A 57,671-nucleotide genomic window follows, 5' to 3' on the forward strand; every position below is an offset into this window, starting at 1 on the left:
ACCTGCTCAATTCAACCTCACTCGCCGTATCGCTTACGCGCATCGCCGTGTCAGTGGATGCGCATTATAGGCAGCAGGAGATTTTGTGCAAGGGCTTTTAGTGAGAAAATTATGTTTTACCGTTTAGACGTTTATTTATCAAACGATACGCATAAAAAAGGGGCTAAAAAGCCCCTTTATCTAGATGTCATCGGTCAATATATGCGAGTCACTGATATCAAACTCGTCACTAAGGATGGTATTTATGGACTAAAGAAGCGAGATTCTTGTTCAACCACGACCTCTTGCCCATCAACATGAGTTTTTACTTGTATCGCTATGTTGGTCACTGAGCGAGAAAGCTCAACCGGATCGATACCAATACTAATAGGTAAAGTTAAAACTTCACCTGCTGCAATCGTGACGGATGTGGGTCCGTACCACTTATAGTTATTTAAGCCTTCAACACTCATAGTGTATTCATGAGGCGCTTCAGTCTTGTTAAGAATTTTCAAGGTGAAGGTATTCTCAATCAAACCTTGGTTGTTCTCTCTGTAGAGCTGATTGCGATCACGGATGATGTCCATACGAACAGGCGCTATGGTCGCACTGGCATATAAGAAAACTAATATCATCACCGCAAGCACCACACCATAACCAATCAGTTTAGGTCGAAGTACTTTTTCCTTTATACCTTCTAACTTGTTCTCAGTGGTATAGCTGATAAGTCCTTTAGCATAACCCATACGCTCCATTGTATTATCGCAAGCATCGATACATGCACCACAGTTAATGCACTCATATTGCAAGCCGTTACGAATATCGATCCCCGTGGGGCATACCTGAACACATAAATCACAGTCGATACAGTCACCCAGACCTAATTCTTTAGGATCATCTTTACGTGAACGCGGGCCACGAGTCTCACCACGCTTTGTATCATAACCAACTATATAGGTATTTTTATCAAACATGGCCGCTTGGAAACGGGCGTAAGGACACATGTGAATACACATGATTTCACGCATCCAACCCGCATTACCGTATGTTGCAAGCGTGAAAAACACCACCCAGAAGTAGATACCACCAGAGGCATTTAGCGTAAACACATCTATATAGACTTCACGGCTCGGCACGAAATAGGACACAAAGGTCATTGCCGTCATCAGGGAGAGCAGTATCCAAGCGATATGTTTAGCTGTTTTTCGCCATATTTTATTAAAACTCCACGGCATTTGATCAAGCTTAATACGCTTGTTGCGTGCTCCTTCGAGTTTTTCTTCAAACCAAATGAACATAAAGGTCCATACGGTTTGCGGGCAGGTATATCCACACCAAACCCGACCAAGGTATGTCGTTACAAAAAACAGCGCAAAAGCGGCGATAACAAAAATAGCAGCAAGCAAGGTAAGGTCTTGAGGCCAAATCGTTAAACCAAAGACATGAAACTTTTGTTCACTTAGATTAAACCATACCGCTTGGCGGTTTCCCCAAGGGATCCAAGGTAAAAGCAGGAAAAATAGCATAGCTATCCAACCCATCCGGCGACGTAAACTACTCCATAAACCATCAATAGCTCGGACATAAATTCGATTACCAGGGCTAAAGCGATCTGCTTTACTCGCATCTGGCTGATGAATTTTAATTCGATTAGTTTTGGAGTAATCTTTGTTATTAGATTCTGAGTTCATCGTTACAGCCTTTTACTGCTTTAATATTGGGCGAAAACTAGCTTATTATACCCACATAATTCATTGTTATTCACTTATGTTGGGCTAAAAGATGAAAGGTTGGATCATATTGGCGCTACTTGCTGGTGCATTATATTACTTATATACAGAAACAGATAAACTAGATGCACCTATTGCAAAGACAGAAGCAATGGTCAAAAAAATAGAGAATAAAGTTGACTCTATAACAGGAACGCAAATTATTAAAATTGACCATAAGCTGGCAAAGGTAAGGACAGACATCGTTGAGCGTTTATCGGCATTAGAACTCAATGCGTTTAATCAAATTCCAATGACACCCGAGTCAATTGCCGACTTTAAAGCTCACTATTGCGGCACTATGGCCCCAGAACATCCTGTTTTTAGCAAAGATAATCAGCTTTATCTGTGTGATAACCTCTAACTCTAACCATCATCAACTCATCGGCAAACGGGATTTTGCTATATAACACGAAGCTTTAGGCTTAGGTGATTGACCTTATATATGATTCCGCCTAGCCTTTGAGACATTACAGTGCAAAGGCCTATATATTATGACCCAACAAGTATCGGATATTTTTGATCCCACCCTATGGGATGAAGTCAGTGGATTTAAATTCGATGACATCACCTACCACAGAGCTAAAGCCCATGGCACAGTACGTATTGCCATTAGCCGCCCAGAATGCCGCAATGCATTTAGACCTAAAACCGTTGATGAACTATTTATCGCACTCGATCATGCGCGCCAATGGTCTGATGTAGGTTGTGTACTGCTAACGGGCAATGGTCCTTCAGCAAAAGATGGTGGCTGGGCGTTCTGCTCAGGTGGCGATCAACGGATTCGCGGTAAAGATGGCTATAAATATGAAGGCGCTGAAGAAGGTAAAGCCGATCAAGCCAGAATGGGCCGATTACATATATTAGAAGTACAGCGCTTAATTCGCTTTATGCCTAAAGTCATTATTGCCGTTGTGCCAGGTTGGGCAGTAGGAGGCGGCCATAGTTTACATGTTGTATGTGACTTAACCTTAGCCTCAAAAGAACACGCAATATTTAAACAAACCGATCCCGATGTAGCGAGTTTTGACTCAGGGTATGGCAGCGCTTATTTAGCTAAAATGATCGGCCAAAAGCGTGCCCGAGAAATCTTCTTTTGTGGCTTTAACTATAGTGCTGACGAAGCGTTCGATATGGGTATGGTCAATAAATCCGTTCCCCATGCAGAACTAGAGACCGAAGCGTTAATGTGGGCTAAAGAGATTAACTCTAAATCACCAACCGCGATGCGTATGCTGAAGTACGGCTTTAATATGACTGATGACGGTATGGTCGGTCAGCAATTATTTGCCGGTGAAGCGACACGTTTAGCCTATGCGAGCGCCGAAGCACAGGAAGGGCGTGATGCTTTCCTCGAAAAGCGCGATCAAGATTTTTCAGCTTTCCCTTGGCACTACTAGTTGATTAAAACAGCTTGAATTTTCGACTAAACACCCCAAAGTCCTCCACTGTGAGGGCTTTATGTTTTTAAAGTCTGACCAATAGATAAAACCGTTTAAACTAATCTGAAAACACAGCTGTTAATTTTAATGAGAAGCATTATCATCTATATATTCCCTTTGGGAACCAATTAGAGGATAAGATCATGACTAAGACACTTACTTTTGCCGTACTTCATTTTAGCGTTGCTTTTACCGTAACCTATTTGCTCACTGGCAGTGTGATAATAGGTGGTGCAGTGGCACTAGTAGAACCCGCTATCAACACAGTGGTTTTTTACTTCCATGAAAAAGTATGGAAACGAATTGAGGCAAAAAAGCAACACGAGCTAGATACCATAGCAGCATAAAAGGCTAAGCCACCAGCATTCGTTATTACTGTAAATAAAAAGTCATTATTACTCTAAATAAAAAAACCGCCAACAAGGCGGTTTTTATTTATAAACTATATTTATTCGACAGTTACAGACTTTGCTAGATTACGTGGTTGATCTACGTCAGTACCTTTAATTAATGCAACGTGGTATGACAATAGCTGTAATGGAATGGTGTAAATCAGCGGCGCCATAAAGATGTCACAATGTGGCACTGGGATCACTTTCATCGTGTCGTCCGACTCGAACTCGGCATCCACATCGGCAAATACATACATTAAGCCACCACGAGCACGCACTTCTTCGACATTCGATTTAAGCTTTTCTAACAACTCATTGTTTGGCGCAACCACAATTACTGGCATATCGGCATCAATAAGCGCTAATGGGCCGTGTTTTAACTCGCCAGAGGCATAGGCTTCAGCATGAATGTAAGAAATCTCTTTCAGCTTTAATGCACCTTCCATCGCTATCGGGTATTGATCGCCACGACCGAGGAATAAGGCATGGTGTTTATCAGCAAAATCTTCAGCCAATTCTGCAATCGCAGCATCTAAACCTAAAGCTTGTTCCACTTTTGCTGGCATAGATTGTAAGCTTTGAGTGATGTCGGCCTGCATTTGATCAGACATACCATTGTGGCGACCGATCACCGCAGTCAACATTAATAAACCAGCAAGCTGTACCGTGAACGCTTTAGTGGATGCAACACCAATCTCGGCGCCAGCTTTCATCATGTAAGCCATGTCAGATTCGCGAACCAGCGATGAACCTGGCGCATTACAAATCGTCAATGTGGCTTTGTAACCCATTGCTTTTGCTAAGCGCATAGCCGCTAAGGTATCGGCAGTTTCGCCAGACTGTGAAATAGTAACCAACAGGCTATTAGGGAATAGGTGCGACTTGCGGTAGCGGAACTCAGAGGCAATTTCGACATTACAAGATACGCCAGCCCAATCTTCTAGCCAGTAACGCGCCGCCATACCTGCGTGGTAACTGGTACCACAGGCGATAATTTGTACGTGCTTAATATCTTTTAAGAAATCAGCAGCCTTGTCACCAAAGGCGCTATCTAAAACTTGCTTATTAGCAATGCGGCCTTCGATAGTACGAGTCAGAGCCAATGGCTGCTCGTAAATCTCTTTAAGCATGTAGTGGCGATATTCACCTTTATCACCGGCATCGTGTGTCACTTCAGACTCTTTCACTTCACGCTCAACTGCGTTACCGTTTAAGTCGAAAATGCTTACACTGCGGCGAGTGATTTCGGCCACATCACCTTCTTCTAAGAAAGCGAATGACCGAGTCACCGGTAATAGCGCCAGTTGATCAGAGGCGACAAAGTTTTCACCTAGGCCAAAACCAATCACTAATGGACTACCAGAGCGAGCAACAACCATACGTTCACTATCACGACGGTCAATAACGACTGTGCCATAGGCGCCTTCGAGTTGTTTAACCGTAGCCTGTACGGCACCAAGCAGAGTGCTATGGGTTTTCAGCTCATGGTGCACTAAATGACAAATCACTTCGGTATCGGTATCAGAGCTAAAGTTGTAACCTAAACCTTTAAGCATCTCGCGCAGTTTATTGTGGTTTTCAATAATGCCGTTGTGCACCACGGCAATATCACCTTCCGATAAATGCGGGTGAGCATTACGCTCACTCGGCTCACCGTGGGTTGCCCAGCGAGTGTGCGCGATACCGGTTCCGCCCGCTAATGGATCGGTTTCAAGTGCAGCCGACAGCTCTTGTACTTTGCCAACGCGGCGCGTACGGTTGAGTTCACCATTGTGAATAACGGCAACGCCTGCGGAGTCATATCCGCGATATTCTAAGCGGCGTAAGCCTTCTACCAGAATTTCAGCCACATCCCTTTGCGCCACGGCGCCTACGATTCCACACATAGTCTTTACCTATAAATTAAAAATGAAGTTGTTAAGCTATTTTGTACTCACTCATGAGCGTAGGGCGCTAACAGCACTCGCACGCCCTGATTTGAAATTTGTTTTAGCGCGCTCTCGTCGATACGGTCGTCGGTGACCAACACACTGACCTTGGCCCACGGCAACTCTAAGTTGGGGATCCGTTTACCGATTTTGTCTGAATCCACCATAACGATCACTTCACGGGACACTTCAGCCATCACTTTGCTTAAGCCTGTTAACTCATTAAAGGTGGTGGTCCCGCGTTCAAGATCGATACCATCGGCACCGATAAACAGTTGGTCGAAATTATATGAGCGCAGCACTTGCTCGGCGACTTGGCCTTGAAAGGATTCTGAATGCGGGTCCCAAGTGCCACCGGTCATCAATAAGGTCGGCTCGTTTTCGAGTTCGTGGATGGCATTGGCAAGGTGCAGCGCATTCGTCATAACCACCAGCCCACGCTTATCGTTTAGCTGTTCAATCAAGCCTGATGTCGTAGTGCCGCTATCAATAATGATGCGATTGTGATCTTTGATAAGCTGTGCTGCAGTTTTCGCTATAGACAATTTATTGGGCGCGATTTTGGCAGAAAACTGTTGGGTGACTTCATCGGGAATCGCAACGGCGCCACCGTAACGGCGCAATAGCAGACCGGTTTTCTCAAGCGCTGCTAGATCTTTACGAATCGTCACTTCTGAGGTTTCAAAACGTAACGACAGTTCATCAACACTCACTTCACCCTGTTCATTTAATATAGTGATAATACTGTGGCGACGCTGCTGTGTGTTTCGTTTATTCATAAAAACTTTCAGTTAAGTTTCGATTCGAAAGATGCATTATAGTGAAATACCATTGTTTTACTAGCTTTTTGAAACGATCTTTCGCGTAGAACCGAGTATTTTTTTGAGGTGTAGAATCCAGTAATGAAACATTAACACGAATAAAAAAGGCAGTTTCCCCTACGGGAAGCTGCCTTTACAAAATCAAACCTTAATAAATATTAGAACTTAGCTTCAACGGCAACGCTAAAGTTACGGTCTTGGCCGATAGTGACCATATTGTATTGGCCACCATCAATATAATCGGTATCGAATAGGTTTCTAACGTTGGCACGAAGGCTCACATCTTTACCCATGATATCCATAGTGTATGCCGCACCGATATCAAAACGCACGTAACCATCTTTAGTAATGCTGTTGTCTGTATTAGCGAAGCGTTCACCGACATAAATGGCACCAAAGTTAAAGGCTAATGCATCAGATAACTCATAACGAGTCCAGATATTAGCCGACCACTCAGGGGCATCAATAGGTGTTTTACCTTCTCGGGCATCACCCGTTTGATATTCAGCATCTAAATACATCATTGATGAGGTCACAAACCAACTATCACCTAACTGACCTTGAGCGCCCATTTCAAAACCACGGTGTTTTTGCTCGCCACCTTGAGTTGTGATGTCAGTATAATCACCTATGGGTGAGGATAATTTTTCTGAAATAGTGATGTTTTCTAATGTGATATCAAACACTGCTGCGGTAAACAACAATCTATCATCAAACAATTCCCACTTAGTACCCACTTCATACTGAATACCGTATTCAGGCTTTAAGTTTAGATCGTTATTGACATCGAACTCGTTATTAACAGCACCTTGCGGAGTGAAACTTTTTGAATAGTTAACGTAGATATTGCCATTCGCCATTGGCGAGTAAATCACGCCAAACTTAGGCGACACGGCATAACTGTTTTCACCTTCACCATCTTTTTTCTGTTCGTCGTAACGTACGCCAGCAAGCAGTTTCCATTGCTCATTGAGCGTCATTAAATCCTGCAGATAGAAACCATAATACTTATAGGTACTCGCATCGCCTTTGGGTTTTGAGTGATAATCCAGATCTGGTTGAACAACAGGCTGGCCTGGCGTTACAATTTGGGTAGCACCACGTTGAATTTGCTGTTGATAGAAATAATCTAAATAGTTAGCGCCTATCAGCAGTTGATGCTCCATTCCTGCCAAAGCAAATTCACCCGTGAAATCAACGTAAGCAGTTTTATGCTGCCAATCATCGTAACGGTCAAATGGTTTAATGCTATAACCTTTGGTAAACGGATCTACGGTATATTGCGGAGCAGAATCAAAGCGCTGGCGATCAAACTGTTGTTCGTTATAACCGCCTTTAACTTTCCAGTTATCACTCATGTGCCAAGTTAGATCGGCACCTAAGTTCGACACGGTATTATCGGTAAAGGCCCAAGGTGCATCCCAAACGGTTTTACGATTGCCGACAACATTGCCCTGTTTATCTAACCAACCACCGGCATCAATACCGGCTTTATCTTGAGTATGATCGTATTTAACCGACAGCAATACATTATCGCTTAGGTCAAATTCCATATTGAGATAGCCTAACCAACGGTCGCGCTCTTGATTCTCGTCATTAGCGGAATATTCACGCCAGTATTTTGTATCTTGCTTAACCAATACCGTACGGTAACGAATGCTTTGCGCTTCATTTAAACTACCACCCGCATCTAATTGAGCACGAGTAGAACCATAACCATCGGTATCAAAACCTAAATCGAGCATAGAATCATAGGTTGGCTTTTTAGTGACCATGTTCACTAAACCGCCAGGGCCAGATTGACCATACAACATGCTTGAAGGGCCTTTTAATACTTCGACTTGCTGCAAGGTTTCGATAGGTTGTACATAGTGAGACCATTGTTGATGGCCATTAATGAGGTAACCATTGCCAGAATCTAATTCAAAGCCGCGGATACTAAAAACTTGACGGTTCCAACGGGTCGTGCCCGCAGTAACACTTGAATCATTAACCAACACTTCAGCTAGGTTAGTGGCAAGCTGTTCATCGGTCACAAAGTCAGGAATAACATTGACTGACTGTGGCGTGTCCATTAAATCAATATCACCGCGCATAGCGCCAGAGGCTGTACCGACTTTATAATCATTAAAAGTACGGCCAGTGACATTAATACGCTCAATATTTTCTTCTTTAAGATTTTTATCTGCAGCATCTTCTGCCAAAACAGGCATAGCACTGAGTGCCGCCCATACTGCTAAACCTACACCTGAATACTTAAATATCATTGCCAACACCTCAAGTCTTATAAATTGCAGGCAATATAAATGAGAAGTGTTTTTATTTAAAGTTCTTTACATGAATTTACAATCGCGTGTGATATATCTCTAAATTATCGAAAAACAACAGCACCACCCCTTCATTAATCAAAACTTAAAACATAGCAATTAATCCTAAACAACAATAAAGCGGCATATAGCCGCTTTTTCGGGAGTCAGTTTTGTAAGGTTATTTTTTAATTTTGACTGGACGTTGCCAACCCGTAAGGTGTTTCTGTTTAACACGGGTGATCACTAATTCGTTTTCAGCCACATCACGGGTAATGGTAGAACCAGCACCTAGGGTTGCCCCCTTACCAATAGTGACCGGAGCCACCAGCTGAGTATCAGAACCAACAAAAACGTTATCCTCAATCACAGTGAGATGTTTATTGGCGCCATCGTAGTTACAGGTAATAGTACCCGCACCAATATTCACGCCATCACCTATAATCGCATCGCCCAAATAAGCTAAGTGTCCAGCCTTAGAGCCCACGCCTATAATCGCTTTCTTCACTTCAACAAAATTACCGATATGCGCATCTTGTTTAAGTTCAGCGCCCGGGCGCAAACGAGCAAAGGGACCAGCACTGGCTGCAACACCAAGTTTCGCACCTTCGATAATAGAGTAAGGTTTGATTTCAGCGTTATCGGCAATCTCGCAATCAATTAAAATCGCACCAGCACCAATAGTAACGTTATTACCTAAGGTCACTTTGCCTTCAAATATGACGTTCACATCGATCATCACATCCATACCAACCGTAACGTCACCACGAATATCAATACGATTAGGGTCTCGAAGGTTTGCCCCTGCTAGCATTAACTTTTCCGCTTCACGGGCTTGGTAAGCACGTTCGAGCTGCGCTAATTGCACGCGGTTATTTGCGCCTTCCACTTCAATCGCCGATTGCGGCTGCGCGGTATCAATATCCACACCATCGTTATGCGCCATAGCAATAATATCGGTTAGATAATATTCGCCTTGAGCGTTATTATTCGATAAGCGGCTAAGCCAGCCTTTAAGCTGCTTACCAGGTACCGCCATAATGCCGGTATTAACTTCATTAATGAGTCGCTGTTCAGCGCTGGCATCTTTCTGTTCAATAATGCCAACAACCTTGCCATGCTCACGAACAATACGGCCATAACCTATAGGGTTAGCTAGATTCACCGTTAATACAGCGACACCATTCTCAGGTCGTGCTGCCAATAAGGCAGTTAATGTTGATTGCTGGATCAGCGGTACATCACCGTAAAGAATAAGCACTGTATCATCATCATTGATATTGAGATTTGCCTGCGCCACCGCATGGCCAGTACCTAACTGCTCATTCTGTAATACCCACTGTACATCCTGCTCACCGAGTACGGCTTGTAGTTTGTCGGCACCGTAACCATAAACTAATTGGATCGTATCGCTACCTAAGCTTTTAGCCGTATCGATAACATGCTGCACCATACTTTTATGCGCAATAGGATGTAAAACCTTAGGAAGATCTGAGCGCATCCGTGTTCCCTTACCAGCCGCTAAGATCACTACATTTAATGCCATTACCATATCCTTGAACAAATACCCAAGAGGGTGAAAAAACTAAGGTCTATTTTGTGGCGCAATTTTAACGGAAAGTACATTGAAAAGCGAAGTGGATAGTCAGATGGATAAATCAACACATGCAATATGTGTGTAGTACTGTAATTTTAAGTACAAAAAAGGCGACCTTATGGTCGCCTCTTTTCACAAACAATAACCTTATCTGGCAATGTTTTTCTTGATGGTTTCAACAACACGTAATTGAGCCATTGCTTTCGCTAACTCAACCATAGCTGCGTCATAATTAAAGTCAGCACCAGCAGTTACCATATGGGCTTCTGCACGACGCTTAGCTTCTAATGCCGCTTGCTCATCAATATCTTTGGCACGCATAACCACATCAGACAATATAGAAACTGAAGAAGGTTGTACTTCCAGTAAACCACCTGAAAGATAAAACACTTCTTCATTGCCGCCTTGTTTGACGATGCGCGCCATGCCAGTCTTAATTTGCGTTAGCAGAGGAGCGTGACCAGGTAAAATACCTAACTCACCTTCAACACCCGTTACTCGTAAACTCTCTACTCGGCCGCTGAAAATACTGCTTTCTGCACTCACAATATCAAGATGTACTGTCATGGCTGCCATCCCGTTCTCCTTAAAAAACTAAGTAATACTACTTAGTTATTTTTTTTTGTTAGCTTTCTCTATGACTTCGTCAATAGAGCCAACCATGTAGAACGCTTGCTCTGGCAGGTGATCAAACTCACCTTCCAAAATACCCTTAAAGCCACGGATGGTGTCTTTCAGAGAAACGTACTTACCAGGAGATCCAGTAAAGACTTCTGCTACAAAGAAAGGCTGAGACAAGAAGCGTTCAATCTTACGAGCACGGAATACCATAGTCTTGTCATCATCTGACAATTCATCCATACCCAGAATCGCAATAATATCTTTCAGCTCTTTGTAACGTTGCAGTACAGTTTGCACGCCGTTAGCAACGTCATAATGCTCTTGACCAACAACCAATGGATCTAATTGACGTGAAGTCGAATCCAATGGGTCAACCGCTGGATAAATACCCAGTGAAGCAATTTGACGTGATAATACAACAGTCGCATCTAAGTGAGCGAAGGTTGTTGCTGGTGACGGATCGGTCAAGTCATCCGCAGGTACATATACTGCTTGTACAGAGGTAATAGAACCAGACTTAGTTGAAGTGATACGTTCTTGCAGAACGCCCATCTCTTCAGCCAATGTGGGTTGGTAACCTACCGCAGAAGGCATACGACCTAACAGTGCAGATACTTCAGTACCAGCTAAGGTATAACGGTAGATGTTGTCAATAAACAACAGTACGTCACGACCTTCATCACGGAACTTCTCTGCCATAGTCAGACCAGACAGTGCAACGCGCAAACGGTTTCCTGGTGGCTCGTTCATCTGACCATAAACCATGGCCACTTTGTCGAGAACGCCAGAATCTTTCATCTCGTAGTAGAAGTCGTTACCTTCACGAGTACGTTCACCTACACCGGCGAATACAGAAAGACCCGAGTGAGCTTTAGCGATGTTGTTAATCAGTTCCATCATGTTAACTGTTTTACCAACACCCGCACCACCGAACAAACCGACTTTACCACCTTTAGCAAACGGACAAACAAGGTCGATAACCTTGATGCCTGTTTCTAATAGTTCAGTAGAGTTCGATTGATCTTCATATGAAGGGGCTTTACGGTGAATTTCATAACGCTCTTCTTCACCAATAGGACCCGCTTCATCGATAGGCTCACCTAATACGTTCATGATACGGCCAAGGGTTGCAACCCCTACCGGAACAGAAATAGGTGAACCTGAGTTTGCTACTTCAAGACCACGACGCAGACCGTCAGAAGAACCCATAGCGATGGTACGTACTACGCCACCACCTAGCTGTTGCTGAACTTCCAGCACCAAACCATTACAAGGGCCTTCACCTACGATTTTCAGAGCGTCATAGACTTGAGGTACGGCATCTTGTGGAAACTCTACGTCCACAACCGCGCCAATCACTTGGACAACAGTACCTGTGCTCATGATTAATCCTCTAAAACTTGTATTCGTTACCTAACCTAAACCGCAGAGGCACCAGAAACAATTTCCGACAGTTCCTGCGTAATGGCAGACTGACGGGCCTTGTTATAGACCAATTGCAAATCATTAATTAGCTCACCAGCGTTGTCAGTTGCAGCTTTCATTGCCACCATACGGGCAGCTTGTTCTGAAGCAACGTTCTCAACAACACCTTGATATACCTGAGACTCAATATAACGAACCAATAATGCATCCAAAAGTGTTTTTGGATCAGGCTCATAAATATAATCCCAAGGATATTTAGCCACTTCTTCTTCTGATTTAGGCAAAGGTAGCAGCTGCTCAATCACAGGAGTCTGGGTCATAGTGTTCACAAATTTGTTGAATACTATGTACAGACGATCCAGTTTGCCTTCGTTGTAAGCTTCTAACATAACACTGACTGTCCCGATCAAGTCAGCGAGCTTTGGGGCATCGCCTAAACCTGAAGCGTGAGCAGACACTTGTCCACCGAAGCTTTTGAAAAACTGCACACTACGTGCGCCAATGGGGCAAAATTCAAATTCTACACCTTGGTCTTTCCAGTTTTTCATATCTAACACTACCTTTTTAAAAAGGTTAGCGTTCAGACCACCACAAAGGCCACGGTCGGTTGCAACTACAATGTAACCAACCCGCTTAGCCTCTCGCACCTCTAAATAGGGGTGTTTATACTCGAGAGTACCTTGCGCTACGTGACCGATCACCTTACGTATGCTTTCCGCGTATGGACGGCTTGCAACCATGCGTTCCTGCGCTCTGCGCATTTTGCTAGCTGCCACCATTTCCATGGCGGACGTGATCTTCTGAGTGTTTTTAACACTCGCGATCTTGGTTTTAATCTCTTTAGCGCCGGCCATCTCTACTCTCCAATCTGGACCTGAGGTGTCTTAAGACACCTCTATCATTGTTACCAGGTTTGGGTTGCTACGAACTTGTCGAGGCCAGCTTTTAATTCAGCTTCGATATCAGCATTATAATCGCCAGTATCATTAATAAGCTTCATTAAAGGAGCATGCTCGCTGTTCATGAACGAGAGCAAAGCGGCTTCGAAATTACCGACCTTGTTTAGCGCAACACTCTTCAGGTAACCTTTTTCAGCTGAGAAAATAGACACAGCTTGAGCGGCTACGCTCATTGGAGCATATTGCTTTTGTTTCATCAGTTCGGTAACACGCACGCCATGCTCAAGCTGAGCACGTGTTGCATCATCAAGATCAGATGCAAATTGCGAGAACGCAGCAAGCTCGCGATACTGTGCTAGTGCGGTACGAATACCACCAGACAGTTTCTTGATGATCTTAGTCTGAGCCGCACCACCAACACGAGAAACAGAAATACCAGGGTTAACTGCCGGACGAAGTCCTGAGTTAAACAAATCAGTCTCAAGGAAGATCTGACCATCAGTAATTGAAATTACGTTGGTCGGTACGAATGCAGATACATCACCCGCTTGTGTTTCAATAATAGGTAACGCGGTTAACGAACCGGTTTTACCTGTTACAGCACCTTTAGTGAACTTCTCTACATAAATCACGTTAACACGTGATGCTCGCTCTAATAAACGAGAATGTAGATAGAATACGTCACCAGGATAAGCTTCACGGCCTGGTGGACGCTTGAGCAGTAACGAAATTTGACGATAAGCAACTGCTTGCTTAGACAAATCATCGTATACGATCAAAGAATCTTCACCGCGGTCGCGGAAGTATTCACCCATAGAACAACCAGAATAAGGTGCTAAGTATTGTAGAGCAGCGGCCTCAGAAGCGGTTGCAACAACAACAATAGTGTTAGCCAAAGCACCGTGTTCTTCTAGCTTGCGCACTACGTTAGCGATAGTAGAGGCTTTTTGGCCAATCGCTACGTACACACATTTAATGCCAGAATCTTTCTGGTTGATGATTGCGTCGATCGCCATTGCTGTTTTACCAGTTTGACGGTCGCCAATAATCAATTCACGTTGACCACGACCAATAGGGATCATGGCATCAACGGCTTTGTAACCAGTTTGTACTGGTTGATCAACAGACTGACGCTCAATAACACCAGGTGCGATAACTTCAATTGGCGAGTAACCATCGTTATCGATAGGTCCTTTTCCGTCAATTGGCTCACCTAGAGTGTTAACAACGCGGCCTAATAGACCACGACCAACTGGAACTTCCAGAATACGGCCAGTCGTTTTCACTTTTACGCCTTCTGCTAAATCAGCATAAGGACCCATTACTACGGCACCGACAGAATCACGTTCAAGGTTCAACGCGATTGCAAAACGGTTACCAGGCAGTTCAATCATCTCACCTTGCATCACATCGGCTAAGCCGTGGATACGGATGATGCCGTCACTTACCGCAACGATAGTACCTTCGTTACGAGATTCGCTGACAACATTGAACTGCTCGATCCGCTGTTTAATCAGATCGCTGATTTCAGTGGAATTCAGTTGCATGCTTAAACTCCCAATTACGACTGTAGCTTATCAGACAGGCGCGATAACTTACCGCGTATCGAGCCATCAATGACTAGATCACCTGTCTTAATAATGGCACCGCCAATAAGCGATGCATCTATGCTGCAGTTCAGCTTAACTTTGCGTGCGAGACGTTTCTCTAAAGAAACACTAATTTGCTGCTGTTGCTCAGAACTCAACTCAGTAGCAGAAACCACATCGGCTTCAACTTCTTTTGCTAACTCATTACGGTATTCAGCAAAAAGTAGCGATACTGTAGGCAGTATCACTAAACGACCGTTTTCAGCCATCACCTTAATCAGATTATGACCTTGCTCGTTGACTTGCTCACCGCACACTCCAATAAAGAGGTCGGCAAGTTGCTTACTGGCTAATGCGCCAGCTAGCAGTGGTTGTATGGTTTCGTTTTCACTTACCAACGCCGCAAACTTAAGCATTTCTGCCCAGCTATCCACTGCATTCTGTTCAACCGCAAAATCAAAAGCTGCCTTTGCGTAAGGGCGAGCGATGGTGGTTAATTCAGCCATAACTCAACTCCCTTATCAAATTTCAGCGACTAGTTTATTAACTATGTCATTGTGGATGGCAGGATCTATCGAACGCTCAAGAATTTTTTCTGCACCAATAATGGCCAAAACAGCAACTTGCTTACGCAAGTCATCTTTCACGCGATTACGTTCGTTCTCAATTTCAGCTTTACCTTGAGCGAGTATTTTAGCTCGTTCAGTTTCAGCTTCAGCCTTTGCTTCTTCTACTATTTGAGACTTACGCTTATTAGCTTGCTCAATAATTTCATTAGCAGTTACCTTAGCTTCCTTTAGTTGCTCAGTCGCTTTTGCTTGAGCCAACTCAAGATCTTTGGCAGCACGGCCGGCATCAGCCAGACCATCAGCAATTTTCTTCTGGCGCTCTTCGATCGCATTCATCAATGGCGGCCATACGAACTTAATGCAAAACCACACAAAGAGCGCAAAAGAAATAGCTTGGCCTAGCAGGGTAGCGTTAATATTCATAACGACAACTCCTTACAGGGTGCTAAAATTAGCCAAGTTTAGCTACGTTCTCTAAGAACTGAGCTAAGAATGGGTTAGCAAATACGAAGAATAATGCAACACCAACTGCAATCATAGAGATCGCATCTAGAAGACCCGCTACGATGAACATCTTAATCTGTAAAGATGAAGCTAGTTCAGGTTGACGAGCAGAAGCTTCTAAAAACTTACCACCTAAGATAGCAAAGCCAATACCAGTACCTAATGCAGCTAGGCCAATCATGATAGCAACAGCGATTGCCGTAAAACTAATTACAGTTTCCATTTTATCTCCGATTAATATCTAATTTTCTTAATTAAATTAATGATCTTCATGTGCCATGCTTAGATAAACAATCGTCAGCATCATGAAAATAAAGGCCTGAAGCACTATAATTAAAATATGGAATATAGCCCAAGGCACTGAAAGTGCGAACTGAGCCCACCAAGGCATTAGTGCAATCAGAATAAAAATTAACTCACCTGCATACAGGTTACCAAACAGACGAAGCGCCAATGAAATGGGCTTAGCAATCAAGGTCACAGTTTCCAAAATAAAGTTAACAGGAATCAGTGCCCAATGATTGAAAGGTTGCATAGTAAGTTCTTTAACGAACCCACCAATCCCCTTAACTTTGATGCTGTAAAACACAATTAACGCGAACACACTTAGAGACAAGCCTAAAGTGACGTTCAAGTCAGTAGTGGGTACAATCTTAAGATAAGGAACACCTAAAAATCTGTTTGCGGCCTCAGGTATAAAGTCAATAGGGATTAGATCCATAAAATTCATCAAAAAAACCCAGACGAAAATTGTTAGAGCTAACGGAGCGATAACTACATTACGACCATGAAAAGAATCTTTTGCAATTTTATCGACACCTTCCACGCACATTTCAATAAAACATTGAAATTTACCTGGAACACCAGTGGTGGCTTTTTGTCCTGTTTTATAGAATAACCATAAAAACAAAACCCCGAGACCTGCTGAAAACAAAAGTGAGTCAATGTGCCAAGTCCAAAAACCAGCATCTTGACATGCATTATTAAAAGCAACTCCACCATCGGTAGAGCACATTTTCGCATTAGTCAGGTGATGCTGGATGTACTCGGAAGCATTTAATACTTCACCAGTTGTCGCCATGATTAATCTCACTTAATTTTGCTTGAAGTATAAAGAAGCAGCAAAAGGTACTATGAGACATAGTGCGTAACAGGCAAACAAAGGAGCAAAAAGCACCTTTAGCGTGCCAAACACTAAAGCAAATAATACGATAGTTAACAGCAACTTTATCGCTTCCCCCAGAAAAAATGATTTTACGACTTTTCCTGATGAACTCGCCCCCGAATGGGAGAAAGCGAGGGTTGCGAATACAAAATTAGGGAGTACAGCGATTGAACCACCTGCTAATGCAGAATAGCCAAACTGAACTCCCCACACAGCGAAAAAGAGAATTGAAGCACCCCCAGCGACCGCCGCCTGCATCATCACCAATTTATAGGCTGACCACCGGCCACGACGCGCTAAAACCTTACTCAATTCATCATCTCCGCATTCTTACTTTTTGTTTCGATGACCGGATGACAAATATCCGTATTTACTCGATGCACAAAAAGCTTGCGAAAGTATACCGTTTAACGCCTTCATTGCAACTTTGAGATGAGGAAAAACAGCACTTTTAATGTTATCTCATACCAAACATGTAAAATGTAATATTTGCATATGTCACAAATTTACATTAAAAACAGTTAATCTACAGACATTAATGTATTTTGCTAAGAATCCCGTCTAATTCAGCGAGATTCTGATAGTTAATTACAATTTTACCAGTTCCTTTACTACTGTGAGCAATAGAAACTTTGGCACCTAATCTTTCAATTAACTGCTGCTCTAAACGACAAACATCTTGATCTTTAGTCGTAGTTTCGGCTTGTTTAGGCGGATTTAAGGTTTGATTAATTAATCGTTCAGTTTCACGAACGGTTAACTCCTTAGCTGCCACTAATCTCGCAAGATTGGTTTGTTCCTCTCCCTCAATAGCTAACAAAGCGCGTGCATGGCCCATATCAATATCGCCATACTCAAGTAATCGTTTTACTGGCTCATTTAAACCGTTTAAACGCAACAAGTTAGATACACTCGCTCGCGATTTTCCCACAACATCGGCAACCTGTTGGTGAGTTAGTTCAAATTCTTGCATCAAACGTTGCAGTGCAATGGCTTCTTCCATGGCATTTAAGTCTTCGCGCTGGATATTTTCAATCAAAGCGATAGCAACAGCGGTTTCATCGGGCACTTGCTTTACAATGCAGGGAATTTTATGTAAACCAGCAAGTTGGGCTGCACGCCAGCGACGTTCGCCAGCAATGATTTCATACATCTCATTGGTCACTTGTCTCACAACGATGGGCTGAATAATTCCTTGATTGCGAATAGAGTGCGCCAGTTCTTCTAACGCTTCAGGGGACATATCTTTACGCGGTTGATACTTACCCGGTTGTAATAAGTCTAAATCGAGATGGATAAGCTCTTCTTTTTTTTCTACAAAATCAGCTTCTTCTGTGTGTTTTTTACTAGCGGCATGGCTGTTACTCAGTAGGGCATCTAGCCCTTTGCCTAATCCTCTTTTCTTTAACGTCATGGTGATCCTTTACGCTTGCTTAGCCTGAGTTTGTTGTTCTGAACGACGGATCATTTCACCCGCAAGTGCCAGATATGCCTTAGCACCAGCACTCGATTTATCGTAATACATTGCTGGAGCCCCAAAGCTCGGCGCTTCAGCCAACCTGACATTACGCGGGATTACAGTACGATACACCTTGTCACCAAAATGCTGTTTTAGCTGATCGGACACATCATTAGATAAACGATTACGCGGATCATACATAGTACGTAAAATCCCTTCGATACCAAGTCCTGGATTGACCATTGCGGCAAGCTTAGTAATGGTATCAATCAGTGCCGTTAAACCTTCAAGGGCATAGTATTCACACTGCATTGGCACGAGTACTGAGTCAGCAGCTGACATAGCGTTTACCGTCAGCATGTTCAATGAAGGAGGGCAGTCGATAAAGATATAATCATATTGATCTTTGATCGGTGCTAGCGCATGGCGTAAACGCACCTCGCGAGCAAAAAACTCCATCAGTTTTATTTCTGCTGCTGTCACATCACCATTACTGGCAATAAGATCATATTTACCCGCAGTATTTTTAATCACGATCTCGTCGAAGGGTTTGTCTTCAACCAGTAATTCGTAGGCGGTATTTTCTACTTCATATTTATCAACGCCGCTCCCCATAGTGGCATTACCTTGGGGATCGAGATCGATCAATAATACTTTACGTTTTGTTGCTGCTAACGAAGCGGCGAGGTTAACGCAAGTAGTTGTTTTTCCTACGCCACCTTTCTGGTTAGCCACGGCAATTACTTTACCCACAATATCACCCTGTATGTAAATGCTGGTTTATTGCCCTTGCTTAAAAATGAATTTATTCATCACTTTCAAGCCTGTTATTCTTTGATTATTTTCAATAAATGTCTTTGTTCGTCGAGTTTAGGTACTTTAAGCTCGATAACTTCTTTCACTGCAAATCCATTCGGAATATGTTGCATTTCTTCATCATTCAACTGGCCTTTAAGGGCATAAAACTGCCCATGTTCAGCGGGTAGATGATGGCACCAAGTCAGCATATCTTGGATTGAAGCAAATGCACGACTTAATACACCGTCGAACTTTTGCTCAGGCTGATAAGCTTCTACGCGGCTTTCAACTGAGCTGATGTTATGAATACTTAATTCAAAAGACACTTGTTTTTGAAAACGAATACGTTTACCCAAGCTGTCCAATAACACAAATTGTTTATCTGGATTCATAATCGCTAACGGGATGCCCGGTAACCCGGGTCCAGTACCCACATCGATAAAACGCTCACCTTGCAGATGTTTTGAAACCACTAAGCTGTCCATGATATGACGAATTAACATAGCTTCAGGATCTCTAACCGCGGTAAGGTTATAGGCTTTATTCCATTTGTTGAGCATGCCAACAAAATCAATTAGTTGTTTTTTCTGCTCAACGGTTGCGGGCAGATTTATTTCGGCTAAATAAGCCTCTAACTGGGCAGATAACACTGAGCAACCTCAACAAAGATACAATTATGAACGCGAAGGCTATTATGAAGCCCGAAAACGATGAAGGGAAGCCTGAATGCTTCCCTTCTATGACCTAACCAGCGATTAAACTAGCTTTTACGCACTCTTGCGTAATAAGCCACGTTTTTTGAGATGGACTAATAAAATTGAAATAGCCGCAGGAGTAACTCCAGAGATCCGTGACGCTTGACCTATGGTTTCTGGTTTATGGTTATTTAACTTAGCAATCACTTCGTTCGATAAGCCTGGTACTTCTTTGTAATCGAGCGTCAAAGGTAGGCCAGTGTTCTCATTACGCACAGCTTTGTTGATCTCTTCTTGCTGACGCTGAATATAGCCTGAGTATTTTACTTGGATCTGTACTTGCTCAGCTGCCTGCGGATCTTCAAGTCCTGGGCCAAACCCCTCGATCTGCATTAATTTGCTGTAATCCATTTCAGGACGACGCAGTAATTCTTCAAATGACGCTTCACGGGAGATCGGCGTATTTAAGTGTGGGTTTAAAGCAGTGATCAAATGCGAATTTGGATGTACCCATTGAGCGCGTAAACGTTGTAGCTCAAGTTCAATAGATTCCAGTTTTTCACTAAATGCCGCCCAGCGGGTGTCATCGACTAAACCTAATTCGCGACCTTTGGCCGTTAAACGAATATCAGCGTTATCTTCACGAAGTAACAAACGGTATTCCGCGCGGCTAGTAAACATACGGTACGGTTCTTTGGTACCTAGAGTTGATAGATCGTCGACCAGAACACCCAAATAAGCTTCATCTCGACGTGGGCACCAAGCTTCTTTGCCTTGCACTTGCAGTGATGCATTCATGCCGGCTAATAAACCTTGCGCAGCAGCTTCTTCATAGCCTGTTGTACCATTGATTTGGCCAGCGAAGAATAACCCGTTGATAGCTTTGGTTTCTAATGAATTTTTTAGATCTCTAGGATCGAAGTAATCATATTCGATCGCATAACCAGGACGCATGATCTCAGCGTTTTCCATACCTTGGATCGAACGAACTAAATTCAATTGCACATCAAAAGGCAAGCTAGTAGAGATCCCGTTAGGATAGATCTCATTGGTATTCAACCCTTCTGGTTCTATGAAGATCTGATGTGAAGATTTATCTGCAAAACGATGGATTTTATCTTCAATCGAAGGGCAGTAACGTGGACCAATACCTTCAATAACCCCTGAATACATAGGGCTTCGGTCTAAACCACCACGAATTATCTCATGAGTTTTTTCATTGGTATGAGTGATCCAGCAAGAAATCTGTTTTGGGTGATGACTGACATCTCCCATAAATGACATGACAGGTAAGGGAGAATCACCTTTCTGTTCAGCCATTTGTGAAAAGTCGATTGTGTTGGCATCGATACGCGGCGGTGTACCGGTTTTTAAGCGACCCACTCGAATCGGTAATTCACGTAAACGATTTGCTAAGGCAATAGCGGGTGGATCGCCTGCACGGCCACCGCTGTAGTTTTCTAAACCAATATGAATTTTACCACTTAAAAATGTACCTGTTGTCAGTACAACTGCCGGTGATTCAAAGGCTAATCCCATTTGGGTTACTACGCCAACCACTTGATTATTTTCAACAATTAAGTCATCAACGGCTTGTTGGAAAATACGTAAATTAGGTTGATTCTGTAATATATTTTGGATTTTTTGACGATATAACGCACGGTCAGCTTGTGCCCGTGTTGCTCGTACTGCAGGGCCTTTGCTTGAATTTAGGGTCCTAAATTGGATCCCCGCATAATCGGTTGCGATTGCCATTGCACCGCCTAGAGCGTCAATTTCTTTTACTAAATGGCCTTTACCAATACCACCGATCGCTGGATTACATGACATTTGTCCTAACGTATCAATATTGTGCGTTAGTAATAATGTTTTTGATCCCATTCTTGCTGCGGCTAATGCTGCTTCAGTTCCGGCATGACCACCACCAACAACAATAACATCAAACCGTTCATGAAAATTCATGCCACTACCTTCAATTGCTATAAGACTCAGTACGAGCTGCGTATTTTAGCACTTGCTTTGCGATAGGTGAATGATCATTTTACGCTGTTCGATCGAGTTGATCCGGACTAATAGATCTTAAGATCTTTATATAGATCTTCTTATTATGTTTACTATTAGGATCGCCTTTTTCTGTGTATAAGCCTAATTCTCTTTATTTATCATGATTTAGTACGATCTTGATCCTGTGATCTGTTAGCGATCTAACTGCATTAAACATGGGGATAGATCGGCTACTTATCCACAGGGTGGATCATTAAGCAGATCGGAGTGTAAATAGTACAGAGGTTGATCAGATCTAAATAATAGGTTATCCACAACTTTATACTTTAAATAAGTAAATTGTGGGTAACTATGATCTAAACTGTACATAGATCGCGGCCTTATCCAATACGCGATCTTAAATATCCTGTTGCCATTGTGCTAACCATGCAAGCGCTGGGTCTTCTGGTACGGGATCGAGTTGTACATCGATCTGGATCTTATCCACAAAGGCTTTTGCATCGCACTCTTGAATCGCAGAAATTAATTTTTCAGGCCCTTGGCAAAAAGTGTCATAACTTGAGTCACCAATTGCACATAAGGCAAAGTTTACTTGGCTGAGATCCGGTTTTTGCTCAGTAATTTCGTTAAAAAAGGGCTGAATATTATCTGGAAGATCACCGGCACCATGGGTTGATGACACGATTATCCATAGAGCATGAGTGTCTATTTCATGCAGCGTTGGTGTTAAATACACTTGAACTTGGTGCCCTTGCTCTGTTAATTGCGCCATTATTTCGTCGGCGACATACTCAGCACTGCCCAAGGTAGTACCAACAATTACTTCAACCTTTGCCATTATAATTTCTCTTTGTGTTGTTGTTTTTTAAAGTTATTTCAATTAAATAGATAGCAGATAGCTATTATTATGCTCATCATAAAGGAAATATGAGTAGGACCACAGAAGCAATATGGGACTTTTATTATATTTATCGTCGCGATAATAACGTTTATTTAATGTACGAGCGGCTTTTAGATAACCCTAATAAAAAATGTTTTATTACAATAATTCCATTTAAAATCAAATAACTATAATAGGTAAACTATGACTGTACCCGTAAATTCGCCCCAGTGGCCACGGCAAATCCCTTACATTATCGCAAGTGAGGCGTGTGAACGTTTTAGCTTTTATGGCATGCGGAATATTCTTACTCCGTTTTTAATGACAGCACTTTTACTGTCTATTCCTGAAGAATTACGTGGGGCTATGGCTAAGGATGTGTTCCATTCCTTTGTCATTGGAGTGTACTTTTTTCCGTTACTCGGTGGTTGGATTGCCGATCGTTTTTTTGGTAAATACAATACTATCCTGTGGTTAAGCCTTATTTACTGTGTTGGTCATGCGTTTCTCGCTATTTTTGAACACAGTATTCAAGGATTTTATACGGGATTATTTTTAATTGCGCTCGGTTCGGGTGGGATTAAGCCGTTGGTTTCTTCTTTTATGGGAGATCAATTTGATCAAACCAATAAAACATTGGCGCAGAAAGCGTTTGATCTATTTTATTTTACGATTAATTTTGGCTCCTTCTTTGCCTCGTTATCTATGCCGCTATTGTTGAAATACTATGGTGCTGCGGTCGCATTTGGGATCCCTGGTGTGTTGATGTTTATTGCAACTGTGTTCTTCTGGTTAGGCCGCAAACGTTATGTACATATGCCACCCGAGCCTAAAAACCCCCATGGTTTTTTACCCGTGATCCGTACAGCGTTACTAACTAAGGTCGTGGGCCAGTCCAATATTGGTTTGGTATTAGCCTTAATCGGAATTATGTCAGCAGCATATGCTTTAGTGAATATTCCTACTTTAGGCATAGTTGCGGGGTTATGTAGCGCCTTAGTGTTAGTGATGGGTTTTGTGGGCGCTGGAGCCGCATTACAACTCGAGCGAGCTAAAGGGATTCACCCTGATAACGCCGTCGATGGGGTACGTTCTGTATTACGTATCTTAGTTTTGTTTGCGTTAGTGACACCTTTTTGGTCTTTGTTCGACCAAAAAGCGTCAACTTGGATTCTGCAAGCTAATGACATGTCTAAGCCGCAATGGTTTGAGCCTGCCATGATGCAAGCGTTGAATCCATTATTAGTGATGATATTGATCCCGTTTAATAACTTTGTGCTTTATCCGGCGATTGAGCGCATGGGAGTTAGATTAACGGCTTTGCGTAAAATGGGAGCGGGAATTGCGATTACAGGTGTGAGCTGGATAGTCGTTGGCAGTATTCAATTAGTGATGGATGGGGGAACGGTATTATCTATATTTTGGCAAATTCTACCTTATGCTTTGCTAACGTTTGGTGAGGTTTTAGTCTCTTCTACGGGATTAGAGTTTGCCTATAGCCAAGCGCCTAAGGCGATGAAGGGCACCATTATGAGTTTTTGGACACTATCGGTGACCGTCGGTAACTTATGGGTATTGCTCGCGAACGTCAGTGTAAAAAGCCCTGCGGTGACTGAACAAATCGCTTTAACGGGCATTAGCATTACCGCATTTCAAATGTTTTTCTTTGCTGCTTTTGCTATTTGCGCTGCATTGATATTTGCTCTTTATGCCAGAACCTATCAGATGCAAGATCATTACCGCCACGTCGAATCATGATTTAGCCGATGAGTAAAAATATTCGGTTGTAGATAAAAAATCAGCCCATATTGTATGGGCTGATTTATATGGAAATAATATTAAGGTTAGTTATTTCCCGATGCAGAAAGAACTAAAAATCTTGCCAAGTAAATCATCTGAAGTGAAGCGGCCAGTGATTTCTGATAATGCTAATTGGCACATACGCAGCTCCTCTGCCAATAACTCTCCAGCTAAATAAACCTCTAACTGTTCCTTACCCAATTGCAGGTGTCCTGCGGCTAATTCAAGGGCTTCTAAGTGGCGACGACGGGCGATAAAACCCCCTTCGAGATTACTCTGATAACCCATAAGTGACTTTAAGTGCTGTTTCAACTCTTCAACACCTAAACCTGTTTTAGCCGAGATCCGATAGACGCTATAACCTTGTTCTTCGGTCATCATTAAGTCTTCACCTGTGAGATCGGCTTTATTGCGAATCACAGTCACGCCCAAATTAGAAGGCAGGCGATCGACAAAATCTGGCCAAATATCATGGGGGTCCACGGCGGCAGTTGTGGTGCCATCAACCATAAACAGTACGCGATCGGCAGTATTAATTTCATTCCACGCACGCTCAATACCAATTTGTTCAACGGTATCTGTAGTATCACGTAGACCCGCGGTATCGATAATGTGCAGTGGCATACCATCTAAATGAATATGTTCACGTAATACGTCACGTGTTGTACCGGCTATTTCGGTCACAATCGCCGACTCTTTACCGGCTAATGCATTTAATAAACTTGATTTACCAGCATTTGGGCGACCCGCAATCACGACTTTCATGCCTTCGCGGATGATAGAACCTTGCTTCGCGCTGGCTTGTACTAGGTCGAGTTTGTTGATGATTTTATAAAGTGCATTAGCAATTTTTCCATCACTTAAAAAGTCGACTTCTTCATCGGGGAAATCAATCGCAGCTTCTACGTATAAACGTAGATTAGTGACTTGGTCCACCAGCTCGTGGACTTCTTTAGAAAATTCCCCCTGCAAAGATTGCAGGGCACTTTTTGCTGCTTGCTCACTGGTGGCATCAATAAGGTCGGCAATCGCTTCGGCTTGGGTTAAATCGAGCTTATCGTTCATAAAGGCTTGTTCACTGAACTCACCGGGTTTTGCGATACGAATGCCACCGACTTCCATTACACGTTTGATCAGCATGTCGAGAACGATTTGGCCACCATGGCCTTGCAGTTCAAGTACATCTTCGCCAGTAAAGGAATTAGGTCCTTTAAAAAATAGCGCTATGCCTTGGTCTATCACCTGGCCCGATGCACTTTTAAAATCGCAGTAATCGGCATATCGTGTTTTAGGAAGATGGCCTAATACGGCCATAGCGACATCACAGGCTTTGTCGCCTGAAATTCGAATGATGCCAACGCCGCCACGTCCGGGCGCGGTGGCTTGAGCCACAATAGTGTCAGTTGTCACAAGAATACCCACCCAGCTAATGTCTACTAATCATATAAAGGAAAAGGCGGCTAATTAAGCCGCCTTTTAGTGTCAATCGTTCATATTAATATGTAATGATGCGCTAGAATCTTGGAAATCTTAGACTTATTTTAAGCCTTTTTTCGCCAGACCTGCATAAATAATCTTTTGCTGCGTGATAGCAACAATGTTACCTACTAACCAGTACAGCACTAGACCTGATGGGAACCACAGGAAGAATACGGTAAAGATGACTGGCATCCACTGCATCATTTTTACTTGCATTGGATCCATTGTCGGTGCAATAGGCTGCATTTTTTGCATCACAAACATCGACACACCCATTAGCAACGGCAATATGTAGTATGGATCTTGTACCGATAAATCGTGGATCCATAACATAAATGGTGCATGACGTAGTTCGAAGCTTTCTAACAATACCCAGTATAAGGCAATGAAGATTGGCATCTGTAAAATAATAGGTAAACAGCCACCCATAGGGTTAACTTTTTCTTTCTTATACAGTTCCATCATGGCCTGACCCATCTTTTGACGGTCATCACCAAAGCGTTCTTTCAACTCTGTCAGTTTAGGTTGTAGGTTACGCATCTTCGCCATTGAGGTGTACTGCGCTTTTGTTAGCGGGAACAGTAAACCACGAACGGTTAAGGTGATCAGGATAATTGCTAGACCCCAGTTACCAACGAATGACTGATAGAACATCAGTAACCAGTGAATTGGAACCGCTAGCCACCATAGGAAACCGTAATCGACAACTAGGTTTAAGGTTTCAGAGATTGCAGACAGTGCTTTTTGATCTTTAGGACCAACATAGAACTGTGAGCTAATCTCTTGAGTTGCTCCAGGTGCAATATCGTATACCGCGCCGCGGAAACCAATATTTGCTAAACCGCCCGCACTAACACTAGAGAAAATAGTATTGCTGTTGGTAGCCGGTGGGATCCAAGCTGAAACGAAATAATGTTGTAGCATGGCTGCCCAACCGCCCAATGTCGCTTGGTTCAGGTTGCCTTTTGCCATGTCATCAAAGTTGTATTTCTCATAACGCACATCTTGCGTCGAGAATGCAGCGCCACGATAGGTTGGCATAACCATGCTGCTTTCAGACGGTTTAATGGTTTGTTTAATCTGACCATACATCTGAACTTGTAACGGTGTTGCTGAAGTATTATTGATTTTATAATCAACATCGACGTTAAATTTACCGCGATGGAATACAAATACTTTAGTATAAGTTACGCCATTGTCAGCCACATAGGTTAATGGCACTTCTAAGGTGTCTTGGCCTTCAGCTAACGTATATTCAGTGGCTGTGGTGCTAAATTGCGCACGACCTTTTGCACTACTGTCGATGCCATCACGACCAATTAGACCGCTTTGGGCGATATAAGTGAAATCTTTTGTTTGCTCAAGCAATACAAATGGTTGCTCTTTATCGAGCTCCATTTTATGCGAAACTAATGCCGCAAAAACGATGTCACCACCGACTGGATTAATCTGAACATCTAACTGATCGGTTTTTACGGTAATAAGTTTACCGTTTTCAATCACAGCTACAGCAGGCACACCAGTATCAGCTTCTGGAACATCGGCACTGTGTGAGCTTGTCGCGTTCGCCACTAATGACGATTCGGTTGCAACGGGTTTAGGAGCTTTATCCGTTTGCCACTGTTGCCACAGCAAAAAGCTGACAAACAGTAGTCCTATGAGCAATATATTGCGTTGAGATTCCATAGCCTATTTATTACACCTGTCATTTTTAGGGGGGACGGGATCACTACCGCCGGGATGTAAAGGGTGACATTTTAATATGCGTTTCAATGCAAACCAACAACCTTTCGCGGTTCCATGCACTTTTATTGCTTCAATAGCGTAGTGAGAGCAGGTGGGATTGAAACGGCATCTAGGGCCCAGTATAGGGCTGATGAATACCTGATAGCCACGAATAAACGTGGTCGCTAGCCGTTGTAGCGGCGACTGAGTTTGCGCCATAGCTTTTCTATCAATTTGTTGATTTCAGCGTTTTCCATTTCCATCACGCCATTTCTGACAAGCACAACAATATCAAGATGAGGAATGTCGTGTTGATTTAAGCGAAAACTATCTCTTATTACGCGTTTAATACGGTTGCGTTGGTTCGCGCGTTTTACATAGCGTTTAGCAACAGTAAGGCCCATACGCGGATGTTGTTCCGTGTTAGGAATAGCGAGCAAGGTAATTTCAGCAGAAGATGCTTTGATGGGATTGGAAAATACAGATTTAAATTGCGCGGGAGTTAGCAAACGTAACTCCCGCGTAAAGGTATAGCTAGTCAACTAGTTACCCACTTATTAAGCAGATAAACGAGCGCGACCTTTCGCACGACGACGTGCAAGCACCTTACGGCCGCCTACAGTAGCCATACGAGCGCGGAAGCCGTGAGAACGCTTGCGCTTCAGGTTGCTAGGTTGAAAAGTACGTTTACTCATGATGGCAATCCGTCTTTGTTATTAGTGAATATATCCTTATCTCCAAAGTTAGAGGTAAGGGCAAAAAAGAGGCCGAATTGTAATCACTTTACTTAGCCCCGTCAACAACGAAAGTAAGTAAGTATTTTATTTCTGCCAGCGAGTCCTTAGATTAATCCTCAAAATACACTATAAGATGTGGATAACTCTGTGCACAGACACTACATATAGTAGTAAAGCTTATCTTCGAGCCGATCTAAGGGCCGCCATTATAGATCAATGTGGATCGCTTAATAAAGCAGGATTTGCGCTTAATGCAGAATAAAAGGATCGTTTTAGATCTTTGATGATCGACAAGTTTTAAGCTGAATGATCTCGCTGGGGATAAATATTTTTTAAGGATGGCGATCATTGAGATCTCGCTATAGAATACACCTCTTTTTTGATGATCTTTTGGGGATAACTAAGTGGCGGTTTCACTTTGGCAACAATGTATCGGACGTCTGCAAGATGAGCTTTCTGCTCAGCAGTTTAGTATGTGGATCAGACCGTTACAAGCTGAAATGGATGGAGATACTCTGGTGCTTTATGCGCCCAACCGCTTCGTGCTTGATTGGGTCAGAGATAAATACATCAATATCATTAATCAGTTCTTTATTGAACAAATGGGCAATGATGCGCCTAAATTACGTTTTGATATTGGTAGTCGCCCTTCGGCGAAAAAGCCCAGTGTGCCGGCACCTATTGCGCCAACTCGGACTCCTTATACCCAAAACATCCAAACTAAAGCGACAGTGGGGACGACATTTAATGTCCAAGCTGAGCCTATGGCGAATGCCAATCATCGCAGTAACATTAATCCAAGCTACCAGTTTGATAACTTCGTGGAAGGTAAATCAAACCAATTAGGTAAGGCTGCAGCGATGCAAGTGGCTGAAAATCCTGGCGGAGCTTATAACCCATTATTCTTGTACGGTGGTACAGGTCTGGGTAAGACGCATTTGTTGCATGCTGTAGGTAACGGGATCATCAAAAATAATCCCAATGCTAAAGTGGTTTATATGCACTCAGAGCGTTTTGTGCAGGATATGGTTAAAGCACTGCAAAATAATGCGATCGAAGAATTTAAACGTTACTACCGTAGCGTCGATGCGTTATTTATCGATGATATTCAATTTTTTGCCAATAAAGACAGATCCCAAGAAGAATTCTTTCATACCTTCAACGCCTTACTTGAGGGTAATCACCAAATTATTTTGACATCAGACCGTTATCCAAAAGAAATCGACGGCGTTGAAGATAGATTAAAATCGCGTTTTGGTTGGGGTTTAACTGTGGCTATTGAGCCACCTGAGTTAGAAACCCGTGTCGCGATTTTAATGCGTAAAGCGCAAGAGAGTGGCATTAACTTGCCTGATGAAGTGGCCTTCTTTATTGCTAAGCGTTTACGCTCTAACGTGCGAGAACTGGAAGGGGCGTTAAACCGTGTTATCGCTAACGCTAACTTTACTGGTCGTCCAATAACCATTGATTTTGTTCGCGAAGCTTTACGTGACCTCTTGGCACTTCAAGAAAAATTAGTCACTATAGACAATATTCAGAAAACCGTAGCGGAATACTACAAGATTAAGATGGCTGATATGTTGTCTAAACGCCGTTCACGCAGTGTCGCGCGGCCAAGACAAGTTGCAATGGCGTTATCTAAAGAATTAACTAACCAAAGCTTGCCGGAAATTGGTGATGCTTTTGGTGGTCGAGATCACACCACTGTATTGCATGCCTGTCGTAAAATTGCTCAGCTACGGGAAGAAAGTCACGATATAAAAGAAGATTACGCTAATTTAATTAGAACTTTATCTTCTTAAAACAAGGAATTTGGACACGATGAAATTCTCAATTGATAGGGATACCCTATTAAAGCCGTTACAATTGGTCTGTGGCGCCGTTGAAAAACGCCATAATGTGCCAATTTTGTCGAATCTTCTTGTAGAAGTAAGTGGCCACACACTTAAATTGACCGGTACAGATTTAGAAGTTGAACTCGTGGGCCAAGCCGTCGTTCACGGTGATATAGAAGAAGGTCGCACTACGGTGCCGGCTAGAAAATTACTCGATATTGTTAAATCTTTACCAGAACAAAGCGAATTAAAAGTCGAACAACAAGATAACAAATGGTTATTGCGTTCAGGTCGCAGCCGTTTTTCATTAGCGACTTTGCCTGCTGAAGAATATCCTAACGTTGAAGCTTTCCAAGCAGAGATTGAATTTAGCATAAAGCAGGGCATGCTAAAGTCGATTATTGATTCGACGCAGTTTTCTATGGCTAACCAAGATGTGCGTTATTATCTCAACGGTTTATTGTTTGAAACCGAAGGTAATACTTTGCGTGCGATTGCGACCGATGGCCATCGTTTAGCCTTAAGTCATCGCACTATTGAAGCGCAATTACCTGAAAAACAAGTTATTGTGCCGCGTAAAGGCATAATGGAAATGGCACGTTTATTAGAGTCGGATGATCTTGATATCACGATAGCTATTAGTGATAACGCCATTCGTGCCACGACTGCCAATACCGTTTTTACCAGTAAATTAGTTGATGGTCGTTTTCCTGATTATCGCCGTGTACTGCCCAAAGGTGGTGATAAAATTGTGATAGCTAGTCGTAATCACTTAAAGCAAGCGCTGACACGTGCCTCTATTTTATCCAATGAAAAATTCCGTGGCGTACGCATTCAACTCGAAAATGGTCTACTAAAGATCACCGCTAATAATCCTGAACAGGAGGAAGCGGAAGAGATCATCGATGTTGAATACAATAATGAAGCCTTAGAAATTGGCTTTAACGTGAGTTATTTACTGGATGTGCTCAACAATCTTAAGTCAGACGATGTGCGTATCACGCTGATTGATGGTAACTCCAGCGCCTTAATCGAAAATCACTTGGAAGAAGATTCCATGTATGTTGTTATGCCGATGCGTTTATAAACTCTTCATTTTTATATTACCCGTGTCAGTCCCTCTGTCTTTAATGCAGATGCCGCCTAAGGGCGGCATTATGTTTAATATGCAGCATTGGCTATTCCTTCACTCAGTTACCAATAGTTTTGGCGGTCAGCAGCGGAGCTCGATATGCTAAGTGCTATGAGTCCTTGTCTATGCCGTTTATGCGGCTCAATGAGTAATGCATGAGCCTGACCCGTCTTAATATAGAAGCCTTTCGTAACATTCAGTCTGCCCAGCTAATGCCTGCACCGGGGATTAACTTGATTTACGGCCAAAATGGCAGTGGCAAAACCAGTATTCTTGAGGCGATTTATTTTCTTGGCATGGGACGTTCGTTTCGTAGCCATTTATCCCAGCGCGTGATTAATAACGATGATGATAAGTTAACCTTATTTGCTACGTTAAACTTAGTGCGTGGCGACAGTAAAATCGGTTTACGACGGTTTCGTAGTGGTGAGACCGAAGTAAAAATTGATGGCGAAAAGGTTAAGCGATTATCGACATTAGCTGAAACTTTACCTATCCAAGTGATCACGCCTGAAAGTTTTTCTCTACTGTTTGAAGGTCCTAAATCTCGTCGACAATTTATCGATTGGGGTGCATTTCATGCTGATCCACAGTTTTATACTGCTTGGGTGAATGTTAGACGAGTTCTTAAACAAAGAAATCAATTACTTAGAAATGGTTCATCCTATAGTAATATTCAATTTTGGGACCAAGAGTTTGTGCGCTATGCCGAGCAGGTTACCGAAATACGAAACCATTATGTAGACTCGTTAAATGAGCTACTTAAGGGTATAATCGGGGAGTTTTTACCGAGTGTAGATGTGAAGGTTTCATTTACGCGCGGCTGGGATAGTAAAACGGATTTTGCTGAACTACTCGAAAATCAATATTCCAGAGATTTGGCCACAGGTCATACCGTCAGCGGTCCCCATAAAGCTGACCTTAGACTTCGTGTAGGCACCTTGCCAGCGCAGGATGCCCTGTCCCGTGGTCAATTAAAATTATTAGTCTGTGCACTGCGTATTGCACAGGGAAAGTTGCTCAAACAACAAATAGATAAACACAGTATTTATCTTGTGGACGATCTTCCGTCCGAGTTGGATGCACAGCATAGACAGCTATTGCTTAAGCAGTTAACGGATACCGGAGCACAAGTGTTTGTGACCGCCATAGATCCTGCTGCAATAGTCGATTCGTTACACACGCCTCCCGGTAGGATGTTCCATGTGGAACAGGGACGTGTAACGGTAATTGAATAACCATTGAGAGAATAATATGTCAGAGAATAGTTACGATTCTTCGAGTATTAAGGTCCTTAAGGGCCTTGATGCAGTACGTAAGAGACCTGGGATGTATATTGGTGACACCGACGACGGTACGGGTCTACATCATATGGTGTTCGAAGTAGTCGATAACTCTATCGATGAAGCCTTAGCCGGCCACTGTAGCGAGATTACGATTACTATCCATGTTGATGGTTCGGTTTCTGTTAAGGATGATGGCCGTGGGATTCCGGTTTCTATCCATGAAGAAGAAGGCGTATCAGCAGCTGAAGTTATTATGACGGTATTGCATGCCGGCGGTAAGTTCGACGATAACTCTTATAAAGTGTCTGGCGGCTTGCACGGTGTGGGTGTGTCGGTAGTTAACGCGTTATCTAAAAAGCTGCAGATGACCATTCGTCGTGCTGGCAAAGTGTATGAGCAATTTTATACCCACGGCGTACCAGATGCACCAATCCATGAGATTGGTGATGCGACTAAAACCGGTACTGAAATCCGTTTTTGGCCAAGTGAAAATACTTTTAGTAATATCGAGTTTCATTTCGAAATTCTGGCAAAACGTGTGCGTGAATTGTCATTCCTCAACTCAGGCGTGGGTATTCGTCTGATTGATGAGCGCGACAATAAAAATGAATTATTCAAATACGAAGGCGGTATTAGCGCATTCGTTGATTACTTGAACCGTAATAAAACACCTATCAACAAAGATGTGTTCCACTTCATTCAAGAGCGCGATGACGGTATTACCGTTGAAGTGGCTATGCAGTGGAATGACGGTTATCAAGAAAATATATTCTGTTTTACCAACAACATTCCACAGCGTGATGGTGGTACTCACTTAGTCGGTTTCCGTAGTGCTTTAACGCGTAACCTTAACAGTTACATGGAAAACGAAGGTTACAACAAGAAAGGCAAAACTAGCGCGACTGGCGACGATGCCCGCGAAGGTTTAACTGCTGTTATCTCTGTTAAAGTACCTGATCCTAAGTTCAGCTCACAAACCAAAGATAAACTGGTTTCAAGCGAAGTGAAAACCGCGGTTGAACAAACCATGGGTGAAAAACTGAACGATTATCTGCTGGAAAACCCAGCCGATGCTAAGTTAATTGTTGGTAAGATTGTTGATGCGGCTCGTGCCCGTGAAGCGGCGCGTAAAGCCCGTGAAATGACCCGTCGTAAAGGCGCACTCGATTTAGGTGGTTTGCCAGGTAAGCTGGCCGATTGCCAAGAGAAAGACCCAGGTCTTTCTGAAATCTATATTGTGGAAGGTGACTCTGCTGGTGGTAGTGCCAAGCAGGGGCGTAACCGTAAAAACCAAGCGATTTTGCCACTTAAAGGTAAAATTCTAAACGTTGAGAAAGCGCGTTTCGATAAGATGCTGTCTTCTCAAGAAGTGGCCACACTGATCACGGCACTTGGCTGTGGTATTGGTCGCGATGAATATAACCCTGATAAAACGCGTTATCACAACATCATCATCATGACGGATGCTGACGTCGACGGCTCGCACATTCGTACTTTGCTGTTGACCTTTTTCTTCCGTCAAATGCCTGAATTGATTGAGCGTGGTTACATCTATATTGCTCAGCCACCTTTATTTAAAGTTAAAAAGGGTAAACAAGAACAGTATCTTAAAGATGAGCCAGCGTTGACTCAATACCTAACAACTCAAGCATTGGATGGCACTATTGTGTACCCGACGCAAGGTGCTATTGGTATGTCTGGTGAGCCGTTAGAGCGTTTAGTGACTCAATATCGTGAAGTGGAAGCGATTGTGGCTCGTCTAGAGCAGCGCTATCCAACGCATATTACTAACCGTATGCTTTACCACCCAATGATCACTAATGATATGTTGGCCGATGAAGGCAAGATGAAAGAATGGATCGATGCCTTTATCCATGAGCTGGTGGAAATGGAAAGTAGCGGCGTGCTGTATTCTGCTGAGCCGATTCTTGATCCAGAGCGTAAAGTGTATCTGCCTAAGATTACCATTCGTAAACACGGTATAGATACCAATTATCTGTTTACTTATGACTTCTTCCAATCAAGCGATTACCAACGTATCGGTAAGTTAGGTGCGGCGTTAGAGGGTATGATTGAAGAAGGTGGTTATGTACAACGCGGCGAACGGGTTAAAGAAGTCGATAGCTTTCTTGAAGCGCTAGATTGGACAATTTCTGAAGCCAAACGCGGTTTATATATTCAACGTTATAAAGGATTGGGTGAGATGAACCCTGAGCAATTGTGGGAAACTACAATGGATCCTGAATCACGTCGTATGTTACAAGTGACGATTGATGATGCCGTTGGTGCTGATCAGTTGTTTACTTGTTTGATGGGTGATCAAGTTGAACCACGTCGCGAGTTTATCGAAGCTAACGCATTGAACGTGGCTAACTTAGACGTGTAGTGCTAGCTAGGTAATGCGTTTTAAGTGACGCGTGATGAAGTTAGTAATTAAGGGAAAGCTTAGGCTTTCCCTTTTTATATCTACGATTTAACACCTCTTTTATTGTGTAGATTCCTACTGTTTAGCTAAATTAAGCGCATCGTTTAAGGGCTAGATAAAATCGGGACAATAAAAAACGCGCTAACTAGCGCGTTTTTTATAAAGCGTGAAAAGCGTATCGTTATTGCAGTAGTGAGATATCTGCTACGTGCAAGAACTGCTCGCGTAGGTTATTTAATAAAGCTAAGCGATTCTTTTTCAACGCATCATCATCTGCCATAACCATTACATCTTCGAAGAACTGATCTACGCTTTCACGTAGGCCTGCCAACAGAGTTAATGCTTGCTGGTAATCGGCATTGGCAAATAATGGTGCTAACTGTGGTTGCAGCTCGTTTAATTTGGCTGCTAATGCTTGTTCTGCGACTTCGGTTAATAAATTCGCATTGATGGTTGTCGGTAAAGCCCCTTCAACCTTAGCGAGAATATTAGATACACGTTTGTTCGCTGCCGCAAGTGCGCTAGAAGCTTCTAGGCCTTTAAAGTGGGATACCGCATTGATACGACTATCAAAATCAGCAGGGCGTGTTGGACGACGTGCAAGCACGGCTAAGATCACATCAACACCTATGCCTTTATCTTGATACCAAGCGCGAAAACGTGCCATTAAAAACTCTAACACTTCGTCGCTTGCATTGGCGTTGCTTAAGTTAGTGCCGTGTAGTGCTTGTGCTTTAGCAATAAGATCAACCAAATCAAGCGGTAGCTTATTTTCTACTATGATACGTAGTACGCCAATGGCCGCGCGGCGTAGGGCAAATGGATCCGCTGCGCCTTTAGGTGCTTGGCCAATGCCAAAGATACCGACTAATGTATCAAGCTTATCTGCTAATGCGACGGCGCAAGATACGCCCGCTGTTGGCACTGTATCACCAGAGAACTTAGGCTTGTATTGCTCTTCCTGTGCTAAAGCAACGGCTTCAGTTTCACCATCAAGGCGGGCGTAATGCATACCCATAGTGCCTTGAGTGTCGGTAAACTCCATTACCATATTGGTCATTAAATCGGTTTTAGATAATAAACCTGCACGGGCTGCATCAACGGTATTAACGCCAGTTTGCTCCGCAATATAAGCGGCTAGGGCGCTGATACGGTTAACTTTATCTTTTAATGTGCCTAATTGCTTTTGAAATAATACGGTTTCAAGGCTTGGCAGGCGCGATTCTAGTGTGTGCTTTTTATCGGTATTAAAGAAGAATTCGGCATCGGCTAAACGTGGACGGACAACTTTTTCATTACCAGAGATAATTTGTGCTGGGTCTTTAGATTCTATGTTGGTTACAAAGATAAAGTTGGGTAGCAATTTACCCGCAGCGTCAAATACAGGGAAGTATTTCTGATCGCCCTTCATGGTGTAGACCAAAGCTTCAGACGGTACGGCCAAAAACTTATCTTCAAAGCTTGCGGTTAATACCACTGGCCATTCAACTAAAGAGGTCACTTCTTCAAGCAGGTTTTCTTCGATATCGGCTGCGCCACCAATCTTAGCGGCGGCTTTTTCGGCATCAGCTTTGATTAAAGTTTTACGGCTTTCATAATCGGCGATGACTTTACCTTTTTCTTTTAGGTCAGCAAGGTAGTTATCAGCATGCGCTAATTCAAACTGCTTGAGACCCATAAAGCGGTGACCGCGAATGGTACGTGCCGATTTAATACCTAATAATTCACCTTCAATCAACTCACTGCCTAACAACATAGTGGCTGTATGGACAGGACGGATAAATTGGGTTTTATTATTACCCCAGCGCATTGGCTTAGGAATAGGTAGTTTATCGAGTGCACGTTGCGCCATAGCAGCGATCAAACTTTTGGTTTCAACGCCTTCTACTTTGGCATTATGGACTAACCATTCGCCTTTATCTGTAGCTAAACGCTCGGCTTGCTCAACGGTAATGCCATTGCCACGTGCCCAACCTTCAGCGGCTTTAGTCGGTTTACCTTCAGCATCAAAGGCTGAACTCACGGCGGGGCCGCGTTTTTCAACCACTTTGTCGGCTTGTGCAAGGGCAAGTTCAGTGATGTTAATCGCCAGACGACGTGGAGTTGCGTACCAAACAGCGTTACTAAATGCTAAATCGGCTTTGGTGAGTTCTTCGGTAAAGTTAGCTAAAAATGATTCAGCTAGTTTACGCAGTGACTTAGGTGGTAATTCTTCCGTGCCTAACTCTATGAGTAAGTTTTCAAAATTCATGTTTTCACCTCTACTTACACATTGGGAAGCCAAGCGCTTCGCGTGCCTGATAATAAGATTCAGCGACCGCTTTCGCCATGGTACGAACGCGTAAGATGTAGCGTTGGCGCTCGGTAACTGAAATAGCATGGCGAGCATCGAGTAGGTTGAAGGCGTGTGAGGCTTTCATTACTTGCTCATAGGCGGGTAGAGGTAACGGTTTTTCCAGTGACAATAAATGCTGACACATTTTTTCACACTGATCGAATAAGGTAAACATAAAATCTACGTCGGCGTGCTCAAAGTTATAGGTCGATTGCTCGACTTCGTTTTGATGGAATACATCACCATAGGTGATGCGCCCCAGCGGACCATCGGTCCAAACGAGATCATAAACGCTATCAACACCTTGAATATACATGGCTAGACGTTCAAGACCATAGGTGATTTCACCTGTGACCGGGCTACATTCGATGCCGCCAACCTGTTGGAAGTAAGTAAATTGAGTCACTTCCATACCGTTGAGCCATATTTCCCAGCCTAAGCCCCAAGCGCCTAGCGTTGGAGATTCCCAGTTATCTTCTACAAAGCGGATATCATGGATTTGAGTATCAATACCCAATGCTTGTAGTGAGCCTAAATAGAGTTCTTGGATATTGTCAGGAGAAGGCTTCAACACGACTTGGAATTGGTAGTAGTGCTGTAAACGGTTAGGGTTTTCACCGTAACGACCGTCCGTAGGGCGGCGCGATGGCTGCACATAGGCACTGCTCATAGGTTCTGGCCCTAAAGAACGCAAGAAAGTTTGTGGGTGGAATGTACCCGCGCCGACTTCCATATCTAGAGGTTGAACGATTGCACAGCCTTGCTGTGCCCAATATTCTTGCAGGGTGAGAATGAAACCCTGGAATGTTTTTACGTCGTGTTTTGTCGTCATGTCTACTTGTCTACTGCCGTCAGCCTGAATAGAAAATGGTTTCGATTATACCTTGTAGATATCTGCTTATGTAGGTTATTTTCTACCTTCTTAATTAAAACAATAGGGGATGTGAGATGGATGAGATCCGCTGCGGCTGGGTAAGTGATGATCCCTTATATAGGGAATACCACGACAAAGTGTGGGGGCGACCGGTTCGAGATCCTCGGGAGCTATTTGCCAAGTTATGTTTAGATGGGCAGCAGGCCGGATTATCTTGGATCACGATCCTGAAGAAACAACAAAACTATGAACAAGCCTTTGCCAATTTTGCGCCTGAAGTGATTGCGACTTTTGATGAAGCGAAAGTTGAAGAGTTAATGTTAAACGCTGGCATAGTACGCAATCGCTTAAAGGTGAATTCGATCATCAAGAATGCTAAAGGTTATTTAGCTTATACAGCGGATGGAAAGGATTTCTCTGAATTTTTATGGAGTTTTGTTGGTGGCAAACCCATAGTTAATCAATTCACATCAATGTCGCAGATTCCGACACAGACAGCAGAATCAGAAGCTATGTCTAAAGCATTAAAGAAGCAGGGCTTCAATTTTGTCGGCCCAACAATTTGTTATGCCTTTATGCAGGCGGTAGGTATGGTGAATGATCACCTTGTAGAGTGTATTTCCTATCAGGCCTGTGTTGATTCCTGTGCCGGTCAGCATCACCGCGAACATCAGTAATCGCTCATCTTGCTGATGTGATGTAGGACAGTACTCATAGCAATATTCGAGTTCTTGTCCATATGCACAATAAACAATGCATAAAATGTAAAAAGCATGTTCCACGTGGAACATGCTTTTATTTTCATTGGTGATATCTGGTTAAACCAAATAATTAAAACAGGGAAGCGAATCTCCCATTCTAGCCTTGAGGATAGAGTTTATATTTTCTCAAAGAAAAATGGCTGACGTTTTTCCTTGTCCCCATTAAGCTCATTCATCGTCTCAGCATTAAAAAGCTTACCGTTGACCATGGTATAAGTGACTTTATCTGTAACGCGAATATCGGCTAATGGATCACCATCAATAACGATTAAGTCTGCGAGCTTACCTTCTTTAATCGAGCCTAGCTGTTGTTCCATACCAAAGGTTGTCGCAGGATTAATGGTGGCCGTTTTCAATACCTCCATATTGCTCATGCCGCCTTGGGCAAACATCCACATTTCCCAATGTGCCGCTAAACCCTCACGTTGCCCATGGGCGCCTATGTTGGGATTAACGCCTACTTTATTGAGCTCATTTGCGACTTTTGCAACGTTGAAATGATTGTAATGATCATCGGGTGCATGTGGGCGTCGCATTGATCGAGCTTGTAAAATATCTGCTGGTACATACATGGATAGGCGCGGATGTGCCCATACATCGGTTTTATCGTACCAGTAGTTTTCACCTGAAATACCTCCGTAGGCGACGACTAGGGTTGGCGTGTAACCGACTTTAGTTTGGCTCCAGAATTGTTTTATATCATCATAAATGGTTGCCACAGGCAAAGAGTGCTCAACCGTAGTATGACCATCAGCGACCATAGTGAGATTGTGTTGCAGCAAACTGCCACCTTCAGGCACAACCATCATTTCGAGCTCACGTGCGGCAGCAATCACTTGCTGCCTCTGATTGCGACGTGGTTGGTTGTAACTTTTTACGCTAAACGCGCCGACTTTTTTAAGACGCTCAAGGTGAAACTTGGCATCATCGAGTGAGTCGATGTGCGATGTGTATCCCGGTGCATTGGCGCCATATAAAATAGTGCCAGTAGAGAAAATACGCGGGCCGACGATATGTCCTGCTTTTTGTTGTTCGGAAGCGGCAAAAATCTCAGAGGTATCATTCGATGGATCGTGAATAGTGGTGACACCCAAGGAAAGGGCTGAATATAATGCCCAGTTTTGCTGTGGCACAATTTCATCATCCGCCTGTGGTCCATGGGCATGAGCATCGAATAGCCCCGGCATGATTGATTTTCCTTTTATATCGATAATCTGCGCATCTTTAGGAATGGTAATATTGGCATCACCAACGGCGACAATATGATTGTCTTTGACTATGACCACGCCATTATCAATGACTTGGTCGTTTTCCATGGTAATCACTTTGCCACCGACGAAGGCGATTGTTCCACGTGGAACATCTGCATTTTCGGTAAAGCCTAAATTAATAATGTTTGGTTGGGCTTTTTGATCTTTGTTGAGATATTGAGTATCAACCTTAGCTTGATAAAGCTCAGGGCCGAGTGTCCAATACAGTTGATCACTCTTACTATTCCAGCTGATACTTTCACCGGCGCGGACGCTTAATTGACTAACGGGTAGGTTACTGGCATTGGGGCTAATCTCAACAGTCTCGCCGTGCTTGGCAAAAGGAGTCACCCATACCTTAAAGCGTTCAGCGAACGCGAGTTGTTCACCATCGGGTGAAACTCTAAACTCAGTCGCATGTTTGCTGCTGTAATGAACTCGCTTATCGAAGCCATCTAAATTAATAGATGCTAATTGTGGTGTTTCATCTTCGCTGCTATCCATAAAAAAGATGCGTTCGGCATTGGCACCAAATTGTGCTTGGTAGCCATTAGTGCTGATTTTTTTATTGTTTTTACCTTTGATATCGACCTTATATAGTCCAGGTTCCTGCGACCAAGTTCGAGGTGTAAGGTTACCGCCTTGAGCTTTGCGATACACCACAAGTTCGCCATTTGGGGAAAAGGTGGCTTCGACATACTTTCCTGGGTCAGACGTGAGTTGCTTAGGCTTACCGCCGTTAGCGCTAATCACCTGAACTGTCCCTTGGTCTTGGTCGTTCCAAGTGGTGAAAACAATATTTTTACCATCACGGGACCATTGTGGATACAGTTCTTCAATCCCGTTACTGAGTTCAGTTAAACGCGACATTTTTCCGTCTGGTAATGATTTTAACCAAAGTTTACCCAGTGCTTCGAATACCACCTTACTGCCATCGGGAGATACTTGAGCCATACGCAGCATTTTTACATCGAAAACATCCTTATCGATATTTTGCTTAAAACGCACCGAAGGTTGCACCGCAAGATCTGTTTTTACACTAAAGGGAATATCGGTGAGAGTTTTGTTGGCAACATTTAGGCGATTAATTTTTCCTTTCGCCCAAAATAAAATATCCTTGTTATCTTGAGTCCACGCCATTGTTGGGTAGACGCCGTGAATCGCCCAAGTCTCCTGCATATCGCGGTCTAGCTCGCCAAACAGTTTAGTGCTTTCGCCGGACTTAAGGTCGAGTAGATAAAGCGATGATTGAAAATCATCCCGCTTGATATATGCGAGCTTAGTACCGTCAGGGCTTGGAGTGGGTCGAATTGCGCCACCTGTGCCTTCAATCAAGATTTCAATATCACCGCTTTGAGTATCATAACGTTTGATTTTATAGATACCGTTAACTGAGTCCTTCGAATAATGGAATGTTTTGCCTGGTGTGTCATCTTGGCTAAAGTAGATATAGCGGCCATCAGGCGAGTATGCGGGCTCACCTAAATCCTTTTCTTCATTCGGACGTTCGGTCAGTTTGACACCTTCGCCACCCGCAACGTGGTATAGCCACACTTCGCCCGCACCCAAACTGCGGCTGGCGGTAAAGTGCTTACGGGCAACCAGATACTGGGAGTCAGGACTCCAAGCTGGGCTGTTTAGTAGCCTGAAGGTTTCTTGGCTGACTGTTCTTGGTTTTTTACCATCAGCATCCATAATCCAAATGTTATCACCACCATCGCCATCGGACGTAAAAGCAATGTGCTTGCCATCTGGGCTATATACGGGCTGCATCTGCCAAGCTATGCCTTGGGCTAATGGCTTAGCTTCACCGCCTGTTACTGGAATTTGGTAGATGTCACCGAGTAAGTCGAAGACGATATGCTTACCATCTGGACTGACACTCAAGTTCATCCAAGTGCCCTCATTAATATCAATATTAACTTGTTCTAAGGGGGCGTTTGCTGGAGCGTTAACATTCCATGTCGATTCTTTGGTTTCTGCGGCGTTAACGGCGAGGGGATTCATCCCCAGTGCAAGAGCAATATAAAGCGGGGTAAGTTTGGATTTCAGCATGTCACTTCCTGTTATCATTCTTATGGGCTGCATGAGTTGTATTTATCGTAAGATGAAGTTTTATTTATACTTAATGATGTAGTTATCGCATAAATGGCTAAGAAGGAAAATGTAAATACTGTTTCAAGTGATGACTGAGGTTTAGGCTAGCCGGAAATAGAGAAACCAAACAAGGCGTTTGGTTTTTGTGTTTAGCGAGTAAGAATGACTTAGGTGATGGAAGGCCGCTTAATTTAGGAGCGATATTTCAACATCGTCACCGAGGTGGATCATACCATTGTGTATGACTCGGCAGGTTACACCGCCACGCCAATCAGGGGTTAGTGCTACTTCTAAACCAGTGTGAGCAATTTCCATCTTTTTACAGGGATCTGTCTCGCCAGTGATTTCTAATCGTAACTCGCCAATCAGTAAATGTTTGCCTACGTCTGCATGGCTAAACATTAGACCATCAATTAGCAAGTTTGCCCTGCGAGTTATCCAAGGTAAATCAACTTGCAGACTATTGCATGCCTGTTGCCACTGTTGATGGGAGAGGATTGTGACTTGGCGTTTGCCTGGGCGGCCAAAAACGTCGTTCTCTACACCTCTCAATTGGGTGACGTTAGCGCAGAAAACTTCGTTCATCGTGCCGCGTCTTGCGGTCTTATAGGCAATACCCAACAGTTTTGGCATAACTTTATGCTCTCACAGTAGATCAGAGTTATTGTATTGCTATACGACTTAAAGGCCTTTTTTGATCAAATATTGATAGGGTATTTGTGTTGTTTCGCTAGCGATAAGAGTGTGATCCATAAACTCACAAAAACTTGGAATATCACGTGTTGTTGCAGGGTCATCAGCGATAATCAGTAATGTCTCACCGGCTGCCATTTGTCTTACTGTTTTACGTACCATCATTACGGGTTCTGGGCAGCGTAAGCCGAGGGCGTCGAGTTTATGCTGTGCGGTTGAGAAAGCGTCGTTCATATTACCTCTACTGAACGTTTAAGCAGAATGAGCTAATGTTACTCCAGCACCTATGATAAACCAAGTTGGCGATTTAAATTTGTGAGTTGTTCTCGGGTATATGTGTCATTACTCATGTGGAGTATTAAATGTTCCACGTGGAACACTTTATAGCTTCTGTTATTTGTACGGAGTAGTCAGGGGGATAATTTTTAGTATGAAAAGTATAAAAAAGCCGGAACTTGTTCCGGCTTTTAATTTATTCGAGTAATAAATTAAACGCGTTCGAATACTGTAGCGATACCTTGGCCTAAACCAATACACATAGTCGCTAAACCTAAGGTCGCGTCTTTGTCTTCCATTAAGTTGATCAGCGTCGTAGAGATACGAGCGCCTGAACAACCCAGTGGGTGACCTAGTGCAATCGCGCCGCCGTTGAGGTTGATTTTGTCATCAACCACATCTGCTAGACCTAAATCTTTCACACAAGGTAAAGACTGAGCAGCAAACGCTTCGTTAAGTTCAATCACATCTAAATCGGCAACGGTAATACCGGCACGAGCCAGTGCTTTTTGCGTGGCTGGCACAGGGCCGTAACCCATAATTGCCGCATCACAACCCGCAACCGCCATGGAGCGAATACGTGCACGAATTGGCAAACCAAGTGCACGCGCCTTAGATTCTTCCATGATCAACATGGCTGAAGCGCCATCAGACAGTGCAGAAGAAGTACCAGCAGTCACAGTTCCGTTTACTGGATCAAATACTGGGCGCAGCGCTGCCAAAGATTCCATTGTGGTTTCCGGGCGGATCACTTCGTCTTGCAGCACTTTAATTAAGGCGCCGTTAGCATCGTGACCTTCAATACCATAGATTTCTTTGGCAAAGCGGCCTTCAACTGTCGCTGCATAAGCACGTTGATGTGAACGTACTGCAAAAGCATCTTGCTGCTCACGGGTAATGCCGTGAAGTTTACCTAGCATTTCGGCCGTTAAACCCATCATGCCAGAGGCTTTTGCCACGTTGTTAGCAAGACCTGGGTGGAAGTCGACACCATGGCTCATAGGCACGTGGCCCATATGTTCAACACCACCAATAATAAATGTGTCGCCCATACCAGTCATGATTGCACGCGCCGCTTGATGGATTGCATCCATTGACGAACCACATAGGCGGTTAACGGTCACTGCGCCAGCGGTCTTTGGAATGCCTGCTAATAGCGAAGCGTTACGGGCGATGTTGAAGCCTTGCTCTAGGGTTTGTTGCACACAACCCCAGATAACGTCTTCAATCAGGTTTGGGTCGAGTTGTGGGTTGCGCAGCAACAGACCTTTCATTAATTCGGCAGACAGAGTTTCTGCACGCACATTACGAAATACGCCAGCTTTAGAGCGGCCCATAGGAGTGCGAATACAGTCTACGATAACAGCTTGTTTCATGATTAAATTCCTTTCCCGCTAATTAGGCTTGGTAGTAGCTACCGTTATTGGTGGCTAATGTGCGCATCGCATCTGTGACTTGATACAGACCGCCCAAGTGAGCGTATTTGTCTGCTAAGGCCACAAAGTTTGCGACACCCATGGTATCCAAGTAACGGAACACGCCGCCTCTAAATGGTGGGAAACCTAAGCCATAAACTAGGCCCATATCCGCTTCGGCAGGGGATGCGACAATACCTTCTTCTAAACAGCGCACGGTTTCGATGATCATCGGGATCATAGTGCGGGCAATAATGTCATCGGCTTCAAAGGCTTTTAACTCGCCAAAGGCATCTTTCAATAGGCTGTAGCTCGTTGGATCGACATCTTTCTTCGGCTTGCCACGGCTATCGACTGAATAGACATAGAAACCTTTGCCATTTTTCTGGCCAAGACGTTTGTTGTCAAACATCACATCAATCGCGTCAGTACCAGATTTCCCCATGCGATCAGGGAAACCTTCAGCCATAACGGCTTGGGCGTGGTGACCTGTGTCTAAACCCACCACGTCCAGTAAGTAAGCCGGGCCCATTGGCCAACCGAATTGTTTTTCCATCACTTTGTCGATTGCAGCAAAGTCGCCGCCATCAGCAAGTAAGCCATTAAAGCCTGCAAAGTAAGGAAAGAGTACGCGGTTAACAAAGAAGCCTGGGCAATCGTTAACGACTATGGGTGTCTTACCCATTTTACTCGCGTAGGCCACTACAGTAGCGATAGTTTCTTCAGAGCTGTGCTCGCCGCGGATCACTTCAACTAGTGGCATTTTGTGCACTGGGTTGAAGAAATGCATACCGCAGAAACGCTCAGGTTTCTTCATACTTTTAGCAAGTAAGTTGATTGAAATTGTTGAGGTGTTTGACGCGATAATCGCATCATCACTTACGTATTGCTCAACTTCAGCTAAAACCTGTGCTTTGATTTTTGGATGCTCAACAACGGCTTCAACGACGATATCACTGTGTTTAATCGCGGCATAATCTAATGAAGGCGTGATGTTGTTCAGCACTTTGGCCATTTTTTCTGGCGTTGAACGGCCACGGGCGACTTGCGCCGACAGCAGTTTAGCGGCTTCATTGAGGCCTAAATCTAGTGCTGGTTGAGCAATGTCTTTCATGACAATCGGTGTGCCTTTGCTGGCGCTTTGGTAAGCTATACCGCCGCCCATAATGCCGGCGCCTAATACGGCGGCATTTTTCACTTCTTTCGCTAACTTGCCGGCTTTCTTCGCTTTACCTTTAACAAATTGATCATTAAGGAAAATACCGATAAGTGCCTTAGCAACGTCAGTTTTAGCTAGCTTGATAAAGGCTTGATGTTCGATTTGTAATGCTTCGGTGCGGCCTTTAGTTGATGCTTGCTCAATTACGCTTACAGCGGCCATTGGTGCAGGGTAGTGTTTACCCGCAACCGCAAACACCATGCCTTTAGCTGTGGTGAATGACATCATAGCTTCAAGTTTTGGCAGCGTTAGGGCAGACAATTTGCGGTTACGACGTGCTTGCCAATCTAGCTTTCCAGCTACAGCATCTTTGAGCATTTGAATTGCAGCGGCTTCTAACGCTTGTGGTGCGACCACAGCATCAACAGCACCAACTTTCAGTGCATCTTCAGCACGTTGGTCTTTACCTGTGGTGATCCACTCAAGTGCATTATCTGCACCAATCACACGTGGTAGGCGTACAGTGCCGCCAAAACCGGGGATGATGCCGAGTTTAGTTTCAGGTAAACCGATTTGGGCTGTGGTATCAGCGATACGGAAATCAGTTGCCAAAACAGTTTCACAGCCGCCACCTAAGGCAAAGCCTTTAATTGCTGATGCAGTTGGGAAAGGTAAGTCTTCGAGCTTATTGAATACGGCGTTAGCTTGTTCAACCCAAGAGAGTAAAACCGTGTCATCTTGTGCGAATAGACCTAAAAACTCGGTAATGTCGGCCCCCACAATAAAGGTGTCTTTACTTGAGGTCAGCACTAACGCTTTGATATTGGAATCTTGCTTAATGCTGTCTAATGCCGCATCGAGCGAGGCGAGGGTTTCTCTATCGAATTTGTTCACCGAACCGGGTGCGTTAAAGCACAGCTTGGCAATATTATCCTCGAGTAACTCAACCTGAATTGTAGGACTTTGGTAGATCATTGCTTGCTTCCTTTTGGCTTAAAAGTGATACCCACCATTATATGTTGGTGTTAGTACGACTCTCTATCTCACAGCAGCTTCGGCCATCATTTGACCAGTTGTATGTCAGTGTGCTTTGAAATTTAAAAAATTACAACACCCAATTTAAACGACTGTTTAATTTGTTGCTGGCTAGAGTGATTTTTCACCTTTGTGATACACTGCATAGCATGTAATACACTTAGAATACGTTGTCGATAAATGGGTCTTTCTCGCTGTTTATTTAAGACGTTTAAAAGTTAAAAATGTATTAGAGTTAACCGTAATTATTAAGTTTTATCATCATATTATCAATTTTACATGAGCCATGCGGCAACAATATGTTTTAGAGTGAGTAACAGTTTATTGCGTTGAGTGAATCTGTTGTTCATGACCCGATTAAGATAATGTGAGTCAATTCGACACATATTATTAATTTTTATTCATAGCAGGAGATGACAAATGGATCAGCTGGCTCATTACTATCGTGCCCATATTGCCGAGTTAAACCGTCGAGTTGCAGAGATTTTGTCTCGAGAAGCCTTGTCTGGTTTAGTGATCCATTCGGGTCAGCCGCATCGGATGTTTTTGGATGATATCAATTATCCCTTTAAGGCAAACCCGCACTTTAAGGCGTGGTTACCTGTTTTGGATAATCCCAACTGTTGGTTAGTGGTTAATGGTCGAGATAAGCCGCAATTGATTTTTTATCGTCCTGTCGATTTTTGGCATAAAGTTTCTGATGTGCCAGAGATGTTTTGGACAGAGCACTTTGATATTAAATTATTGACTAAAGCGGATAAGGTTGCCGAACTATTACCTATCGATATCGCTAATTGGGCGTATCTGGGGGAGCATTTAGATGTGGCTGAAGTATTAGGGTTTACTAGCCGTAACCCCGATGCAGTAATGAGTTATTTGCATTACCACAGAAGCACTAAAACCGAATATGAACTGGAATGTATGCGCCGCGCTAACCACATTGCAGTGCAGGGGCATTTAGCGGCCAAAAATGCATTTTATAATGGGGCGAGCGAGTTCGAAATTCAGCAACACTATTTATCTGCAGTCGGTCAGGGCGAGAACGAAGTACCCTATGGCAATATTATCGCCCTTAACCAAAATGCGGCAATTTTGCATTACACCGCATTAGAAAACCAAAGTCCTACGCGTCGTTTGTCATTTCTTATCGATGCGGGCGCGAGTTATTTTGGTTATGCCTCTGATATCACCAGAACCTATGCATTCGAGAAGAATCGTTTCGATGAGTTGATCACTGCGATGAATAAAGCGCAGCTAGAGCTTATCGATATGATGCGTCCAGGTGTACGTTATCCTGATTTACACTTAGCCACCCATGCTAAAGTCGCGCAAATGCTATTGGATTTTGATTTAGCCAGCGGTGATGCTCAAGGTTTGGTCGAACAAGGCATTACCAGTGCTTTCTTCCCCCATGGTTTAGGTCATATGTTAGGCCTACAAGTACATGATGTTGGCGGTTTCTCCCACGATGAGCGCGGTACTCATATCGCGGCGCCTGCAGCTCATCCGTTTCTGCGCTGTACTCGCATTTTAGCGCCCAACCAAGTGCTGACCATGGAACCTGGGTTATACATCATCGATACTCTGCTCAATGAGCTCAAACAAGATGGTCGTGGCCAGCAAATCAACTGGCAAACCGTGGATGAGTTAAGGCCTTTTGGTGGCATTCGTATCGAGGATAACGTTATCGTGCATCAAGATAGAAACGAGAACATGACTCGCGAATTCGGTTTGACTGATTGATGACAGGTAGAAATTAGGGCGGATGTGTGCTCGAAAGTTATAAGGTTCCCAGTGAAGATATCGTGATTGAAGAAGAGATAAAGCATAGTCGTTTTATCTCTTTTCTGTTTCATTGTGACAGCATTGATAAATTAAAGTTAGTACTCACTGACATAAAGCGTGATTATCCGGGTGCAAGCCATTATTGCTATGCCTTTGTTGCCGGTGCGCCTGATGATAGCGTCTTAATTGGTTCGAGTGATGATGGTGAGCCAGCAGGCTGTGCGGGACGGCCTATGTTAGCGTTATTACAAGGTGCAAATATTGGCGAAATTGGCGCTATTGTTGTGCGTTACTACGGTGGCACTAAGTTGGGAGTGGGTGGCTTAGTGCGAGCTTACACTTCGGGATTGAGGCAAGGCTTGATTCAATTGCCTACTCGCCTTAAACAGTTACGCTATCCCGCGAAGCTGCATTGTGATTATGCGCAGCTGCGCGATGTTGAGCATCTATTACAGCAAGTGAATGCGGTAATCATCGATAAGCAATTTGCTGAGGCAGTCGATATTGAATTTGAAATCGGGCGACAGCAACAGGCATTACTTTGTGAGTTGTTGGCGACACTGAGTCAGGGAAGTTTGCAGCCTGAGTTTGAGCTGTGATGCCTGCGTAAATTATGCCAAAATAGCTTAAATGCTGAAAATACCTTTGCAGCCTATGGAATAATTGAACTCGCTCAATGCAATATAAAACAATAATAAGAATTATAGGCCTATTGGTTGGCTTGTTTTCCACCACTATGTTGCCGCCAGCACTGATTGCCGTATGGTACAACGATGGTGGTGGTACTGCATTTGTGCAGGCATTTTTTGTCAGTTTGTTCATTGGTTTTTGGCTTTGGTATCCTAATCGTCGCTGCAAAGAAGAGTTACGTACCCGAGAAGGATTTCTTATTGTTGTTCTATTCTGGACCGTACTTGGGTCCATTGGTGCATTACCCTTTATATTCTCTAGCGAGCCAGATCTTAGCTGGACAGATAGTTTCTTCGAATCCTTTTCTGCATTAACCACCACAGGTGCAACCGTGATTGTGGGGCTTGATTCTTTACCTAAAGCCATCTTATTTTATCGACATTTGCTGCAATGGCTCGGTGGTATGGGGATTATCGTATTAGCCGTGGCTATTTTACCCGTACTGGGGATTGGAGGAATGCAGCTGTATCGGGCTGAAATTCCTGGGCCGGTGAAAGATAATAAAATGACCCCGCGTATAGCCGAAACAGCTAAAGCACTCTGGTATATTTATTTATTCCTGACTATTACCTGTGCAACTGCTTATTGGTTTGCGGGAATGAGTCTTTTTGATGCTGTTTGTCACTCATTTTCGACAATTGCGATTGGCGGATTCTCTACCCATGATGCCAGTATGGGCTATTTTGATAGCTCTGCGATTAATCTTATTTGTGCGTTCTTTTTAATTGTTTCTGCCGTTAATTTTAGTGTGCATTTCGCGGCATTTTCCCGCAGAGGCATCAACGTAAAAGTATATTTTAGAGATACTGAATTTAAAATGCTGGTGGCGATCCAGCTAATATTGACGGCGATTTGTTTTTTTACTCTGTATCAATCGGGCATTTATGATTCACCTGAAGAAACCTTAGATCATGCGTTATTTCAGGTGGTATCGGTGGCGACTACCGCAGGATTTGGTAGTGAAAGCTTCCATTTATGGCCACTCTTTCTGCCGATTTTATTGATATTTTCAAGTTTTATTGGTGGCTGTGGGGGCTCTACTGCTGGCGGTATTAAAGTTATCCGTATTATTTTATTATTGTTGCAAGGATCCCGTGAGTTAAAACGTTTGGTTCATCCAAAAGCGATGTTTTCAATTCGTATTGGCTCTAAAGTACTATCTGACCGCGTTATTGATGCAGTGTGGGGGTTCTTTTCTGCTTATGCCCTTGTTTTTGTTGTGTCTATGCTCGCTCTGATGGCGCTAGGGCTTGATGATATTACCGCTTTTAGCGCTACAGCAGCATGCCTTAATAACTTAGGCCCAGGTTTAGGCGCCGTTGCCAGCAACTATGCCAGTATTGGTGATGGCGCTAAATGGGTACTCTTGATTGCTATGCTTTTTGGGCGATTAGAAGTCTTTACTTTACTCATTTTGTTTACGCCTACTTTTTGGAAGAACTAATCATGCAAACATTAATAATCTATTCAACAATTGATGGCCAAACCTTAGCTATTTGCCAAAAAATGAAGCTCATTGCTGAGCAAGCTGGTGAACAAGTTTCGTTAGTTACATTAGAGCAGGCTGAAGCTTTCAACTTAGCTGATTTTGATAAAGTATTGATTGGTGCCAGCATTCGTTATGGTAAACATAGACCCGCGCTTTACCAGTTTGTAAATCGCCACCATGCAGTATTGAATACTAAGATTAATGGCTTTTTTACCGTTAATGTTGTGGCCCGCAAGCCTTTAAAGAATACGCCCGAAACTAACCCTTATATGCAAAAGTTTCTGCAATTATCACTGTGGCAGCCGCAGATATTAGAAGTGTTTGCGGGTAAGATTGATTATCCTAAATACGGTTTATTCGATCGCACTATGATACGTTTCATCATGTGGGTGACAAAAGGTCCTACTGATATTTCGGGCACCTTTGAGTTTACCGATTGGGCTAAAGTTGACGCCTTGGGTATCCGGTTTAGCCAAGCTTAAAGATACTTATCCCTAGTTCAGGTGACTTAAGCCCTAGCGATGTAAAATGCTAAGGCTTAACTTTACTGATTTTGCCGTATTATGCCGCACAGTAGCGGCTATGCAGAATCGAAATTACTTGAGTTACCTGTTCGTCCTTGAGCTTATAGTAAACAATTTGCGAGCTCTTACGGGTATCAACCAAATCTTCAGTACGTAATACCGCTAAATGCTGGGATAGTGCCGACTGGCTTAATGGCACCGTGGCATTAAGCTCAGTTACGCTCAACTCTTTGTCGAGTAGTAGGCACAAAATCATTAGGCGATAAGGGTTTGCTATAGCTTTGAGCCATTTTGCCGCACTTTCCGCATTAGTTACCATTGCAGCTACATCTATGTCATTTTGCATAAGGTCACTCACTTTATCGCTTTTTATTAGATAATTCTAATTGAACACCTGTGTCAACGCAATCATACTGCTCACTCATGTAGATCTCAATTCTTGTATCTCAGAATATGAGATACAACTAATTTGTGATCCTATCAGAGGTTTATTGCGCACAATCTTGCCACAATAGCCTACTAACTGAATCGATTTGGAATTTCCTATGATACGTGTTCTTGTGCTTTATTTTACCCGTGGCGGCCACACGGCCAAGATAGCCAGTGCGATTACCGACCAATTAAGGTCACGGGGAGTGCAGGTCGATCTCATCGATATCAACAGTGCTGCAGCTAAATCTATTAACTGGTCCGCTTATCAAGCCGTCGCCTTGGGCGCCTGTGTACTCTACGGCAGTTATGATAAAAGCGTGTTTCAATTTATTGAGCAGCATGCACGCGCTTTGGCCGCATTGCCCAACAGTTTCTTTTGCGTCAACGTGGTGGCGAGAAACCCTGAAAAACGCATTCCTGAGAATAATAAATATCTGCAAAAGTTCATTACGCTGTCGCCTTGGACACCAACAGATCTTAAAATTATTGCCGGTAAAGTCGATTATCCTTCATGGCCTTGGTACGACAGGTGGATGATCCAATTGATTATGAAGATTACTAAAGGCCCAACGGATCCTAAAACCGTTATCGACTATACCGACTGGGAGGATGTGAAGGTCTATGCCGATCATCTGTTGGAGTTAGCTCAGGTGAACACTGCCGCATAATAAAAATGCGCTTAATTATTTAAGCGCATTTTAGTTTTTAAGTGTTATGGGATCAGTATTTCCAGAAACTCGGATGAAACAACACCGCGACGGTCAAAATTTCTAAACGGCCGAGTAACATACCAAGGGCTAATGCCCATTTAGCCACATCGGGGAGCGTCGAAAAGTTACCTACTGGGCCAATAATGGGTCCTAACCCTGGACCTACGTTTGTGACTGCGGTAATTGCACCAGTAAAGCTCGTCATAGGATCAAGTCCTGTCAGTACTAGAATCACCGATAAGGCCACAATAACCATCATAAATAACAACACGAAAGTGATCAGTGAACGCACAATATCTTCACTGATGATGCGGTTGTTATAGCGTTCTCTAAAAATCCCATTCGGATGACATTGTTGTTTTAATTGCTCACGCATAATGGCGCCAGCAATTTGAAAACGAAAAATCTTTATCCCGCCAGAGGTTGAGCCTGAGCAACTGCCGACAAACATTAAAAATAAAAAGGCAATATTAGAAAAAGCGCCCCAAGCACCGTAATCTGTTAAACCATAACCTGTGGTGGTCACCACTGAAACCACGTTAAAGCTGGATAAACGCAATGCATCAAGTAATGCGATATCGCGGGTTTGCCACAGCCAAAATCCAATAGAACAAGACACTATAGTTAGAAAAAATAGAAAGCCTTTGACCTGAGCATCGTTCCAAATCCGCACATCTCTTTGCTGTATGCTGTGTACAAACATCAGTAACGGCAGGCCACCCGCAGCCATAAATACTATACCAACCCAATGAGCAGAGTTTGAAAATGCGGCCATTGAGCTATCAGAGGTTGAGTAACCGCCAGTCGATAGGGTAGTCATAGCATGGTTAACGGCTTGAAACCAAGTCATGCCCGCAAGATGATAGGCCACGCAACAGATACTGGTAAGGGTGATATACACAAGAAACAAATACTTAGCCATGCTCTGGGTGCGAGGAACCGCTTTGTCGCTCCAATCAGAAGACTCAGTTCGAAATAGCCGCATTCCGCCAACGTTTAAAAAGGGCAGAATAGCTACTGCCATCACAATAAAGCCGATGCCGCCTAGCCATTGCAATAAAGAACGCCAGATGAGGATGCTGTGATCCATGGTATCCAAACCAGATAGGACGGTAGATCCTGTGGTCGTAATACCTGACATGGTTTCAAAGAAGGCATCCGTGTAACCAATACCGTGATAAAGGGTAAAGGGCATGGCAGCAAATAAACTGACGATTAACCAGGTTAAGCTGGTCAATAAGAACATATCGCGAATATTAAGGTTGATGGTTTTACTCTGCCCATTATGCAAACACAGGCTGGCACTAATGCCAGTTAACAAAGCAGATAGCATGAAAGAGCCCACGGTTTCCTCGCCATTGGACATAGCAAGAAGCAGTGGGATTAACATGAAGGCTGTCAGCATCGACAAAAACAGCCCTAAAATAAACAATAGCGGTCTAAAGTTCAGCATGGATAGGGCTTAGAGGTTTAAAAGAAGAAAGCACTGGGTTGGAAAAGCTTCTCGACTTCGCCAACAAATTTTTTATTCACTAAAAACAAAATAACGTGATCGCCTTGCTCTATCACTGTTTTATCGTGGCCCATCAGCACCTCGTCATTACGTACAAGGGCACCAATTGTGGTACCGGGTGGTAATTTCACATCGCCAATGGCCTTACCCACCACTTTTGACGTACTTGAATCACCATGGGCAATGGCTTCAATCGCCTCAGCCGCGCCGCGGCGTAACGAATAAACGTTACAAATATCACCCTGACGAATATGAGTTAATAGTGCTGAAATCGTCGCTTGCTGTGGTGAAATGGCGATATCAATATTCGCTTCTTGCACGATATCTACATAGGCTTCGCGCTGGATCAATACCATGACCTTTTTCGCGCCCATGCGTTTGGCTAACAGGGCCGACATGATATTGGCTTCATCATCATTGGTAACTGCAATAAATACGTCGGTTTGGTCTATATGTTCTTCGAGCAGTAATTCTTGATCTGACGCGTCACCGCAGAATACGGTGGTATTTTCGAGTTGTTCCGATAAGGCTTCTGCTCGCTCATATTTATGCTCAATCAACTTGACTGAGTGAGTACGCTCAAGGCGTTTGGCTAAACCTAATCCTATGTTACCGCCGCCAGCGATCATAATATTGCGGTAGGTGCTATCGAGTTTTTGCATTTCGCTCATGACTGCGCGAATGTGACGACTGTCGGCAACGAAGAAGACTTCGTCATCGGCTTCGATAATCGTGGTACCGCGGGGCATAATTGGGCGACCTTGACGGAAAATTGCCGCAACCCGGGTATCAATATTCGGCATATGTTCGCGAAGTGCTGCTAAAGCATTACCTACCAGCGGGCCACCATAATAGGCACGAACAGCCACTAAGCTCAAGCGACCATCGGCAAATTCGAGTACTTGCAATGCGCCAGGATACTCAACAAGACGTTGAATGTAAGCAGTCACTAACTGTTCAGGAGCGATTAACTCATCGATCACAAAACCACCGCGCGGACGACCGTCGCTATTTTTGGTTTCACTGTCGATAAAAAGTTTATCGCGCATTGCCAAATAAGGTTCTGAACGAATTCGGGCAATTTTAGTTGGGGTACCAAAGAGGGTGTAAGCAATCTGGCAAGCAGCCATATTGCATTCATCGCTGTTGGTGACGGCGATCAGCATGTCGGCATCTTCTGCGCCTGCTTCTCTGAGTACATCAGGGTTAGCTGCGTGGCCTGTTACGACGCGAAGGTCATATTTATCTTGCAGGGCGCGTAATCTGGATTTGTCATGATCGACTATGGTGATGTCATTATTTTCACCTACCAAATTCTCGGCCAAGGTTCCCCCGACTTGACCCGCACCTAATATGATAATTTTCATGGCCTTGCTTACTTCCTAATCGGTCGCTTTCAATAAACGGGCATAATAAAACCCATCCATATTGTCTTGTCCTGGCGTGATTTGCCAACCTATATCTTGTGGCGAATTTTGCTGGGGTAATGTATCTAGCTTAGCATCTGCCGTTCTCTCTAAAAACGCACTAATCTGGTCGCGATTTTCCTGCGGTAAAATCGAGCAAGTGGCATACAGCAGCGTACCGCCCGGTTTTAGCCATTTCCAGCAATGATCGATAATTTGCTGTTGTAGCCCTGCGAGCTCTTCAATGTCATGGTTTTTACGTAACCACTTGATATCTGGATGACGGCGGATCACTCCTGTGGCAGAGCAAGGCGCGTCCAGTAAGATACGATCAAATTGTCCACCTTGCCACCATGAGTCAATATTGGCCGCATCACCATGGATAAGCTCAGCTTTTAATGATAGGCGGTCAAGGTTCTGTTGTACGCGCTCGAGGCGTTTGGCATCAAAGTCGACGGCGACGAGTTTGATACTCGGCTCAAGTTCGAGTAGATGACAGCTTTTACCACCGGGCGCTGCGCAGGCATCAAGTATTAGCTCATTAGCTTGTGGGGCAAGCAGCATCGCCGCCCATTGCGCTGCGCCATCTTGTACTGATGCCGCGCCGTCATGGAAGCGTGGCAGTGTGGCGACATCCTTTGGATGCGCTAAAAGAATAGCATCGGCGCTAGTGCCTTCGCTCGCTTCAATATCAAGTTCGGCTAAGGCGGCGAGGTATTCGGTACGGCTCTGGGATAAGCGATTATTACGCAGCCACATAGGTGGACGTTCGTGACTTTGTTGGATAATTTCTTGCCACTGCTCGGGATAAGCTTCTTTTAATCGCTTAATCAACCAAGCGGGTGTGTTGTAACTTAACGTATCAGACTCTGTGCTTAGCGGCGAAAGCTGACGCTGAATGTTGCGCAGGACACCATTAACAACCTTAACCATGCCTTCAAATTTTAATTGGCGACAGGCCTCGGCAGTTTCTGAAATTGCGGCGTGGCTTGGAATGCGAGTGAAGTAAAGTTGATAGCAACCAATGATCAGCAGCTGGTGGATAATCCTTTGCTTACCTTTGAGGGGTTTCTCAAGGCATTCGCTGATGCGTTTTTCTATTTGTGGCAGAGTGCGCATCACGCCGTAGCAAAGCTCAGCGAGTAAGGCTTTATCTTTGCCGCTGGCAAGATGCTTTTGTTGATCGGGCAGTGCCACTGACAGTGACACACCTTTTTCTAATACTTCGAAGATGGCTTTAGCTGCCAGCGCGCGCAAGTTCATGGCTATTGTGCCTCGTTTGCGAGGCGAGTATTTGGGCTAAACCATTCACCTCGAGCATTGAGAATATCGGCAACATTGAGCGGCTTTTTCCCTGGTAGCTGCATACTCAGCAGGGCTAATACGCCGTCGGCGGTGGCGACTTCTATACCTTTTTTGCTGGCGCTGATAATAGTGCCCGGAGCGGCTGTGCTAATGGTTTCGCTAACTTGAGTTTGCCACACCTTAATGGTATTGCCTTGGTGTTCAAAGTAACTCACAGGCCAAGGATTAAAGGCTCGGACTTCTTGCCAGAGTTGTTTGGCAGATTTATTCCAGTCGAGCCTGGCTTCTTCTTTGCTGAGTTTTTCAGCGTAGTTGGCTAAGGCTTCATCTTGTTTTTCGGCGGTTAAAGTACCGTTAGCTAAGCCTTCAAGGGCTTGCAATAGGGCAACAGGGCCTTGTTCTGCCAGTTTTTCGTAAAGACTTGCAGAAGTGTCGCTATCTTCAATTGGTAGATAGGTTTTAAGCAGCATGTCGCCCGTGTCTAAGCCGACATCCATTTGCATGACAGTTACACCCGTTTCAGTGTCGCCCGCCCACAGTGCGCGCTGAATAGGCGCTGCACCGCGCCAGCGTGGCAAAATAGAACCGTGAACGTTAATACAGCCTAAACGTGGTGTATCTAGTACGACTTTTGGCAGAATTAGACCGTAAGCAACCACTA

The 57,671-nt window shown here is 43.8% G+C and carries 50 protein-coding genes (1 of these 50 running past the window's edge); 14 read left to right on the forward strand and 36 right to left on the reverse strand.

All coding sequences use genetic code 11. From position 1 onward, the window contains the following. Positions 1 to 242: 242 nt before the first annotated feature. Positions 243 to 1,670, reverse strand: a complete 1,428-nt coding sequence (gene ccoG, locus L2717_RS14180; RefSeq protein WP_220773652.1) for a cytochrome c oxidase accessory protein CcoG — start codon at positions 1,668 to 1,670, stop codon at positions 243 to 245. 91 nt (positions 1,671 to 1,761) lie between these two features. Here ccoG and L2717_RS14185 point away from each other — a divergent pair, with 91 nt between their 5' ends. The 3 genes from L2717_RS14185 (at position 1,762) to L2717_RS14195 (ending at position 3,537) form a co-directional block, all read left to right on the forward strand. Continuing rightward, positions 1,762 to 2,112 (forward strand): hypothetical protein, encoded by a 351-nt coding sequence (locus L2717_RS14185; RefSeq protein WP_220773651.1) that lies wholly within the window; start codon positions 1,762 to 1,764, stop codon positions 2,110 to 2,112. A 130-nt stretch (positions 2,113 to 2,242) separates the two neighbouring features. Beyond that, positions 2,243 to 3,148: a 1,4-dihydroxy-2-naphthoyl-CoA synthase gene (locus L2717_RS14190; RefSeq protein ID WP_220773650.1), complete on the forward strand. Its 906-nt coding sequence runs from the start codon at positions 2,243 to 2,245 to the stop codon at positions 3,146 to 3,148. Positions 3,149 to 3,333: 185 nt separating this feature from the next. Beyond that, positions 3,334 to 3,537, forward strand: coding sequence for a DUF2061 domain-containing protein (locus L2717_RS14195; RefSeq protein WP_076501634.1), 204 nt, complete (start codon positions 3,334 to 3,336; stop codon positions 3,535 to 3,537). Between the two features lie 101 nt (positions 3,538 to 3,638). Here L2717_RS14195 and glmS read toward each other — a convergent pair whose 3' ends face one another. The 18 genes from glmS to mioC form a co-directional block, all read right to left on the reverse strand. Next, positions 3,639 to 5,468: a glutamine--fructose-6-phosphate transaminase (isomerizing) gene (gene glmS / locus L2717_RS14200; RefSeq protein ID WP_220773649.1), complete on the reverse strand. Its 1,830-nt coding sequence runs from the start codon at positions 5,466 to 5,468 to the stop codon at positions 3,639 to 3,641. A 47-nt stretch (positions 5,469 to 5,515) separates the two neighbouring features. Then, positions 5,516 to 6,289 carry a DeoR/GlpR family DNA-binding transcription regulator gene (locus L2717_RS14205; protein WP_220773648.1) on the reverse strand — a complete coding sequence of 258 codons (774 nt, stop codon included), beginning with the start codon at positions 6,287 to 6,289 and terminating at the stop codon, positions 5,516 to 5,518. Between the two features lie 200 nt (positions 6,290 to 6,489). Continuing rightward, positions 6,490 to 8,598, reverse strand: a complete 2,109-nt coding sequence (locus L2717_RS14210) for a TonB-dependent receptor (protein ID WP_220773647.1) — start codon at positions 8,596 to 8,598, stop codon at positions 6,490 to 6,492. Between the two features lie 220 nt (positions 8,599 to 8,818). Beyond that, on the reverse strand, positions 8,819 to 10,183 hold the full coding sequence (glmU, locus tag L2717_RS14215; protein ID WP_220773646.1) for a bifunctional UDP-N-acetylglucosamine diphosphorylase/glucosamine-1-phosphate N-acetyltransferase GlmU: 1,365 nt from the start codon (positions 10,181 to 10,183) through the stop codon (positions 8,819 to 8,821). A 198-nt stretch (positions 10,184 to 10,381) separates the two neighbouring features. Further along, positions 10,382 to 10,810, reverse strand: coding sequence for a F0F1 ATP synthase subunit epsilon (locus L2717_RS14220; RefSeq protein WP_220773645.1), 429 nt, complete (start codon positions 10,808 to 10,810; stop codon positions 10,382 to 10,384). Positions 10,811 to 10,846: 36 nt separating this feature from the next. Continuing rightward, a complete protein-coding gene (gene atpD / locus L2717_RS14225; protein ID WP_220773644.1) occupies positions 10,847 to 12,238 on the reverse strand; it encodes a F0F1 ATP synthase subunit beta in 1,392 nt (463 codons plus the stop codon). Positions 12,239 to 12,273: 35 nt separating this feature from the next. Beyond that, entirely contained in the window at positions 12,274 to 13,134 is an 861-nt protein-coding gene (gene atpG, locus L2717_RS14230; protein WP_220773643.1) for a F0F1 ATP synthase subunit gamma, read from the reverse strand. A 50-nt stretch (positions 13,135 to 13,184) separates the two neighbouring features. Continuing rightward, entirely contained in the window at positions 13,185 to 14,726 is a 1,542-nt protein-coding gene (gene atpA / locus L2717_RS14235) for a F0F1 ATP synthase subunit alpha (protein ID WP_220773642.1), read from the reverse strand. Between the two features lie 14 nt (positions 14,727 to 14,740). After that, on the reverse strand, positions 14,741 to 15,274 hold the full coding sequence (gene atpH, locus L2717_RS14240; protein ID WP_220773641.1) for a F0F1 ATP synthase subunit delta: 534 nt from the start codon (positions 15,272 to 15,274) through the stop codon (positions 14,741 to 14,743). Between the two features lie 15 nt (positions 15,275 to 15,289). Continuing rightward, on the reverse strand, positions 15,290 to 15,760 hold the full coding sequence (gene atpF, locus L2717_RS14245) for a F0F1 ATP synthase subunit B (RefSeq protein WP_220773640.1): 471 nt from the start codon (positions 15,758 to 15,760) through the stop codon (positions 15,290 to 15,292). Positions 15,761 to 15,788: 28 nt separating this feature from the next. Continuing rightward, positions 15,789 to 16,064 carry a F0F1 ATP synthase subunit C gene (gene atpE / locus L2717_RS14250; protein WP_220773639.1) on the reverse strand — a complete coding sequence of 92 codons (276 nt, stop codon included), beginning with the start codon at positions 16,062 to 16,064 and terminating at the stop codon, positions 15,789 to 15,791. Between the two features lie 36 nt (positions 16,065 to 16,100). Then, entirely contained in the window at positions 16,101 to 16,922 is an 822-nt protein-coding gene (atpB, locus tag L2717_RS14255; protein ID WP_220773638.1) for a F0F1 ATP synthase subunit A, read from the reverse strand. A 12-nt stretch (positions 16,923 to 16,934) separates the two neighbouring features. Further along, positions 16,935 to 17,318 carry an ATP synthase subunit I gene (locus tag L2717_RS14260; protein ID WP_220773637.1) on the reverse strand — a complete coding sequence of 128 codons (384 nt, stop codon included), beginning with the start codon at positions 17,316 to 17,318 and terminating at the stop codon, positions 16,935 to 16,937. 223 nt (positions 17,319 to 17,541) lie between these two features. Beyond that, complete coding sequence (locus L2717_RS14265; RefSeq protein WP_220773636.1) at positions 17,542 to 18,420, reverse strand: ParB/RepB/Spo0J family partition protein; 879 nt, start codon at positions 18,418 to 18,420, stop codon at positions 17,542 to 17,544. A gap of 9 nt (positions 18,421 to 18,429) precedes the next feature. Beyond that, positions 18,430 to 19,218 (reverse strand): ParA family protein, encoded by a 789-nt coding sequence (locus tag L2717_RS14270; RefSeq protein ID WP_220773635.1) that lies wholly within the window; start codon positions 19,216 to 19,218, stop codon positions 18,430 to 18,432. A gap of 74 nt (positions 19,219 to 19,292) precedes the next feature. After that, a complete protein-coding gene (gene rsmG / locus L2717_RS14275; protein ID WP_220773634.1) occupies positions 19,293 to 19,913 on the reverse strand; it encodes a 16S rRNA (guanine(527)-N(7))-methyltransferase RsmG in 621 nt (206 codons plus the stop codon). Between the two features lie 117 nt (positions 19,914 to 20,030). Beyond that, positions 20,031 to 21,920 carry a tRNA uridine-5-carboxymethylaminomethyl(34) synthesis enzyme MnmG gene (gene mnmG, locus L2717_RS14280; RefSeq protein ID WP_220773633.1) on the reverse strand — a complete coding sequence of 630 codons (1,890 nt, stop codon included), beginning with the start codon at positions 21,918 to 21,920 and terminating at the stop codon, positions 20,031 to 20,033. 439 nt (positions 21,921 to 22,359) lie between these two features. Beyond that, positions 22,360 to 22,800, reverse strand: a complete 441-nt coding sequence (mioC, locus tag L2717_RS14285) for an FMN-binding protein MioC (RefSeq protein WP_220772694.1) — start codon at positions 22,798 to 22,800, stop codon at positions 22,360 to 22,362. A 246-nt stretch (positions 22,801 to 23,046) separates the two neighbouring features. Between mioC and L2717_RS14290 the strand changes: the two genes are divergently transcribed. Further along, on the forward strand, positions 23,047 to 24,600 hold the full coding sequence (locus L2717_RS14290) for a POT-type proton-dependent oligopeptide transporter (RefSeq protein ID WP_220772695.1): 1,554 nt from the start codon (positions 23,047 to 23,049) through the stop codon (positions 24,598 to 24,600). A gap of 90 nt (positions 24,601 to 24,690) precedes the next feature. Here L2717_RS14290 and mnmE read toward each other — a convergent pair whose 3' ends face one another. The 5 genes from mnmE to rpmH form a co-directional block, all read right to left on the reverse strand. Continuing rightward, complete coding sequence (mnmE, locus tag L2717_RS14295) at positions 24,691 to 26,052, reverse strand: tRNA uridine-5-carboxymethylaminomethyl(34) synthesis GTPase MnmE (RefSeq protein WP_220772696.1); 1,362 nt, start codon at positions 26,050 to 26,052, stop codon at positions 24,691 to 24,693. 126 nt (positions 26,053 to 26,178) lie between these two features. Then, a complete protein-coding gene (yidC, locus tag L2717_RS14300) occupies positions 26,179 to 27,807 on the reverse strand; it encodes a membrane protein insertase YidC (RefSeq protein ID WP_220772697.1) in 1,629 nt (542 codons plus the stop codon). A 3-nt stretch (positions 27,808 to 27,810) separates the two neighbouring features. After that, positions 27,811 to 28,065, reverse strand: coding sequence for a membrane protein insertion efficiency factor YidD (gene yidD, locus L2717_RS14305; RefSeq protein WP_220772698.1), 255 nt, complete (start codon positions 28,063 to 28,065; stop codon positions 27,811 to 27,813). Then, positions 28,032 to 28,388 carry a ribonuclease P protein component gene (gene rnpA, locus L2717_RS14310; RefSeq protein WP_076501676.1) on the reverse strand — a complete coding sequence of 119 codons (357 nt, stop codon included), beginning with the start codon at positions 28,386 to 28,388 and terminating at the stop codon, positions 28,032 to 28,034. The genes yidD and rnpA overlap by 34 nt, the downstream gene beginning before the upstream one ends. 15 nt (positions 28,389 to 28,403) lie before the next feature. Beyond that, entirely contained in the window at positions 28,404 to 28,541 is a 138-nt protein-coding gene (gene rpmH, locus L2717_RS14315) for a 50S ribosomal protein L34 (RefSeq protein WP_006083827.1), read from the reverse strand. 446 nt (positions 28,542 to 28,987) lie between these two features. Here rpmH and dnaA point away from each other — a divergent pair, with 446 nt between their 5' ends. The 4 genes from dnaA (at position 28,988) to gyrB (ending at position 35,222) form a co-directional block, all read left to right on the forward strand. Then, complete coding sequence (dnaA, locus tag L2717_RS14320) at positions 28,988 to 30,385, forward strand: chromosomal replication initiator protein DnaA (RefSeq protein ID WP_220772699.1); 1,398 nt, start codon at positions 28,988 to 28,990, stop codon at positions 30,383 to 30,385. A 19-nt stretch (positions 30,386 to 30,404) separates the two neighbouring features. Further along, complete coding sequence (gene dnaN, locus L2717_RS14325) at positions 30,405 to 31,505, forward strand: DNA polymerase III subunit beta (RefSeq protein WP_220772700.1); 1,101 nt, start codon at positions 30,405 to 30,407, stop codon at positions 31,503 to 31,505. A 200-nt stretch (positions 31,506 to 31,705) separates the two neighbouring features. Beyond that, positions 31,706 to 32,788 carry a DNA replication/repair protein RecF gene (recF, locus tag L2717_RS14330; protein ID WP_220772701.1) on the forward strand — a complete coding sequence of 361 codons (1,083 nt, stop codon included), beginning with the start codon at positions 31,706 to 31,708 and terminating at the stop codon, positions 32,786 to 32,788. A gap of 16 nt (positions 32,789 to 32,804) precedes the next feature. After that, positions 32,805 to 35,222 (forward strand): DNA topoisomerase (ATP-hydrolyzing) subunit B, encoded by a 2,418-nt coding sequence (gyrB, locus tag L2717_RS14335; RefSeq protein ID WP_220772702.1) that lies wholly within the window; start codon positions 32,805 to 32,807, stop codon positions 35,220 to 35,222. A 220-nt stretch (positions 35,223 to 35,442) separates the two neighbouring features. On the opposite strand, the gene glyS is transcribed toward gyrB, so the two are convergent. Next, positions 35,443 to 37,512 (reverse strand): glycine--tRNA ligase subunit beta, encoded by a 2,070-nt coding sequence (gene glyS / locus L2717_RS14340; RefSeq protein WP_220772703.1) that lies wholly within the window; start codon positions 37,510 to 37,512, stop codon positions 35,443 to 35,445. A 10-nt stretch (positions 37,513 to 37,522) separates the two neighbouring features. Beyond that, positions 37,523 to 38,428 (reverse strand): glycine--tRNA ligase subunit alpha, encoded by a 906-nt coding sequence (gene glyQ / locus L2717_RS14345; RefSeq protein ID WP_006083814.1) that lies wholly within the window; start codon positions 38,426 to 38,428, stop codon positions 37,523 to 37,525. Between the two features lie 116 nt (positions 38,429 to 38,544). On the opposite strand from glyQ, the gene L2717_RS14350 reads away from it, so the two are divergent. After that, positions 38,545 to 39,147, forward strand: coding sequence for a DNA-3-methyladenine glycosylase I (locus L2717_RS14350; RefSeq protein WP_220772704.1), 603 nt, complete (start codon positions 38,545 to 38,547; stop codon positions 39,145 to 39,147). A gap of 200 nt (positions 39,148 to 39,347) precedes the next feature. Here the strand turns inward: L2717_RS14350 and L2717_RS14355 are convergent, their stop codons facing one another. From L2717_RS14355 to fadB, 5 genes are all read right to left on the reverse strand, one after another. Next, positions 39,348 to 42,536: an amidohydrolase family protein gene (locus tag L2717_RS14355; RefSeq protein WP_220772705.1), complete on the reverse strand. Its 3,189-nt coding sequence runs from the start codon at positions 42,534 to 42,536 to the stop codon at positions 39,348 to 39,350. 228 nt (positions 42,537 to 42,764) lie between these two features. Further along, the gene (locus L2717_RS14360) at positions 42,765 to 43,211 is read right to left on the reverse strand and encodes an MOSC domain-containing protein (RefSeq protein ID WP_220772706.1); all 447 of its coding nucleotides are present in this window, start codon (positions 43,209 to 43,211) and stop codon (positions 42,765 to 42,767) included. 48 nt (positions 43,212 to 43,259) lie between these two features. Continuing rightward, complete coding sequence (tusA, locus tag L2717_RS14365; RefSeq protein ID WP_220772707.1) at positions 43,260 to 43,505, reverse strand: sulfurtransferase TusA; 246 nt, start codon at positions 43,503 to 43,505, stop codon at positions 43,260 to 43,262. A gap of 254 nt (positions 43,506 to 43,759) precedes the next feature. Beyond that, the gene (fadA, locus tag L2717_RS14370; protein ID WP_006083808.1) at positions 43,760 to 44,923 is read right to left on the reverse strand and encodes an acetyl-CoA C-acyltransferase FadA; all 1,164 of its coding nucleotides are present in this window, start codon (positions 44,921 to 44,923) and stop codon (positions 43,760 to 43,762) included. A 22-nt stretch (positions 44,924 to 44,945) separates the two neighbouring features. Next, entirely contained in the window at positions 44,946 to 47,096 is a 2,151-nt protein-coding gene (gene fadB, locus L2717_RS14375; RefSeq protein WP_220772708.1) for a fatty acid oxidation complex subunit alpha FadB, read from the reverse strand. Positions 47,097 to 47,576: 480 nt separating this feature from the next. Here fadB and pepQ point away from each other — a divergent pair, with 480 nt between their 5' ends. From pepQ to hemG (L2717_RS14395), 4 genes are all read left to right on the forward strand, one after another. After that, positions 47,577 to 48,899 carry a Xaa-Pro dipeptidase gene (pepQ, locus tag L2717_RS14380; RefSeq protein ID WP_220772709.1) on the forward strand — a complete coding sequence of 441 codons (1,323 nt, stop codon included), beginning with the start codon at positions 47,577 to 47,579 and terminating at the stop codon, positions 48,897 to 48,899. Between the two features lie 26 nt (positions 48,900 to 48,925). Beyond that, entirely contained in the window at positions 48,926 to 49,540 is a 615-nt protein-coding gene (locus tag L2717_RS14385; RefSeq protein ID WP_220772710.1) for a YigZ family protein, read from the forward strand. A gap of 77 nt (positions 49,541 to 49,617) precedes the next feature. Then, complete coding sequence (locus L2717_RS14390; protein WP_220772711.1) at positions 49,618 to 51,075, forward strand: TrkH family potassium uptake protein; 1,458 nt, start codon at positions 49,618 to 49,620, stop codon at positions 51,073 to 51,075. A gap of 2 nt (positions 51,076 to 51,077) precedes the next feature. Then, positions 51,078 to 51,602, forward strand: coding sequence for a menaquinone-dependent protoporphyrinogen IX dehydrogenase (gene hemG, locus L2717_RS14395; RefSeq protein WP_220772712.1), 525 nt, complete (start codon positions 51,078 to 51,080; stop codon positions 51,600 to 51,602). Positions 51,603 to 51,681: 79 nt separating this feature from the next. On the opposite strand, the gene L2717_RS14400 is transcribed toward hemG (L2717_RS14395), so the two are convergent. Then, entirely contained in the window at positions 51,682 to 51,990 is a 309-nt protein-coding gene (locus L2717_RS14400) for an ArsR/SmtB family transcription factor (protein WP_220772713.1), read from the reverse strand. Between the two features lie 199 nt (positions 51,991 to 52,189). On the opposite strand from L2717_RS14400, the gene hemG (L2717_RS14405) reads away from it, so the two are divergent. After that, a complete protein-coding gene (gene hemG, locus L2717_RS14405; RefSeq protein WP_220772714.1) occupies positions 52,190 to 52,744 on the forward strand; it encodes a menaquinone-dependent protoporphyrinogen IX dehydrogenase in 555 nt (184 codons plus the stop codon). 52 nt (positions 52,745 to 52,796) lie between these two features. Here hemG (L2717_RS14405) and L2717_RS14410 read toward each other — a convergent pair whose 3' ends face one another. The 4 genes in view from L2717_RS14410 to fmt are tightly spaced (at most 17 nt apart) and all read right to left on the reverse strand, a layout consistent with a single transcriptional unit that may run on beyond the window. Next, positions 52,797 to 54,239, reverse strand: coding sequence for a TrkH family potassium uptake protein (locus tag L2717_RS14410; RefSeq protein WP_220772715.1), 1,443 nt, complete (start codon positions 54,237 to 54,239; stop codon positions 52,797 to 52,799). A gap of 17 nt (positions 54,240 to 54,256) precedes the next feature. Further along, a complete protein-coding gene (gene trkA, locus L2717_RS14415) occupies positions 54,257 to 55,666 on the reverse strand; it encodes a Trk system potassium transporter TrkA (protein WP_220772716.1) in 1,410 nt (469 codons plus the stop codon). Positions 55,667 to 55,681: 15 nt separating this feature from the next. Next, on the reverse strand, positions 55,682 to 56,968 hold the full coding sequence (gene rsmB, locus L2717_RS14420; protein ID WP_220772717.1) for a 16S rRNA (cytosine(967)-C(5))-methyltransferase RsmB: 1,287 nt from the start codon (positions 56,966 to 56,968) through the stop codon (positions 55,682 to 55,684). 2 nt (positions 56,969 to 56,970) lie between these two features. Next, positions 56,971 to 57,671, reverse strand: the 3' portion of a protein-coding gene (gene fmt, locus L2717_RS14425; RefSeq protein WP_220772718.1) for a methionyl-tRNA formyltransferase. The gene runs 256 nt beyond the window's last position; the window shows 701 of its 957 coding nt (coding positions 257–957); the start codon falls outside the window, past its right edge; it ends in the stop codon at positions 56,971 to 56,973.

Origin of the sequence: Shewanella glacialipiscicola (assembly GCF_023283485.1) — a bacterium.
Taxonomy (GTDB): Bacteria; Pseudomonadota; Gammaproteobacteria; order Enterobacterales; family Shewanellaceae; genus Shewanella; species Shewanella glacialipiscicola.

What these genes read in the sequence shown, in the direction of transcription:
- ccoG (WP_220773652.1), bottom strand. Translation starts at nt 1,670, where the DNA reads ATGAACTCAGAATCTAATAACAAAGATTACTCCAAAACTAATCGAATT.
- L2717_RS14185 (WP_220773651.1), top strand. Translation starts at nt 1,762, where the DNA reads ATGAAAGGTTGGATCATATTGGCGCTACTTGCTGGTGCATTATATTAC.
- L2717_RS14190 (WP_220773650.1), top strand. Translation starts at nt 2,243, where the DNA reads ATGACCCAACAAGTATCGGATATTTTTGATCCCACCCTATGGGATGAA.
- L2717_RS14195 (WP_076501634.1), top strand. Translation starts at nt 3,334, where the DNA reads ATGACTAAGACACTTACTTTTGCCGTACTTCATTTTAGCGTTGCTTTT.
- glmS (WP_220773649.1), bottom strand. Translation starts at nt 5,468, where the DNA reads ATGTGTGGAATCGTAGGCGCCGTGGCGCAAAGGGATGTGGCTGAAATT.
- L2717_RS14205 (WP_220773648.1), bottom strand. Translation starts at nt 6,289, where the DNA reads ATGAATAAACGAAACACACAGCAGCGTCGCCACAGTATTATCACTATA.
- L2717_RS14210 (WP_220773647.1), bottom strand. Translation starts at nt 8,598, where the DNA reads ATGATATTTAAGTATTCAGGTGTAGGTTTAGCAGTATGGGCGGCACTC.
- glmU (WP_220773646.1), bottom strand. Translation starts at nt 10,183, where the DNA reads ATGGCATTAAATGTAGTGATCTTAGCGGCTGGTAAGGGAACACGGATG.
- L2717_RS14220 (WP_220773645.1), bottom strand. Translation starts at nt 10,810, where the DNA reads ATGGCAGCCATGACAGTACATCTTGATATTGTGAGTGCAGAAAGCAGT.
- atpD (WP_220773644.1), bottom strand. Translation starts at nt 12,238, where the DNA reads ATGAGCACAGGTACTGTTGTCCAAGTGATTGGCGCGGTTGTGGACGTA.
- atpG (WP_220773643.1), bottom strand. Translation starts at nt 13,134, where the DNA reads ATGGCCGGCGCTAAAGAGATTAAAACCAAGATCGCGAGTGTTAAAAAC.
- atpA (WP_220773642.1), bottom strand. Translation starts at nt 14,726, where the DNA reads ATGCAACTGAATTCCACTGAAATCAGCGATCTGATTAAACAGCGGATC.
- atpH (WP_220773641.1), bottom strand. Translation starts at nt 15,274, where the DNA reads ATGGCTGAATTAACCACCATCGCTCGCCCTTACGCAAAGGCAGCTTTT.
- atpF (WP_220773640.1), bottom strand. Translation starts at nt 15,760, where the DNA reads ATGAATATTAACGCTACCCTGCTAGGCCAAGCTATTTCTTTTGCGCTC.
- atpE (WP_220773639.1), bottom strand. Translation starts at nt 16,064, where the DNA reads ATGGAAACTGTAATTAGTTTTACGGCAATCGCTGTTGCTATCATGATT.
- atpB (WP_220773638.1), bottom strand. Translation starts at nt 16,922, where the DNA reads ATGGCGACAACTGGTGAAGTATTAAATGCTTCCGAGTACATCCAGCAT.
- L2717_RS14265 (WP_220773636.1), bottom strand. Translation starts at nt 18,420, where the DNA reads ATGACGTTAAAGAAAAGAGGATTAGGCAAAGGGCTAGATGCCCTACTG.
- mnmG (WP_220773633.1), bottom strand. Translation starts at nt 21,920, where the DNA reads ATGAATTTTCATGAACGGTTTGATGTTATTGTTGTTGGTGGTGGTCAT.
- mioC (WP_220772694.1), bottom strand. Translation starts at nt 22,800, where the DNA reads ATGGCAAAGGTTGAAGTAATTGTTGGTACTACCTTGGGCAGTGCTGAG.
- L2717_RS14290 (WP_220772695.1), top strand. Translation starts at nt 23,047, where the DNA reads ATGACTGTACCCGTAAATTCGCCCCAGTGGCCACGGCAAATCCCTTAC.
- yidC (WP_220772697.1), bottom strand. Translation starts at nt 27,807, where the DNA reads ATGGAATCTCAACGCAATATATTGCTCATAGGACTACTGTTTGTCAGC.
- yidD (WP_220772698.1), bottom strand. Translation starts at nt 28,065, where the DNA reads ATGGCGCAAACTCAGTCGCCGCTACAACGGCTAGCGACCACGTTTATT.
- rpmH (WP_006083827.1), bottom strand. Translation starts at nt 28,541, where the DNA reads ATGAGTAAACGTACTTTTCAACCTAGCAACCTGAAGCGCAAGCGTTCT.
- dnaN (WP_220772700.1), top strand. Translation starts at nt 30,405, where the DNA reads ATGAAATTCTCAATTGATAGGGATACCCTATTAAAGCCGTTACAATTG.
- recF (WP_220772701.1), top strand. Translation starts at nt 31,706, where the DNA reads ATGAGCCTGACCCGTCTTAATATAGAAGCCTTTCGTAACATTCAGTCT.
- gyrB (WP_220772702.1), top strand. Translation starts at nt 32,805, where the DNA reads ATGTCAGAGAATAGTTACGATTCTTCGAGTATTAAGGTCCTTAAGGGC.
- glyS (WP_220772703.1), bottom strand. Translation starts at nt 37,512, where the DNA reads ATGAATTTTGAAAACTTACTCATAGAGTTAGGCACGGAAGAATTACCA.
- glyQ (WP_006083814.1), bottom strand. Translation starts at nt 38,428, where the DNA reads ATGACGACAAAACACGACGTAAAAACATTCCAGGGTTTCATTCTCACC.
- L2717_RS14350 (WP_220772704.1), top strand. Translation starts at nt 38,545, where the DNA reads ATGGATGAGATCCGCTGCGGCTGGGTAAGTGATGATCCCTTATATAGG.
- L2717_RS14355 (WP_220772705.1), bottom strand. Translation starts at nt 42,536, where the DNA reads ATGCTGAAATCCAAACTTACCCCGCTTTATATTGCTCTTGCACTGGGG.
- L2717_RS14360 (WP_220772706.1), bottom strand. Translation starts at nt 43,211, where the DNA reads ATGCCAAAACTGTTGGGTATTGCCTATAAGACCGCAAGACGCGGCACG.
- tusA (WP_220772707.1), bottom strand. Translation starts at nt 43,505, where the DNA reads ATGAACGACGCTTTCTCAACCGCACAGCATAAACTCGACGCCCTCGGC.
- fadA (WP_006083808.1), bottom strand. Translation starts at nt 44,923, where the DNA reads ATGAAACAAGCTGTTATCGTAGACTGTATTCGCACTCCTATGGGCCGC.
- fadB (WP_220772708.1), bottom strand. Translation starts at nt 47,096, where the DNA reads ATGATCTACCAAAGTCCTACAATTCAGGTTGAGTTACTCGAGGATAAT.
- pepQ (WP_220772709.1), top strand. Translation starts at nt 47,577, where the DNA reads ATGGATCAGCTGGCTCATTACTATCGTGCCCATATTGCCGAGTTAAAC.
- L2717_RS14390 (WP_220772711.1), top strand. Translation starts at nt 49,618, where the DNA reads ATGCAATATAAAACAATAATAAGAATTATAGGCCTATTGGTTGGCTTG.
- hemG (WP_220772712.1), top strand. Translation starts at nt 51,078, where the DNA reads ATGCAAACATTAATAATCTATTCAACAATTGATGGCCAAACCTTAGCT.
- L2717_RS14400 (WP_220772713.1), bottom strand. Translation starts at nt 51,990, where the DNA reads ATGCAAAATGACATAGATGTAGCTGCAATGGTAACTAATGCGGAAAGT.
- hemG (WP_220772714.1), top strand. Translation starts at nt 52,190, where the DNA reads ATGATACGTGTTCTTGTGCTTTATTTTACCCGTGGCGGCCACACGGCC.
- L2717_RS14410 (WP_220772715.1), bottom strand. Translation starts at nt 54,239, where the DNA reads ATGCTGAACTTTAGACCGCTATTGTTTATTTTAGGGCTGTTTTTGTCG.
- trkA (WP_220772716.1), bottom strand. Translation starts at nt 55,666, where the DNA reads ATGAAAATTATCATATTAGGTGCGGGTCAAGTCGGGGGAACCTTGGCC.
- rsmB (WP_220772717.1), bottom strand. Translation starts at nt 56,968, where the DNA reads ATGAACTTGCGCGCGCTGGCAGCTAAAGCCATCTTCGAAGTATTAGAA.